Below are 57,671 nucleotides of genomic sequence, written 5' to 3'. Positions count from 1 at the left end.
TCAACTTTGATAGGCAAGGCAAAAATCGGAATTTCCACCAAATATTCATGAAAAGACGCATCTTTAAGTTTGACAGCATCTTTTTCGGTGGTCAACACCATAGCTTCACCATGGTTTTTGACCATTTCGAGAATTCTTCGAATATCAGCTAATGTATACCGATGATGGTCCGCAAAAGTTATTGTTTCTACCACTTCAAATTTTTTTCCTGCAGCTTCTTTAAACAGACTGTCATTTGCAATTCCTGAAACAAGAATAACTTTCTTTTTTGTTTTTACATCTGTATGAAACAATGGCTCGGGATTTCCATATTTTATCCCGGCAAAAAGAACGGGAGCTTCGGAATATTTCCTGATTCCTGCTTCAAAAAAAGATTTTTCGGTTCTAGAAAGTGATGCAGGACATTTGGTCACAATGATAAGGTCAGCTCTTTTAGCGCCTTTGGCATTTTCTCTCAACGTGCCCAAAGGCAAAACTTTATCTTTAAAAAATGGATTTTGGAAGGTTGTCAATAGAATACTGAAATCTGCCTTTACATAGCGATGCTGAAAGGCATCATCCAACAATATCAATTCCGTTTCAGGATTATGGAAAATAATCTGTGGGATTGCCATTACCCTTTCTTCCCCAACAGCCACTATAACATCTTTACCGAATTTGGAATAAATTTGGAAAGGCTCATCCCCAATGTCTATTGGACCAAGATTTGGTTCAGCCAATAAAAAACCCTTGGACTTTCGCCCATATCCCCGGCTCAATGTGGCTAATCGGTATTTGTCCCTGAAGGATTCAATCAAAAATTCCACCATGGGAGTTTTTCCTGATCCACCAAGGTTAAGATTTCCAACCACCACCGTTGGGATCAAAAATTCAGTACTTTTCTTTTTCTGTGTGTCAAACATGTCATTGCGGTATCGGGTGACGCCGTCATACAACAATGAGAAAGGATAAAGAAATGGTTCATACCAGCGCATTGGCTATTTTTCCTTAGTTTTGGACAAAGTAAAACAAAAAATATGGTTTACAAGATCAAGGATATTGTTTCTTATCTGGAGAAAATTGCTCCTCCATCTTATCAAGAATCTTATGACAACGCCCAACTGATCACAGGAAATCCGCACGATACCCTCAAAGGTGTACTTTGCTCACTCGATGCCACCGAAGAAGTGGTGGATGAAGCAATTTCACTTGGCTGCAACATGATTGTGGCACATCATCCCATTGTTTTCAAAGGATTAAAAAGTTTGACAGGAAGGAATTATGTTGAAAAGACGGTCATCAAAGCAATCAAAAACGATATTGCAATTTATGCTATTCACACTAATCTTGATCATGTTTCCCACGGAGTAAATAAAAAAATCTGTGAGGTCATCGGTTTGACCAATACCCGCATTTTACAACCAAAGAAAGATCTCCTTTCTAAGCTAGTGACTTTTGTGCCACATGAAGCTTCAGAAAAAGTATTAAAGGCCTTGTTCGATGCAGGTGCAGGCAAAATAGGGGAATATTCTGGCTGCAGTTTTCTGTCAGATGGCACCGGCACTTTTACGCCATCTTCACAAGCCAATCCACATAAGGGGATTCCAGAATCCGCTCATCGGGAACCCGAAACAAGGATTGAAGTCCTATTGCCAAGTTACCTGGAAAAAAAAGTACTCCATGCGCTACGCGAATCACATCCCTATGAAGAAGTAGCCTATTATTTCCAAAAACTAGAAAATGAAAATCAAGAAATCGGTGCAGGGATGGTCGCTGAATTGGAAGAATCTATGGATGAAATGGCTTTCTTGAAAATGTTAAAAGAAAAGATGAATCTTGGTACAATCAAGCATACGTCCCTTCTTGGAAAAAAAATCAGGAAAGTTGCTGTCTGTGGTGGGGCCGGGATTTTTTTGCTTCCTGATGCCAAAAAATCAGGTGCTGATATATTTATTACTTCAGATATCAAATACCATGAATTCTTTGATGCTGAAAATCAGATCATTATTTGCGACATCGGTCATTATGAAAGTGAAATTTATACAAAAGAATTACTCGGGGATGTATTGTCGCAAAAATTTACTAATATTGCACTCTATTTGACAAAAGTCATCACAAATCCCATAACTTATCTGTAGTAAATGGAAAGTACAGTTGCACAGAAGCTTGAAGCCTTACTAAACCTTCAGAAAATAGATTCCAGACTTGATTCGATTTTTAAAGTAAGAGGAGCACTCCCCGAAGAAGTCCAAGACCTTGAAGATGAAATAGCAGGATACGAAACCAGATTACAAAAATTCCATACGGATACTGTAGCTCTGGAGGAGGATATCAAAAGATTCAAAGATAACATCAAGGAATCTGAGAAACTTATAAAAAAGTATCAGGAACAGCAAATGAACGTCAGAAACAACCGTGAATATGACGCCATTACCAAGGAACTTGAACTTCAGGATTTGGAAATCCAGGTCTCCAAGAAAAAAATCGGAGAGGCGCAAGCCAAAATCGAATTCAAAAACAATGAGGTGAATGAACTTCAGGAAATTTTGAAAGAGAGACAAAAAGACCTCAACAACAAAAAGGATGAATTGGGTACCATTGTTTCCGAAAGCGAAAATGATGAGTCCAAATTAAAAAGTGAAAGAGAGAAGGCTATCAAGAAAATTGAAGATAGACTTGTAAAATCTTACACTAAAATCCGTACTAATGCCAAAAATGGTTTGGCAGTAGTAATGGTCAAAAGAGGTGCATGTGGTGGTTGCTTCAATGTAGTGCCTCCACAAAGACAAGCTGATATCAGAGAAAAGAAAAAAATCATTGTCTGCGAACATTGCGGTAGGGTTTTTGCCGGTGTTGAAGATGAGATTGAAGAAGAAGGCTTGAAGAAAAAAAGAAGTAGAGCATAAAATCATCAAAAAAGCCCGATTTATTCGGGCTTTTTTGATTATACAAAATATTCGATTAAAGATTTTTTTGGGGTTGCAAAGAAGTTATAATTTTTATAGTTTGCTTCTGTGAAAAAAGGAATTATTATCGCTTTTCTTTGTTTTTTGACCTTTTCGGGTTTTTCCAAAAACCCCGAAGGAAAGACTTTCTTACTTATTTTTGATAAAGCAGAATTAAAAGCCAACAAAACCTCCACAGATTTTATTGAGCTTAGCCTGATGCACCTTTTCTCCACCAAAGCATATAATGGCAATTCTGATGCTGCCATAATGGTCAAAATCCCATATGACGGAATAGATAAAAAACAGCTTGGTGATTTATTCATCAGGGTGAATGACAAAAGGATATCCCCACTCAGCGAAATAGCAGTACAGATCATCGATCTCGATGAAAGCAAAACTGCTTATTCCACAATGTTGTCTTCATACGAGGACAGGATGCTTAAACTCAAAAAATCCAATAAAGCACTTAAAGCAACCCCTACACCATAAGGTGATCGGCACTGTTGTATTTTTCGATCCTGAATAATCCCATTTCATTTTGGTGCAAAAGATAAAGACCAAGGTTTTGATGTAGAAATACATCCATAAACTTTAAGTCATATCCTAGCATCAAACTTAACAAAACGCGCATTGCCCTTCCATGCATGCAGATAAGTATTGTTTTCTCCGGCTGGGAAAGAATATATTTGATTCCTTTTTCCAATCTTTTTGCTACTAAATTTGGACTCTCACCTCCCTCAATTGCAAAATCCAAATCCCCTGAAGCCCATTTTTGAAGCATGTCAGTGTAATAATGATTTTCTTCATGGGTCATTGGAACTCCTTCATATCTTCCCCAAGATATTTCATTAAGCTGGGGAATTGCCTCATGGGGCAATCCCAATTCAATAAAGCCCTGAACAGATTGCTTGGTCCGCTGTAAACCTGTATAAAAAACCTTCTCAAAAGGGACATCTTTATAAAAGTCAAAAAAAGCTTGAGCCTGTTTGTGGCCATTCCAATTCAGTGGCGCATCAATTCCGCTTCCCTGAACTACACCTTTGAGATTATAATCAGTTTGTCCATGGCGGACAAGGTAGATTTTTTTAGTTAGCAAGATTACTTATTTTTGTTTCTGAGTCCAAAGAAAAAACTTTTATCCCGGATTACATGATATTTGAACCAAACATTAGCCTTGAAGTTCTCAACAGTTGGGGAGAAAATACGATGACGGATTTTTTGGATATCAATTTTACAAAAATAGGGGAAGATTACCTCGAAGCCACAATGCCTGTCAACGCTAAAACCAAACAGCCCCTTGGACTGTTACATGGAGGAGCCAATGTAGTACTGGCAGAAACCCTTGGAAGTGTGGCGGCAACACTTACCATCGATACTACGAAGCAATACTGTGTAGGATTGGAAATCAATGCAAATCACCTCAAATCCGTAAAAGAAGGTTCCGTTACCGGTATAACCAAACCTATCCATCTTGGAAAAAAAACCCAGGTTTGGGAAGTGAAAATTTATACTGACCAAGGAGATCTTTCATGTATCAGCAGAATCACCATGGCCGTCATTGACAAAAGATGAAATGGATATAATTTTAGATACCCATCTTAAAAATCTGGAGCACTATCTCGTCAGTCTCCTTTCCAAAAATATGGAAGAAGGCAACCAAATAGCTATTTGGAGGAAGCCAAAATCCTCTTTTATCCAAATTTTGATTGATAAATCAGGAATAACAAAAAGAGTGTCTCCCAATCTGGAAGATTTGCCGGCGGGGTTTATCGTGCATCCTTTCGATGACCAATTAGATCAAAAAGCATATTTTTTGGAAGCTGATTCCTATTTCAAAATCGATATTTCCATTCCATTCGAGGAGCAAAGCGGGACTTTGGAGGAAGTTGGGTTTTCCTCTCCAATTCCTGATTTGAAAAGAAAAATCCGGAAAATAATAACAGCCATAGGGTCACAAAATGAGGTTTTTCAGGAAACAAGCAAAGTTGACTTCATGAATCTGGTTGAAAAAGGAATCCGATCCATAGAAGACGGCGAGCTTCACAAAATTGTCCCTGCCAGGATCAAAAAAATCAAATTGAATCCCGAATTTGATTTGATTAAGTCATTCAACCAACTCGTAAGGTCTTACCCAAATGCTTTCGTCAATTTCTTCCATATCCCCGAGGTAGGAACATGGATAGGTGCTTCACCTGAAATTTTGATCCAAACCCAAGGTGATGAATTCTATACCATGTCCCTAGCAGGTACCCAAAAAGCCCATGGAGAAAATCCACTTAAATCAGCAACTTGGACACAAAAGGAAATTGAGGAACAGGCACTAGTAAGCAGGTACATAGTAGATTGCTTCAAAAAAATCCGGCTGAGGGAATATGATGAACATGGGCCAAAAACCGTCCTTGCAGGAAATCTCCTTCACTTACGGTCGGATTTTAAAGTCAATATGAAATCGACAAATTTTCCTCAACTTGGCTCTGTGATGCTTCAACTTCTGCATCCTACCTCAGCTGTCTGCGGCATGCCAAGATATAAAGCACTAGAATTTCTTCATAAAAACGAACCTTTCAACAGGTCGTTCTATGCAGGATTCATTGGTCCTGTCAACGTAGAGGAAGAAACTTCCATTTATGTCAATCTTAGGACAGCCAGGCTGGTACAAGGAAATGCCATACTGTATGCCGGTGCTGGAGTGACTGAAGACTCGATTCCAGAAAATGAGTGGGAAGAAACAGAAATGAAATGTGACATCATTGCAAAACACCTTAACTGAACAAAAAATTGGTCCTTCAGCCCATCATTGATATCGCTTCTGTTTGCGCATTAAAGGGTATAAAAAACGCAATCCTTTCCCCGGGATCAAGATGCGCCCCCATCACCCTATCCTTTTCCAGACATCCAGATATCAATTGCAAAACCATCTCAGATGAAAGATCAGCAGCTTTCATCGCCCTTGGCATGGCCCAACAGTTGGAACAACCTGTTGTTTTGGTATGTACCTCAGGTTCGGCGGCATACAATTACGCTCCGGCCATCGCTGAGGCCTTTTTTCAACAGGTTCCATTAATTGTCATCACAGCAGATCGACCACCTGAGTGGATTGATCAGTGGGATGGTCAAACGATCCGACAAACTGAGATTTATGGCAAGCATGTAAAGGGATTCTTTCAGTTCCCCGATGAATTTGGGCATCCTGACAAGGTTTGGCATGCAAATAGGATAATGAATGAAGCCATTAATCTTTCCAATCAATTTCCAGCCGGGCCGGTACATATTAATATCCCTTTACGGGAACCTTTTTATCCTGAAAACTCGGAATCTTTTGATTTTTCAAAAACTCCAAGAATCATTGAGCCTGTTTATTCCAAAGCTGATTTGTCAGAAAAAGATAAACAGAATTTGATTTCGTCGCTTTCAACTTTCAAAAAAATCCTGATTGTGCCAGGTCAACAAAAGCCTGATGCTGCAATTCAAAATATCTTAGATAAATTGGTGAGGAATGGTAACGCTGTAGTAGTAGCTGATACCATTTCCAATATGCAATCCGATGATACTATCAATTATCATGATCATTTTGTCGGAAATGGGAATCTCAATCAGCTATTGAATCCTGATATTGTCTTGACTTTTGGCAAATCAATCATATCCAAAAATTTAAAGATTTTTTTAAGAAACTCAAAAGCTGAACATTGGCACATTCAACCTGCAGGCTATGTTCCTGACACCTACAGGGGTTTGACCAAAATAATCCATTGTCAGGTTTTGGAGGTTTTGAATTTGATGAATCAAACCTTAAAATCCGAATTCAGTTTTGTTTCTTCCTGGAAAAAATCGGAAAACACGGTTCAGGAAAATTTTGACAACATATTGGAAAATGCAGAATTTGGAGAATATCGAGCAATTTCAACTTGCCTAAAAGCAATTCCACCATCATCCAAAATCCACCTTGCCAATAGCATGGCTGTCAGGTATGTCAACTTTTTCGGAAAGAGAGAACATGAAATATTTTGCAACAGAGGCACAAGCGGCATAGATGGCAGCAACAGCACAGCGATTGGATGTGCATTTGCCGTGGAGGAATTTGTTACCCTTGTGACGGGAGATATGGCATTCTTTTATGACCGCAATGCTTTTTGGCATAATTACCGCATCTCCAATCTCCGAATAATTTTATTGAACAACCATGCTGGGGGAATATTCAGGCTAATTGAAGGACCTTCCAAGCAACCCGAATTAGAGGAATATTTTGAAACCAATCAGAAGTTGGATGGGAAAAGTCTGGCACATGAATTTGGATTTGGGTATCACATTTCAACAAACATGGAAAGCCTTAAAATTGGTCTCGTTGATTTCTATACCAAATCTGACAGCCCAAAAATCCTTGAAATCCAATCCGAAAGCTCTAAAAATGCAGAAATCCTAAAATGGGTTAAATCTAAAATCAACGAGTTATTTTAAAAAAAAACCGGAAGAAATTCCGGTTTTTATGTCCTTATAAATTTCTAATTTTCTTGGAACACCCTGAAGTAATCCACTACCATCTGTTGTGGAAATGCCGTGGTCCCGTTAGGATTTCCGGGCCAGTTACCCCCTACTGCTACATTGAGCAATAAAAAGAAAGGTTTTCTAAATTCATCCAATGCAGCAGGAGTAATGTCTATTTCGTGATATGGAACATTGTCCAACAACCAGACAATTTTGTTTTTATCCCAAATAATGGAAAAGACATGAAACTCACCGTTGAATATGCCAGAGCTTTTTTTCTTACTTCCGCCAAATTGGGCATAGTTTCCATTATTGTCCCAGTGAACGGTGCCATGAATGGTATTATCCCTACCATCAGCATTACCACCGATTAGCTCCATGATATCTATTTCACCGCAAGCAGGCCAATTGACAGTCGTGATATTATCACCAAGCATCCAGATTGCAGGCCAAATCCCCTGTCCTTTTGGCAAAGCAGCCCTGACATCTATCCTACCATAAGTAAATGATTTTTTACCTTGGGTTTTGATTCTGGAGGAAGTATAGTTTCTGCTTCCAAAATTTTCCTGTTTTGCTTTGATGATAAGGTATCCATCTCTCACTTCAGCGTTTTCCTGCCTATAATATTCAAGCTCATTGTTTCCCCATCCACAAAGATTTGGACATCCATCTCCGATTTCAAACACCCAGTCTGAAGAAAGGCTTGAACCTCCAAATTCATCGTTCCAGACCAGATTGTAGCCGTTATAGGTCAGCGGACTTTCAAATCCTGTCAATGGAATCTCCCCTCCAAGTTCCGCACCTGTGATTTCCACACTTTTAGTCGAAGAAATAAAATCCGATTCTGTGGAATGAGCTTGCACCCTGATCGTATAGGTTCCTTCGGCATTATAATTATATACCACAGATGTACCTACTACCCTCTCAGGCACTTGATTTGGAAGACCATAGCTTACTTTATAAAAGTTAGCATCGACTGCCTGAAAATCAATCTTCACAGCACCTTTACCGGTTTTTTCAACCGTTACCTGCAGATTACTTGGAAGCAACACCTGTTGGTCTACTTCTTCCTGCGAACAAGAAGCTGATGCAAATACAGCTAAAAACAGAAGATAGATCAATTTGACTTTTGCCATTATTAAAATCATTTAATTTTAAGCAGGAATCAAAATAAATGACCAGAATACAGTGCCATTATTTGATACATCAATAATGATTGTCAGTTCCTCTTTATTCCCATCTTTGACATAGTTCAGAACGTCATATGTCACTGATTTGTTTGCTGTAGGGGGACCTGCTGTATATTCACCACCATTGAATGCTTTAGGCAAAACAATAAAGGCTCCTGTCCCTGTAACCGTTATTTTTGACCTTGTGGATTCATTTCCTTCCGCAAAGGTAAAAGTATGAGAACCTGATTTCCATGCCTCTCCGGGTTTACCTGTCAAGTTGGCTTCAGGCTGACATCCTTCAGTATCTACCCCCATATAAAACTCCCCGAAGAAATCTCCTTTGGCATCATATTCAAATAATCCCCCATCATTGAAAATAAACTCATCATTGAAAAGACAGGCACGTGCGGTAGAAAGATCTTCTCCATTTGGATAATATTCATCACTTCCCGGAGATGGGCCTACACCAAATGCTTTTGCAGCAGGCTTTAATTTCCAAGCTTTGCTGCCATTGCCGATGAGATCCTGTAAAGTGAGTGTCCCATCACTTGGGTCAGGATCGGGATCGGGATCAGGATCGCCACCTCCTCCACCGGAAGTACTGTCGTAACCGGCCCGGATAAGTCTAATGTACCATGAAAGACCTGCATTGGCCTGATCAATATACCTCAAGAACATCTGGTCATCATCTATACTTAAGATCTGATAGGTCCTGCTCCCAGCAAAATATCCCAAAAATCCACTCGATGCGATGGTTAAAGTTGGGAAACCTGTTTCAGGTTCGACGATAGTCCAAGAAAGTCCCGATGGTGCAGTAAACGGTGCACGCAAATCTCCAACACCTGAATCAACAGCTCCCGGAAAATTAGGTCCTTGAGCAGCATTGATATAAACATCTCCATTAGTCTTCATATCAAATCCAAAACCTGCCAGTTTGAAAGTATACCTGTCATCGTACATTCCACCACCAGCTTTTTCATTGGCTTTGGCCTGATACCATTCAGGGAAATATCCTGCCTGAATAGGGTCGGGACCGACTCCAAAGTGGCCAGCAGATGCTGAATCAACTACCCAGATTTTCCCATCAACTGCCGAAGGACCACCTGTAAGGAAATTATAAAGTGGCTTATCTAATAAAACAGGATCTGTCTCTTCAATAACCACAGTTCTGGTAGAAGTCACATTCCCACCCGCGTTGAATATGGTGAGCGTTACAGTGTAAGTACCTTTCAATGGATAAGTACCTGTTACAGTTTTACCCGTTCCGGTAGATCCATTTCCCAAATCCCAATTCATGATAAAAAACTCCGAATTGGCCGTGAAATTGATAATGTTATCACTTTCGGCACTAGCTTGGAAAGTAAACGCTGCATCTTCTTCTGTGGGTGGCAAGGCATCCAAAGAATATTCTTCAATACATGCCCCCAATATGATCAGAGGCAATAATAAAATGAGATAATTTAAATATTTTTTCATGTTTGATTCAATTTTAGTATCCTGGGTTTTGTCTCCATTTGCCACCTGCCAAGTCAATTTCTACTTGTGGAATTGGAAACAATTCATGCTTTCCTACAACAAATCCTTGGATTTCTTGGGCTGCTTTTCCTGTCCTGACCAAGTCAAAAAACCTGTATCCTTCACCTGACAATTCCAATCTCCTTTCAGTAAGGATATCTTCCAAAAGCTGTGGCCCTGAACTTGTAATCGAAGGCATATTCACCCTTGCTCTGACTTTATTGAGTTCAGTTCTTGCCCTTCCATCATTTCCTGTTCTTTGGAATGCCTCTGCTGCCATTAGCAAAACATCTGCATACCTGATTACACGGTAATTTAACGGGCTTGTAAGGTCATCATCAGGCAATCCTCTTTCATCCAACCTTTTGATGTACTTATTGTTGTAATATCCTGTATGACCTCCACCGCCTATAGCATAGGTAATGTCGTCAGCATTAGGCTGGGCAGCGATAAATGCATCTATGTCTAACAATGTGGCTGCCCGTCTTGGATCATTGTCTGCAAATGCATCATATAGATCCTGAGTAGGAAGGTTGTAACTGTTTCCATCACCGTAAAGTGGGCCATTGTATTGGCGGATTCCATTAAAACCTACTGCCGCATTTCCTTCAAGACAGACAAGGCATCCATATCCCCCTCCTTCCAATCCTGTATATTGGATGGTAAAGACATCTTCATTGATGTTTTCGTTTGCCACAAAAAACAACCTGCTGTAATCGTTGAAAAGCCCGTACCCTGCCTGATTGTTGGTAATCAGGTCTCCCAAAATAGTAGCGGCTTCCGGAAATTTTCCTTGATACAACAATACCTTTCCCATCAAAGCCATAGCAGCTCCTTTGGTTATCCTTCCAATGGTAGGATTTGTCCAAGGTAAAGTTTCCATGGCTACTTGAAGGTCCTTCTCAATTTGTTCATAAACCTGGGCTTTTGGAGCTCTATCAGTATTCGGAATTTCACTGATTGATAATCTCTTGTCCACTACAAGAGGAACATCACCAAAAAAACTGACCAACACAAAATAATAGTAGGCCCTTAAGAATGAGGCTTCTGCCAAAATTTGATCTTTACCATCAAAGTTGATTTTATCTTTGTTTTCAAAGATATAATTGGTCCTTGCTATTCCTGCATAATTGAACCGCATGAGGTCACGAAGTTCTGAGTTGACACCTCCATGGGTCATAGTCTCTATTTCATGCAAACCACGTGAGTCATTCACACTTTCACCTCCTGCTATGGCATTGTCAGATGCGATCTCTCCTATCCATTGGATAAGGTATGAAGCCTGCATCAAATCGTACGCTCCCGTCAATGCCCTATTGAAGTCCTCCGGTGTATTGAAGAAGTTTTCTGCATCTTGGGTATATTCTGGCTCTATGTCCAATAACTGGTCACATGAGAAAAACATACTCATGCCTACCAAAATCAATATAAATTTCTTTTTCATGTCAATCAAAATTTAATGTTTATACCGCCCATGATAGTTTTTGCTTGAGGATAGATACCTCCATCAACACCTGCAAAAAGAGGGTTGCCAGATCCCACATCCGGATCATAACCCATGTAACGGGTCAAAGTCAGGAGGTTGTTGGCCGCAACATAAAATCTCAATGAACTGAGACCGATTTTTCCTGTAATCTCTGTAGGAAGTGTATAACCTAACTGCACGTTTCTCAACCTCAAATAAGAACCATCTTCTACATAAAAATCAGAGAAAACGGTATTTCGGGTTGCTCCAGTGGTCAATCTTGGAACTTCATTTGATGTTCCCGGTCCTGTCCATCTGTTGATATTGTATGCCAACTGATTGGCAAAAGGCTGTTGTCTTTCATAGTTTCTGATGATTTCCTGACCTAATGCCGCAAAAATATTGGCAGAGAAGTCAAACCCTTTGAAGTCCAAACCGAAGTTGAAGCCCATAATCACATCAGGGATAGGAGAACCTACAAATGCCCTATCAGAATCATCTCCAAAATTAATCTGTCCGTCACGGTTTTGATCAACAAATCTCAGATCACCAGGTTGGGCACCTTGCTGCACGACAGGGCTTGTAGCAATTTCTTCAGCTGTCTGGAAAATACCATCTGTCTGATATCCTATAAAATATCCGATTGGAAAGCCTTTTTGGAATCTTGTGGCCACGTTTCCACCTACGCTAAAGCCAGCACCCGGAATGAAGTCAAATCCTTCCGGAACTTTGGTTACCTCATTGTGTAGGAAAGTAACATTGTAATCCATCCTGAAATTGACTCCGGTCTGCCTGCTTGATGCATATGCCAATTCCAATTCCCAACCCCTGTTCAAAACATCGCCGGCATTGATGATTGGTGGTGCACCTCCCGGACCATAAGAACCGATAAGTGATGAAACTTCAGGTTGAAAAAGTAAATCCCTTGTATTTTTGATGAAATAATTTGTTGTAAAATCGAAATTTCTCAAAACAGTGAAATCTACTCCGATATTAGTCTGATAGGTCGTCTCCCACTTCAAATCAGGATTGCTCGTCGTACCGATAGCGGCACCGTTTTGAAGTGAATTGTTGAAAACGTAGGTTCCTTCTCCATTAAGTAAACCTCTATATCTGAAGAGACCTATTTGGTCGTTTCCGGAAATACCAAAACTGGCTCTTAATTTTACAAAGTCAATAACTTTTGAACTGAAAAACGATTCCTCAGAAAGTACCCATGCCCCTGAAAAAGAAGGGAAGTAACCGATCCTATTGTTTTCACCAAAATTGGTTGAACCGTCTCTTCTGATAATGGCTGAGAAAATATACCGCTGCTCATAGTCATATTCTCCTCTTAAAAAAACTGAAGTGAGCTTCTGTCTTCCTTGGAAAGATCCAACATTATTAAGGTATCCACCTTGAGCCTGATTGGCTGATATATCTGCATAATCCAAAGAATTATTAGGGATATTGAATCCTGTGCCATTCAATCCAAGACTTCTATTTCCAAGATAAGAAACCCCGGCTGTACTTCTAATCCTGTGGACATTGTTAAATGTCCTGTTGTAATTTAAAAATGCTTCAAAGTTGTAATCCAAAAATGTGTTTCTTGATTCAAATACGTTTGCACCTCTTTCGACCGCAATGTTTCCGATATTCACAATCACAGGATCCAAATTGGCGTTAGCTGCAGAGTTGGCAAATTTACCCGCTCCATACCAAACTAAAGGGTTGAAAGCTTTGAAGTCAACCATAGCAAAATTATAGCCGGCTCTACCCACTAAGGTGAAATGCTCATCGATTTCATAAGATATTTCTTCCTTACCTACCAGTTTGTTGACCCAAGAATCGTTGTATGTATTCTGTAACTGTGCCAATGGGTTGATAATATCTGCCACATTGTCGAGATAAGAGAACCTGCCGTCAATAAAAACAGGTTCGGTAGGATAAGCATTGACCGTGTTGTAAAGCACTGACCCGATTCCACCTTGAGCGATTCCATTGCTGTATTCATGCGTATATAACAACACATTCGTAAGCTTTACCTTTGGAGCCAATTCGGTGATGAAATTCAACCTCGCATTGTATCTTTGAAAATTCGCTTTTGGCCCGCCTACAATACCTTGTTGAGAAAAATAAGATCCGCCAATTGAGTAAGAAGATTTTGCTGACCCACCTGTTACAGTTAGGTTGTAATCTTGGATAGGAGCAGTTTCAAAAATTTCGTTCTGCCAGTTTGTACCTTCACCAAGGTTGGTATTATTGAAAGGAGGTACTTGACCACCCGCCGCAAAGGCTTCATTTTTAAGGATTGCATATTCTCTTGCATTCAATAGATCAAGTTTCCTTGCTGTCTGCTGAACTCCATAGAAGGCAGAAAAATCCAAAGAAGCTTTGGTATTAACTGAACCTTTTTTAGTTTCAATCAAAACAACACCATTTGCAGCCCTAACGCCATAAATACCTGCCGTTCCATCTTTCAAAACGTTGATGGATTCGATATCATCAGGATTCAAGGCATTGAGTCCCGCTGCATCATAGATAACCCCATCTACCAAGATAAGCGGGTTATTGTTACCGAAAGTACCTATACCCCTGATTCGGATATTGGACGTTCCACCCGGAGCCCCGGAATTGGTGGAAATACTGACACCGGCCAATTGTCCCTGAAGTGCCTGGTCTACTCTAGGCATATTCATTTTGGCAATGTCTTCCCCTTTGACTTGGGATACTGCGCCTGTTAGTTCCTTTTTTGTCGCCGTACCATAGCCCACTACAATGACCTCATTGAGCGAACTGATTTCAAAGGGCATGGTCACTTCTACCTGAAGGCTAGAACTCACCTTGACCAATTGTGTTTTGAAACCTATGAAGCTCAACTTGAGTTCATCACCTTCTTTACCCTCTAAGGTAAAATTACCATCCATGTCGGAAATGGTCCCGAGGAGGGTGCCTACTTTCAAAATGTTGACTCCGGGAAGTGTTTCTCCCTTTTCGTCAACGACTTTGCCTTTGATCATCCCCGTTTGTGCAATTGCACAAAAATGAATAAGCATGGCAAAACTCAACCATAAAACTTTTTTCATAAACATACTTTGGATTTAAATGTCAACTAGCTCAAATCACGTCATAATAAAAAGATAACCAAAAAAAAGTACTACATCAATACTACATCAACATTACTTCACCTACTTCACAAAAACTCAACTTTAAATTAAAAAATATTGATTTTAAGCAAATGGACGTAGATATTCAAATTTAATAATAACTCACCAAATCAAAAAAAAACATACATCATTCAGAAAATTCATATCTTGGTTTTAACAATGCCCAAAATATGAAATACGTTTGTTTAATATCAATCCTTTGCTTGATTGCTTTGGATCTTTCAGGTCAGATACCCGGCCTTCCTATTTCAAAATTTTATTCCAGTAAAGAATATCATGGAGGCATCCAGAACTTTGCAATTTCACAAAGCGAATCTGGTTTAATCTATGTCGCCAACAACTTTGGTCTGTTGGAATATGACGGCACGACCTGGAGAAGGTATTCGCTTCCCAACAGTACTAAAATCAGGGATGTCTCCATCGATGAAAATGGGATTATTTATGTGGCGGGTCAAGGTGAATTTGGCTATTTTAAGCCCGATGAACAAGGTTTTTTGCAATATCACTCCCTATTGAATCTGCTTCCGGAAACTTACAAAAACCTAGAAGAAATCTGGAAAATCTTTCTGCTTCACAATAAAATCATTTTCTGTACTTTTCAGGAAGTTTTTACTTTTTCAGATAGACATGAATTGATTTCAATTACCGAAAACAAACCGGAATTCGAGAGCTTTCACCTTTCCAATAACAGAGTATTTGGCAATCAACTGGAAAATGGCCTTTATATTTTTGAAAATGAAAAATTCATTTCAGAAGATTTTGGAGATTTTTTTAAAGGAAAACTTGTCACAGGGATTATTTCCCAAGGAAATAACCAGAAACTGGTATTTACCCGGGATAATGGCATTTACACTTCAAGCTCCGCAGGTGTAGCGCCTTGGAAAAATGAAATACCCATTCCAGCAAAAATAAACGAGGCAATCAGGCTTAAAAACGGAAACATTGCCATAGGAACACAGAGCAACGGACTTTTTGTTGTCGATGATTTAGGTGATATTGTTTTGCAGATGGAAAAGGAAAACGGACTTCAGAACAACTCCATCATTTCCCTTTTTGAAGACATATCAGGAAACCTTTGGATCGGCCATAACAACGGGATCACATTGCTAGAACTCAGCTTACCATTTAGGCTGATCGATCAATATGCAGGACTTCCCGGGACGGGTTACAATGCTGCTTTCCATATGGGTGCGATTTATTATGGGACAAACAATGGTCTTTCAGTTCAAAAATTTGATGAGGGGAAAAGTTTGCCAATCGAAGCCGTCCCAGGGTCCTCCGGGCAGGTCTACAGAATAAACCAAATCCAGAACAACCTGCTGATGGCGCATAATGACGGGGCATTTACCATCAAAGATTTTAATGCAATTCCAGCAGGGGGAATGGGCGGGATCTGGAATTTCCAATCCTTAAAGGACCATCCCGATCTGGTTATTGTAGGAAGCTACAGCGGCTTGCAGCTTTACAAATTTGAAGGTGATCAGTTGAAGTTTTTGAGAAAACTCAAAGGCTTTGATGAATCATCGAGGATATTTGAACAGGATTTGGATGGTACAATCTGGATGACCCATGGATATAAAGGAGTCTACAGACTCCGTCTAAACCCAGAACTTGATTCATTGGATGTAAAATATTACGGAACGGAATCCGGACTACCCACGAGCTTGCTGATTTCAGTCTGGAAAATCAACAACCGATTGATTTTTTCCACAGAATATGGAATATACAACTACAATGCCGAGAATGACAAGTTTGAAGCAGATTCGTTTTTTTCCAAATATTTTGATTTTGATTTTTTGGTAACAAGCATGGTAGAAGATCCATTGGGAAATATCTTCTATATCGGGGACAAAGAAGTTGGGGTTTTGGAAAAACAGATCAATGGAACTTATGTCAAAAACCATCAAATTTTCAACAAAATCATCCCCTTCCTCAATGATGACTTACAAAACATCTCATTGATCAGGTCCAACGAAGTCCTTTTTGCAGCCAATGACGGTTTTATTTGGTACAAATTGGAAAATAAAACGCCTTCGACTCCTTCATTTCCAACCATTATCAGAGCGGTTTATCTCACAGGTCAATCAGATTCACTGGTTTTTAATGGAAACTATAGGCCTTTGCCCATAACGCCCGAAAGAGAGGAAAATCAAAAAGTCCCATCTTTTGAATATGATTTGGCAAATATCAGGTTTGAATTTACAAACCCGATCCCTAACAATGAGAATTCTACGCAATTCCAGTTTTGGTTGGAGGGATTTGAGGAAGGATTTGGAGAATGGACCTTCAAAAGGGACAAAGCCTACACCAATCTCCGCGAAGGAAAATACACCTTTCACATCAGGAGCAAAAATATTTACGGTCAGACCAGTGATGCCAATACATTTTCATTTGAAGTGTATCCTCCATGGTACAGATCAGCTTTGGCCTATTTTGTTTATTTCTTATTGGTGCTAGCCGCTGCATATTTCATCTATACAATGATCGAAAAGAGATACCATAAGAAAACCATCCGGATCACAGATTCCCAAAGGAAAGCCCTCATCCAAAAGGAAACTGCCCTTAAAAATTCACAAGAAGAAATAGAGAAGTTAAGGAATGAAAAACTTGAGTCTGAAATTCAGGCCAAAGACAAAGAACTAGCTTCAGCAACGATGCATCTGATCAATAAAAATGGATTTATAGACCAGACCAAAACCCACCTGAACTCCATCATCAAGAAAAGTAAAAACCAGGAAGTAAAAAGCGAAATAGAAAAAGTCATCCTCAGCATTGATAAAAATATAGCCGGAGACAAAGATTGGGAACAGTTTGAAATCCACTTTGACCAGGTTCATGGAGACTTTATGAACCGCTTCAAAAAACAATACCCCGATCTCAGCCCTCAGGAAATCAAACTAAGTGCTTACCTGCGGATGAACCTTTCCTCAAAAGAAATAGCGTACCTGATGAACATTTCCACACGGGGGATTGAAATCGCAAGATACCGGCTCCGCAAAAAAATGCACCTTGAAAGGACAGCAAACCTTCAGGAGTTTATTTTAAAATTTTGAAAAAAGATGTAAGATTTAAGACAGGAGACTTGAGACAAAAAATCCCTGCTCTGTAAACCAGAGCAGGGATTTATAATTGAAAATGCTTTTATCGAAATAATCAGTTTGAATTTTAGGCCTTTTTTTCACTTTGAAAGTGCTGACTTGATTATTTCCAGAAGTCGACTGTCGTCCGTGGTCAGTTGACAATAACAACCAATAACCCAATAACCTATTCCCAAACTTTCACCCAAAAGCATGGATATCCAAATTTTTTGGACTCGGGCTTTTGCCTGTAATGGATTCATAAGCTTTGTAAAGCAGGACAAGTTGTAAGATTTCGAAGATGGTGAATACAAACAAACCCGGAATAGCCAAAATGATGCTCAGGAAAGCGATTCCTGAAATGATGCTCAATATTCCTGTGACCAAGGCAAAAGACCCAAAATCAGTTTGGTACCTGATTAGTCCCAAGCCAAAAACGATGTAAAGTGCTCCGAAAAGAATGGCCTTGGAAAATTGTACCGACTGCCAAACAGAAGCGTTGTTAAATCCATAAATGTCTGCTGCCACACCAAAGCATGTTGCAATGATCAATAAGATACTTGCAGCTTTGACAATCACGTTTGGTTTGATCAGACTCAACCTGTAAAATCCAAAAGTGAAAACCCCAAAAGTGAGCATGATACCGATCTTGACGGCGATATACCAAGGTGCTGCTTCCGGACTGATATCCTCCCCAGTTTGCCAATAATCAAATATACCTTCCACAAAAGCCAACAGGAAATAAACGATTCCTACAAAAAAGGCTGTTTTTAGAAATGCAGCTTTTCCGATTATTTCGGGACTGATGACTGAATTTTGATCATTGGTTTGTTGGATTTCTTTGAAATCGTAACCCAATACTTCCAGAATACTTTTGATGGTATAACTCCTCGGAGTCACCTCCCCGGCTTCGATACGCTGTATGGTGCGCACGTTGATATTGCATAGCTCCACAAGTTCTTCCTGTGTCAATCCTTTGGCCTTTCTCAGTTCGAGAATCTTTTGGCCCAATTCCGGTTGTTTCATGATAATATGGTTTTGTTTTACCATCGCAATTTGGGTTGAATTTCAGAAAACCAATCCGAATTTGGGGAGGATTAAACCCGACATTTACACGGCATTTGAGAATTAGAGGTGAGATATGAGATATGAGACTTGAGATACTCTGAAATTTAGAATCATATTAAGTTCAAGACTTTGATCAAAGTAATCTGAATTTCAGAAATTTCATCTTCATTTAAAATTCCGATTTTCTTAATCAGTCTTTGTTCTGATAAACTTTTGATTTGAAAACAATCGGCAAAAGACTCTTTTTCCAATCCGTTGCTTTGACTGGGTTTCAATTCTACCATCCACTCCTGTTTGGTTTTTAATGCATCGGTAAGTGGAACAACAATTTTAAGGGGGAGTTTGCCTACCGAATCGTGATTCACAATGATCGCAGGACGGGTTTTTCTAATTTCTTGTCCAACCTGAGGCTCAAAATTAACAAGCCAAACTTCACCATATTTCATAAATCGAGGATTTCTAGGTCAATATTACCAAATTCAATTTCCTCCTTGGAATAGAAATCATTAATTCGCTCCTCTCCTGCCTGTTCCCCCATTTTTGCATAAATTTCCTCTTTGTTCCTTTTGACCTCTGCCAATTTTACCTGAAACATGGAAGTATTGGCAGGTCGGATCACAATTCCATCTCCATTGTCTTCGATGACCACATCAGTAAGGTTATATTTTTCTATCAGTGTTTTAGGCAAAATCACCCCACTGCTGTTTCCGATCTTTCTGACTTTTGTTTCCATGTACGATTATACGAAAATGTAATAACTTGTTATAACAATAATTAAAAAATTCTAAATTCATAGCATTGCAAATCTTTTCAATTGTCATTTATTATCAAATGAGAATGATATACTTAATTTGGTAATTTTACCTTTTTAATACGGTATATTTTCCCTATATTTGAGTTCTAAATTTCTTCCTTTATGGGCGTTACTTCATTTCCGAAATTCAGCAAATCGCATGTTCCTGCCATTGGCAACGACATCGACATCTTGTTTTTTATCAAAAATGAGGAAGTGGATCTACAATACCTCAACTACCTAAAGGAGATTACTTCATTCAGCGATGAGGTGATAGCCCATTGGCTGGATGTCAGTGTCAAGACGCTGAGGAACTATCGCAAATCTGAATCTGACCTAAAAGAAAGCTTAAAAGAACATTTGGTTTTGCTTTTGTCCCTGTACCAACACGGAATAGATGTATTTGGAAATGCTGAAAACTTCGACAAATGGCTTGATACCAAGAATTACTTTTTTGACAACCTTGCTCCAAAGGATTTTCTAAGCACTTCGTCAGGAATCAGGTTTACAGATGACAGGTTGACGGCCATGGAATATGGCGATAACGTGTAGATATGTTGGCTTATCGGATCAGCAAGGCAAAATATGCCGAAAAACTTGAAGCTTCAGGTGCAACAAACAGATGGAATAAATCCGGGCAATTTGTAATCTATGCTTCGGAAAGTAGGGCTTTGGCAAGTTTGGAATTGGTTGTTCACCGGTCAGCAGTCATCCAATCCGAAACCTATAAAGTAATGGTCATCGAAATACCAGTTGGAAATCCAGAAATGGTCCGGGAAATACAGCTTTCCGACCTTCCACCGAATTGGAATACCCTACAATCCTACCCCCGCCTTCAGGAAATCGGAAGCGCTTGGTTTGAAAAAAGAGAAAGTCTGATACTCAAAGTCCCTTCAGCTCTGATCCCTCAAGAGCATAATTTTGTCATCAACACGAAGCATGATTCATTTTCTTCGCATGTCAAACTTATTGGCTTGGAAGATTTTTATTGGGATGGGAGGTTGTTTTGACTCTCAATAGTCAAGTAATACCAAAACATTTGATTCTAGATCCTCAGGCAGTTCTATCCTGTTTTCTACAGGTATTTTCGAATCATTCAATTCATAAAACTTATTAATTTGGTCAGCAGAATGGTAGTACCACGCATGCTTGTCTGAATTTCCGCTAAAGAAAATTGTAGAAGGCAATGGCTTTAGGTTGTTCTTGATGGTCTTATAAAGAGTAGCCTTTTGATTTTCCAAATCCACCAAGAGGTAATGGGGCTTGTTCTCATAACTCAGCCCAAACAAAATCAATCCCTCTCCCATTTTTACTCCATCAGAAAGCTGTTTGTATCCTTCAAAGTCATTGTAAAACCTTAACCTTTCCACGGGATGTAAATCCTTCGATTGATTGAGGTCAATAAATTGAGTACCAAAATCTATTTTGAATGATTCATGTTTTTTTCCTGAAAAAAGATAGATAGAATCAAGGCCGGGATTGTAATGGACAAATTGTTCTTCATTTATTTTGACAAAAAAACTACCCGAAAAAGGTGATTCGGCTAACTTATGGTTAAATGAAATCAAACCCTTTGGCTCTTTTCCACTATGAGATAAAAAAGACAATTGGAATGGAAAATCAGGGTTCTCGATCATATGGTACAGAAAAATCCCATTCTGATTAATCAAAAAAGCAGATGCCGGATTAGAAATAGAAATTTCATCCAACAGGTTAAGTTCAAAATCGAAAAGATAGATCTTCCTCTTGTTCCCGTCCAAAACATAGATTTTCTCTTCAAACACAGCAAAATCATCGAAGTATCCCATTGCCAAAGGATCATCTCCGAAATCATCCTTACTTGCCATAAATCCACCTTGACGGTCAAAAACTTTTATGGATTTGAGCAAATCAAAATCAGTAAAGACTATCAACGAATTGGTAACAACCAATTTATCAATCTGTCCTATGAGTTGGTTTGGGTCAAAAAGTACAGTCTCAATATTTGAAAAATAGGTCCCGAGTTGCAGGGCCTCTTCAGATTTTGATAGTGTGATTAATCCTGGTTTTATTTGCTCGGGACTTTTACAGGAGATCAAGAGGAAAAATAAAAACCAAATTCTAGACAAATTCGAAAAGTTTCCCATTTCAATGATTTGAATAAACTAACAGCAATTTACGAATTGTTGATAGATTCCTTATTTCGATAAAACTACTTTTCCTCCAATCCAAAAATCTCAAAAACCATTTTGTCTTCTTGGTTTTCAGGATTATTAGGGTGGGAAGTTGATATGTACAAACCTTTTTCCCCTACAAAAACATTGTTTGGCATGTACTTCCTTCCTTCAAAATATTGGTCATCGATGATTTTCAACTCCTTATCTAGGGTCATTATCACAAATTCTCTCGGCTCTGTACGGAGGCTTCTTATTTCTTCATCGCTCTCAAAAGTATAAGTAGGAAATGCAAACCTGTAATAAACCTCCCTGAATGGGTCGTAAATCAAACTTTCATATCTGGATGAACCCTGCATATATTTTTGTGTGTCAAAACGCTCACCCTGCATGGGGAAAAGTGGGAGACTTTCATCCAAATGGGTACTCGCCACTGAAACTGCCTGGAGATCTTCCTCAAATGAGAATGAGAAAAACAACCTGTGATCTCCAAATAGTGAATAGACAACCTTTTCCCCATCAGTAGCCATACTTGGTTCAAAATGCTTCAATCCACCGGATAAATAGTCAAAAGGATAGGTATGTTTCAAAAATCGAACTGAACCGGTTTTCATATTGACGGCATAGGCCAAATGATATGTACTTAACTGCTCAGCTGTTACTTCCCTATAATTCCCTTGAAAATGGGTTTTTACAAATATTTCATCTCCTTTTACAATCGGAGGAGATAGAAAGTAAGAATTATGCACAAAGGCAGGGGAATACAAATCGGGCTGTTGGTATCTAATCCTGTTTTTGACAAGGCCCGAGGTGTCCGTCAACACCAACACCGCATCAAGCTGTGAAAAAAGAAATATACTGTCCAAGGAATGTACATGAAAACCGAATAGCTGTCCAACCCCCTGATCTCCTTCTTTATCAAAAATCAAACTCTTTATCATTGAGCCTGCTTCAATGTCATACACCTGAATTTCATTTTTTCCCCAATTGGCATTGAAAAGAAAACCTTGTGAATACTGCAAACCCATACTCACATTTGGGGTATTTTCGTCCAATGGTAAGGAAAGAAATTCTCCTGTGGATTTTAATGTGAAATGTTTTTCTTGGCTTTTTTCCTCGACACTATTGCAAGAATTGATTGACAAAAAAAGTAAAAGGAAAATTGGGGAAAACAGATAAATATGCTTTTTCATTGAATCAATGAGTTAACTCGAAATGTGAAATAAAACTTAAAACCAACATTCAAATCAACTAAAAAAAAAGTAAAACCAAAACTTTTTTTTACAATATCCCCAAAACATGTTTCAATGCCGGATTGCGGTTTTCGGTTTTCCAAACGGCAAAAAGTTCTGTATGCTGCGGAATCCCTTTGATTTCGAAAAACTTCACTTTCAGATCATAACCTTCCTTTAGCGAAGTCGGTACAATAGCCACTCCAAGCCCGGCCTCTACCAACTTGAAAATGGTCAGGGCATGCACAGATTTGTGCGAAATCTTGGGCGTAAATCCTCTGTCCTCACAGATACTCATGATTTTATCAAAATAAATACTGCTGTAGTCACTCGAAAACAAAATGAACGGCTCCTCCTGAAGTTGGCCGACATGCTCAAAAGTATCCGCATCTATCGGGTGGCTAAGCGGCAAGACCAATGAAAAAGTGTCGCGATGTACTGCCTTCATGCTGAGTCCATCCGGTACCCGCGCCAACCTGACAAAACCCAGATCGAGCTTGTCTTTTTCCAGCATTTCCACCTGAAGGTGGTTGCTCAACTCTTCCAGATTGGTCTGAATTCCGGGGAATTCTCTACTCAGGCGAACCAACAAATCAGGAATGACCTGATGTGCTGCCGAACCCAAAAACCCGATCCGCAACTCCCCTATATTGCCTGAAGCGATGTTCTTGACTTGTTGGGTGGTCAGCTCCAAATGGTTGAAAATGAAATCGACTTCACCTTTGAGAAATTCTCCGGCGGCAGTCAGCGTCACAGATCTTTTGGTACGGTAAAAAAGCTCCACCTCCAAAATCTCCTCCATCTGCCTGATCTGCCTACTGAGTCCCGGTTGGGAGATAAAAAGCCGTTCAGCTGCCTTTCTGAAGTTCAGTTCTTCGGCCACGGCTCGAAAATATTCCAGGTGTCTAAGCGCTATCTGATAACCCATGGTTATTAATTATTAATAAAATTGGTATTAATAAGTATTGAATATAATGGGTAATTTTGGATTATCCCACAAAGACACGGAGGCACAAAGGAAAAAATAAAAGCATCTCGCAAAGACGCAGAGACGCAAAGGAAAAGAGAAAGTAATCGAATTCCATAATATCTGTTGAAGGAAGAAAAGCTTCCCTTTGTCATTTCGAACGTAGAGAGAAATCTTTTGAAGGAATAAAAAACAGACCTCTCCTCCGTCGAGGTGACAAGGTTAAGTGAATAGCAATCTTCACGAAATCCCCCTCACTCTCGCGCCTCTGCGTCTTTGCGTGAGCAAAAAAACTAGAATCAATCCAACATGAAAAATACATTCCATTTCGGCCAAGATCACCTTACAGCATCACTTGCACTCGCCATTTGCAGGGGAAATGTCAAAGGCATCATTTCTCCTGAAAGCCGGAAAAAAATCAAAGCAAGCAGTCAGGCTGTCGAAAAAATAGTCAGCAAAGGTAAACCTGTATATGGCATCAACACCGGCTTCGGGCCTCTGTGCACCACGATGATCTCTCCGGAGCAAACCAAAAAACTCCAGGAAAACCTTCTGAAAAGCCATGCTGTCGGCCTCGGCGAACCCATCCCCATCGAAATCTCCAAACTAATGTTGGTGCTGAAAACCCATGCTTTGGCACAGGGTTTTTCGGGAATTCAGGAAAGTACTTTGGACAGGATCCTTTTTTTCATTGAAAACAATATTGTCCCTGTCGTGCCCAAACAAGGTTCTGTGGGTGCTTCCGGGGATTTGGCACCACTTTCACATTTATTTTTGCCTTTGATCGGATTGGGAAAAGTCCATTTCAAAGGTGAAATAATTTCAACAGCCAAACTTTTTCAACAACTTGACTTGGAGCCCATTCACCTTGGGCCTAAAGAAGGTTTGGCCCTGATCAACGGCACGCAATTCATTGCAGCTTTTGGAGTGATGGTGGTGGACAGATTTTACAATATCCTTGCCCATGCCGACATCACCGGGGCAATGATGTTGGAGGGATTGTTGGGTTCGACAAAGCCATTCAGTGCAGACCTTCACCAACTCCGCCCTTACGCAGGAAACCAACATGTCGCCCAATCGATTTTGAATTTGCTTCATGAGTCGGAAATTGTCCATTCCCATGCTACCTGTGCTCGTGTTCAGGATCCATATTCCTTGCGCTGTATGCCGCAGGTTCACGGTGCATCCCGCAATGCATGGCTTCACCTGAAGCAAATGATCGAAACTGAGATCAATTCCGTCACGGACAATCCCGTCGTCTTTGACGAAAACCATACCATCAGTGGAGGGAATTTCCACGGTCAACCGATTGCCATGCCATTAGATTATACCTGTTTGGCTGCTTCTGAAATCGGCAATATCTCCGACCGCAGGATTTACCTTTCTTTGGAAGGCGATACTCCGGGTGTTCCAAAATTGTTGTTGAAAGAAACAGGGTTGAATTCCGGCTTTATGATTCCCCAATACAGCACGGCGGCATTGGCGAGTGAAAACAAAGGGCTGTGTTTTCCCTCCTCGGCTGACAGTATTCCAACTTCCTTGGGTCAGGAAGACCACGTGAGTATGGGCAGTATCGGTGCCAGAAAGGCATTGCAGGTGATTGAAAATGTGGAAAAAATCCTTGGGGTCGAACTCTTCTGCGCGGCACAGGCTGTGGATTTTCATGCCCCTTTGAAGTCCGGCAAAATCATGACCGCCCTCTATGAACACGTCCGAACCAAAATCCACCATGTCACCGAAGATCAGATCATGTATGAAGACATGGAGATAGCCATTGACATCATCCGAAGTGGAGAATTGCTAACTTTAGCAAAGGAAGTGGCGGTAAGAGAAGGATTGGAATTGGAGACAAAGTGGTCCGAGGAGTTTGATAGGTACTAGTTCAAGTCCCACATAGTTCAAGTCTTCGGACTTGGACTTCCCATCGACCAAATAGTTCAAGTCTTCGGACTTGGACTTCCACTTTGTTCAAGTCTTCGGACTTGGACTCAAATCTGGTTCAAGTCTTCAGACTTGGATCTCGGACTCACCACTTCGCAGTCCAAGACTGCATTTTAAGGGTCCAAGTTAGAGATTGTAGCATTTCAAGCATTAGAGGAGTGAAAAGCCTGTCCTTGTCATTTCGAAGGAGGAACGACAGAGAAATCTTTTAAAAGGAAGAAAGAAATTTGGAGAAAGACCTCTCCTTCGTCGAGGTGACAAGTTAAGGCCAAATCAAAAACGAACACCATTTTACAGCATATCACCGAAACTCATTATTAAGTCAAATCATTAGACTTGAACCATCACAGACTTGAACCATCAACGTTAATTAACCAGTTAACCAAATAAACAATTAACCAAAAAATGCCCATCTACACCCTCATCGGACCGATACGACAACTCCTGACCATGCGTGGATTGGAGGCAAAAGGCCCTTTGCAAGACAGCCAACTTGAAATCATTACCGAAGCTGGGATATTTTTGAAGGATGAAAAGATCCATGAAATCGGGAGTTATTGGGACATCTATCCCGAAGCGCAGTCCATCGGTGCCAAAATGGAAACCTTGCAAGGCGACTTTGTGGCGCTTCCCGGGTTTGTGGATTGCCATACCCATATCTGCTTTGCCGGAAGCCGGGCCAAAGATTTCGCGATGCGCAATACCGGAAAATCCTACCTTGAGATCGCCAACTCAGGGGGTGGAATCTGGGATACAGTAACCCAAACGAGGAAAGCAGCCTTGGAACAATTGGTAAAACTTACTGTCAAAAGAGCCAACCGTCATCTCACTGATGGTGTCACCACCATTGAGGTCAAAAGTGGCTATGGCCTTTCTGTGCCTGAAGAAATCAAAATGCTCCAAGCCATCAAACAGGCAAATTCAGAAACTGCAGCAGACTTAGTACCCACTTGCCTTGCTGCCCATATCTGCCCAAAGGATTTTGAGGGTTCAGCAAAAGAATACCTGGAAATAATCAGCAATGAATTGTTCCCAATCTTGAAATCTGAAAATCTAAGCAACCGGATCGATGCTTTTATCGAGGATTCCGCGTTCAGTTCGGAGGATATTTGGGAATACCTCCAAAAAGCCAAAGACTTTGGATTCGATATCACGGTACATGCAGACCAATTTCATGTTGGCGGTTCGGCAGTGGCGGTGGCATTTGGCACCATTTCAGCAGATCATCTTGAAGCAAGTACCGAAAAGGAAATTGCTTTGCTCGCCAATTCGGATACCGTTGCGGTGGCATTACCGGGCGCATCGATCGGTTTGGGAATGGCTTTTACACCTGCCCGAAAACTCCTGGACTCCGGCGCTTCCTTAGCAATCGCTTCAGATTGGAATCCGGGTTCGGCACCGATGGGAGATTTGCTGATGCAGGCATCCATATTGGGAACATTCGAAAAACTCAGCAATGCAGAAGTCTTGGCCGGAATCACCTGCCGGGCCGCAGCAGCACTCGGTTTATCGGATAGAGGAAGTGTTGCTGTGGGTAAATTGGCGGATATCCTGCTTTTCCAAACCTCAGATTACCGGGAAATCACGTACCATCAGGGGAAATTGAAACCGAAGATGGTATTTAAAAGGGGAATAAAAATTTAGATATTAATTGATATTGGATATTAATGGATATTCACCGCAAAGGTGAAGCATACAATCCCAAAATTGCATTAAAGACTATCTAAAGACCTTTCCGAGTCACTTGCCCGCCTGCCGCAGGCAGGGACGGAAGGAGAAGTCTTTGATCCCAATTCTTGAAAAAGATTTCTCTCTACGTTCGAAATGACAAGGATAAGCCAAACTGAATAGTAATCACCAGCTAAGTGAAGCGCAAAATAACCAATAACGAATAACCAATTACCTAACATGACCTTCCAAGACCAAATCCTACAAGGCATCCCCTCCACCCTTCCGGCAAGAAAATCACCTGATCCTAGTTTTAGCCATGCGCCAAAAAGAAAGGATATTTTAAGCCCGGATGAGAAGAAATTGGCTTTGAGAAACGCGCTAAGGTACTTCCCAAAGGCTTGGCATGAGGAATTGGCAAAGGAATTTTTTGAAGAATTACAGCAATACGGGAGGATTTACATGTATCGCTTTATGCCGGATTATGAGATGCTGGCAAGGCCAATTTCAGAGTATCCGGCAAAATGTCAGCAAGCAGCTGCCATCATGCTGATGATCCAAAACAACCTCGATCCTGCCGTGGCACAGCATCCACAAGAACTCATTACTTACGGAGGCAACGGTGCGGTCTTTCAAAATTGGGCGCAATACCTCCTTACCATGAAGTACCTCGCCGAGATGACCGAGGAACAAACCCTTCACATGTATTCCGGCCATCCGATGGGACTTTTTCCTTCCTCCAAAGATGCTCCGCGAGTAGTCGTCACCAACGGGATGATGATCCCAAACTACTCCAAACCGGATGATTGGGAAAAATACAATGCCCTTGGAGTGACACAATACGGACAGATGACTGCAGGTTCTTATATGTATATCGGCCCGCAAGGTATTGTCCACGGTACCACCATTACGGTGATGAATGCCTTCCGCAAAAAACTTGGCCCTGCCATTAATCCAAAAGGCAAGGTCTTCCTGACAGCAGGTTTGGGAGGCATGTCAGGTGCCCAACCAAAAGCTGGAAATATTGCAGGATGCATCACGGTCTGTGCCGAAGTAAATCCTAAGGCTGCATATAAACGCCATGAACAAGGTTGGGTGGATGAATTGATAACTGACTTGGATAATCTGGTGCTCCGGGTGCGTCAGGCGCAGCAAAATGAGGAAGTGGTTTCCATTGCTTTCCTTGGCAATGTCGTGGATGTCTGGGAGAAATTTGACCTGGAAAATATCACCATCGAACTCGGTTCTGACCAGACTTCCCTCCACAATCCTTGGGCAGGTGGATACTATCCGGTGGGTTTGGGTTTTGAGGAAGCCAATGAAATGATGGCCAAAGAACCTGAACTTTTCAAAAACAAAGTACAGGAATCCCTCCGCCGACATGCTGCTGCAGTCAACAGGCATGCTGCAAAAGGCACCTACTTTTTTGATTATGGCAATGCTTTTTTATTGGAAGCCTCCCGTGCCGGAGCCGATGTCATGGCTGCCAACGGGATTGATTTTAAATACCCTTCCTATGTACAGGATATTTTGGGGCCTATGTGCTTTGACTATGGATTTGGACCTTTCCGTTGGGTCTGCACTTCCGGCAATCCCGAAGACCTAGCCAAGACCGACCAAATAGCTGCTGAAGTACTCAAACAAATCAAAAACTCAGCACCTCCGGAAATACAGCAACAGCTTCAGGACAATATTACCTGGATCGAAGAAGCCGGAAAAAATAAATTGGTGGTGGGCTCGCAGGCGAGAATCCTCTATGCAGATGCAGAGGGCAGGATCGAAATCGCCAAAGCCTTTAATGCCGCTATCCAATCAGGCGAAATCTCCGCCCCGATTGTTCTTGGAAGAGACCACCATGATGTCAGTGGCACAGATTCCCCTTTTCGGGAGACGAGCAATATCTATGACGGCAGCAAATTCACCGCAGACATGGCCATCCACAATGTGATCGGTGACAGTTTCCGTGGCGCCACTTGGGTATCCATCCACAACGGTGGCGGTGTAGGTTGGGGGGAAGTCATCAATGGCGGTTTCGGCTTGCTACTCGACGGAAGTGAAGAAGCCAACCGAAGGCTCCAATCCATGCTTTTCTATGATGTCAACAACGGCATCTCCCGCCGTGCCTGGGCTAGAAATGAAGAAGCATTATTTGCCATAAAAAGAGAAATGGAAAGAACCCCGGGATTGAAGGTGACCCTGCCGGAGATGGTGGATGAAGAGATTTTGAACGATTTGAGATTTGGAAATAAAAAATAAAGGATCAAGCCAAATTTCAAACCCCAAACCAATATTCCAATATAAACCTTGATTTTGGAATTGTCTTTTTTCAGTTCGCATGGCATTTCCAAAAAAATCATGCAATTTGAATGTGAATTCTAATCCAATTACAATAATGAAATTGACCGCCATATTCTTATTTTTCATCCCGCTGCTAAGTCCAGCTCAGACCGTTTGCTCTGCAGAAAGCCGTGAAAGACTGGAATCCATTCTACTAGAGCTTTCCGGTAAAGACCTTTCTAAAAAATCTTTAAACGACCTAAACATTGTAATAGGCCTCAGGTTTCTTGAAACCGCCTATGTGGAAAAGACTCTTGAAATACCTGGAGATGAAAAACTCGTAATCAACCTTACGGGATTGGATTGCACCACTTTTCTGGAGTCTGTAGTCACCCTGACCCGACTTGCTGCGCAAAACAGCTTTTCCATAGGCAGCTATGAAAAGGAACTTGAGTTTTTGCGCTACAGAGAAGGAACCAACAAAGGGTATCCTTCCAGGTTCCATTACTTTTCAGACTGGATTTATGAAAATGAGCAAAAGGGGATTTTGAAGGACATAACCAAAGAGATCGGAGGGAGGGTCTATGAAAACAACCCTTCTTTCATGTCCTCCAACCCAAAATTCTATCCACAATTGGCAAATCCGGATTTTGTGCGCCAACTCCAAATCACCGAGGAACTTATTTCCCGCAGGCAATACCATTTCATCCCCAAAGATGAAATCCACTTACACGAAACAAAAATCCATTCCGGCGACTTGATTGCCATCACCACTTCTATGACCAATCTGGATATAGTGCATGTGGGATTTGCGATCGAAAGGCAGGGAAGAATCCATTTGCTGCATGCAAGCTCAGGTTCTATGAAGGTGGAAGTTTCAGAAAAACCCCTGTCAGATTACCTCGAAGGCAACCAATCCCAATCCGGAATCATGGTCTGCCGCTTGCAAAACCCTACTAAGTAATTTTATTTTTGGTTTTCCTAAAAAGTCTCTTTGGCCCTGCGTGCAATCTAAAGGATACTCGTTTACATATTCTTTACAAAATTATTTCAGATAATGTGGGGATTTTTTAAAATGACAAGCAATAAAAGCCTAAGTACCTTCATTTAATGGTACAAATCTTTTAATTTTAATTGCGATACCATTCTTAAACCATAATATTATAAATATTTATAGTTTTGGTGTAAGAAATATTTTTTAGGTTTTTCTCAACTTTGTTTAAAATTACTAATTATTTTAAACTAATGATTATGGAAAACGTTACTGAATTGAATTTTTACAACAAGGTTCCCAGAAAAGGGATCTCATGGAGGGCCATTTTGGCAGGTACAATCGCTGCTTTATCCTTAATGCTGATCCTAAATTTAATAGGACTGGCCATTGGTTTATGGAGTATCGAGCCAACTGAGGAAAGCGATCCTTTAAGCGGATTAGGCACAGGATCTATCATCTGGTGGGTAGTAAGCAATTTGATCGTGCTGTTTGTCGGCGGTTTGGTAGCGGCCCGAGTCGGGGTTTCGTTCACTAATACCAGCGGGGTTATTCAGGGAATCATGACTTGGGCTTTGTATACACTTGTATCAGCCTGGCTGTTAACTTCAGTCGTAGGGAGTATTATTTCAGGTGTGGGCAATATTTTTGGTGGGATAATTTCCACCACTGGCGATGTGGTAGCAGACCAGCTTGGTCCTGTAATAAAGGATCAGTTTGCAGACCTTGAAGTATCACTCGACGGTGCCAAGGACGAATTTTATTCCTTGCTTGAAGATACCAATAAGGATAAACTCGATCCCCAGTACCTGGAATCACAAGCTAGAAGATCTGTCAATGATGCCCAAGAAGGAGCTTCGGAAATGGCAAGACGACCCGGTAGGAGAGATTCCACCATTGAAGAAGTTTTTGGGAAGACCAAAAATAGGTTCGAACAGTCTTTTGAAGCCATCGATAAGCAGGCTTTGGTGAATATTCTTGTTGAAAGGACCGGAATGACAGAGGCTGAAGCGAAGAATACGGTTGATAACAGTGTGGCGGAATTTGAAAGGGCACGCGAGGAATTTGACGCATTTGTACAGGAAACCAAAGAAAAGGCAAAAGTCAAAGCTGAAGAAATTGCCAATGCTGTGGCCAATGCGGCGATCTACTTAGCTATAGCACTTACCCTTGGAGCAATGGCAGCCGCCTTTGGAGGATTTTTGGGAGTAAAAAATTTAAGAGAGAATTATTTGAAGCATGATCACATGGCCGGCAAAACAGATCCTTCTTATTATGATCGCGGAGATGTTGTTTAATCTATTATTTTCGGCAAAATGGACTGCCGAAGAGGAAATAAATTCATAGATATTCTCGTGTATCAAGATTTATACAAACCAAAAAAGCCTGCCTTTCCATTTGGAAAAGCAGGCTTCTTTTTGGCTGAACAAAAATTCCTCCAATTCAAACTATGGTAAAAAAAGTATGGAGTTTATAATAGAGAATAAACTGGCCTTCTATTCCGGACTCAGCGGATTACAGCTTCCCATTCCTAAATATTCATTTCCTCCACCCTATGAAAACGCAAGCCGCTTAACTTACTACGCTACTTTTTTTAACAGTATTGAAATAAACAGCTCCTTTTATAAGGTTCCACAACCGACAACGGTGGCAAGGTGGGCAGAGTCGGTACCTGAAAATTTTAAATTCACCTTCAAATTATGGAAATCAATAACCCATAGCAAAAGTCTGGATTTCAAATCCGGAGATGTGTCCAATTTCTTCAAATCAATCAATGCTGTCAATGATAAAAAGGGATGTCTGCTGATTCAGTTACCCCATAGCCTTGGTATTCATGCTTTCGGCCAATTGGAAAACCTTTTACAATGTATCAAAGAAATTGACATACCAAGTAGTTGGAAGATTGCTGTGGAGTTTCGCCACAAATCATGGTATGACCAAAATGTATATGATTTGATAGGTTTTTATGGCGCAAGCATTGTCATTCATGACAAAGCAAATTCCGCAACACAAATGCCGGACCTTATATCAGATTTCATGTACATCAGATTTCATGGTCCGGACGGTAATTACCGTGAAAGCTATTCCATGGATTTTTTGAATGAATATGCTACCTATATTCTTGAATGGATTGAAGAAGGTAAAACTGTTTTTGTCTATTTTAACAATACCATGGGTGATGCATTTCACAATGCAAAATATCTGAATTGCCTACTTCATGATAGCTCCACTGACAAGTGATCCTTTGGGTAATCTGATTTAAGTCATTATTACTGAAATAGACTATTTGAGTGCTATGTGAATACATTTTTTGATGAAAACTACCTTTCTATTTCCCTTGAATATTCCGCACTTCATGACTATTTTTGGTTTACCAAAAATAGAAATCTAAGATCTGATCTTGGCTCCCTAAATTTTATACGACAATAATGGGTGATTTTTGTAATCTTTTTCTGTCAAAATAATGGATTTTACCCAATACATTATGTCCCGGGAAAACAAAATATTCAGGCTTTTTGAGGCTATCACCCAGAACACGCCGGACTTAATTCATGTCTTTGATTTAAACTATAAGATCACTTATGCCAATGATGCTTTATTGAATATGTGGGGATTGACCTGGGAACAATCCATCGGGAAAAAACTGTCAGAATTAGGGTATGAAAAGTGGCATGCAGAGATGCACCAACAAGAAATAGACCAAGTGATCGCAACAAAACAGAGCATCAGAGGTCAGGTTTCATTTACACATGCCTCAATGGGCAAACGTTTTTATGATTACATTTTTGTCCCTGTATTGGATTCATATGGCAATGTGGAAGAAATTTCCGGCATAACCCGGGATATCAGCGACCAATTGGAATCCTCCAAAATAATTGAAGAAAATGAAAAGCGATACAGCCAATTAATCCATTCATCCCCTTCTGCCATTGGAATCGTTAATGGCCCGGACTTTATCATTACTGAAGCCAATAAACCGGTATTGGAAATCTGGGGAAAAGGCGATGAGGTGGTAGGAAAACCCTATTTTGAGGTATTGCCAGAATTAGAAGAACAGGGGTACAAAGCAATTTTTGCTGAGATATACCAGACCGGCAACCCCTTTAATGCCATCGAAACTCCGGTGAAAATCGTCAAGGACGGCAAACTAACCTTGAAGTATTACAATTTTGTCCTCTATCCCCAGAAAAACGCAGACAATGAAATAGTTGGTATCGGCATGATAGCGTCTGAAGTAACCTCTCAGACTTTGATGCACCTTAAAGTAAAAGAAAGTGAGGAGCGATACCGGGCCTTGGCGGATAACCTCCCAATGGTTTCCTATATAGTAGAACCTAACTTAGAGGCTTCTGTCAGTTACTGGAATAAGACATGGCTGGATTATACCGGGCTTACTTTCGAAGAAGCCTTGGGCAGGTCATGGGACAGCGTCATCCATCCGGAGGATGTAGACATTGCATTGGACATTTATAGAGCCGCTTTTAAAAATCGAGATTCCTTTGTTATTCCTTCGATCAGGGTTAGACGCCACGATGGGGAATATCGGTGGCATTTTTTTACCGGCAACCCACGCTTTCTTCAGGATGGTACGTTAATGGGCTAAATCGGAATTGGATTTGATATTCACAGTCAAAAACTAACGCAGGATGCCTTGCAGGAAAGTGAAGAACGCTTCAGAATTTTTAGTAATAACATTCAAAACCTCGCCTGGATAGCCGACGGAGATGGGAATATTTTTTGGTATAACCAGCGGTGGCTGGACTACTCAGGGCTAACATTGGAAGAAATGAAGGGTTGGGGATGGCAAAAAGTACACCATCCGGACCATGTGGAAAGGATTTTAGAAATATCAAAAAAACTATGGGTGACAAACGAACCCTTTGAACTTACATTTCCACTCAGGCGGGCTGATGGAGAATACCGTTGGTTTCTCACACGAGGAGTGCCTATCACCGATGAAAACGGAAAAATACACCGGTGGATCGGCACCAACACCGATATCGACGACAAGGTTAAGATCGAAAACGAATTGAAAGAAAGGGAGGAAAGATTTCGCTCTCTGGTCCAAACTTTACCTCAGCTTGTTTGGGTGACTGATGCACATGGGAATGGTGAATTTTCCTCTTTCAGGTGGAAAGAATATACAGGAATCGAGGCCCTAGGCGAAAAAGACTGGATCGCAATCGTCCATCCTGATGATTACGAGAATATCAATCAAGTCTGGAAAAACAGCCTGGCAACAGGCGAAAAGTATATCTGTGATGTCCGCCTGAAAAGCAAAGAAGGGGAATATAGATGGCATAAAGGAAAAGCCAATCCAATATTTGATGAAAATAATACAATCGTCAAGTGGGTGGGTTCATTTACTGACACCCATGCCGAAAAATCCTTTACCAAAGAATTAGAAGAAAAAGTCGCTTTGCGAACTGCAGACCTCAGAGAAAGCGAGGAGAAATTTTTTACCTTATTTAATCTTTCTCCCATATGCAAGACCTTATCAGACGTTAAGTCAGGCAAAATTTTAATGGTCAATGATGAATTCATAAATACTTTTGGTTTTAGCCGGGAAGAAGCAATCGACAAAACTTCCCTTGAAATTGGAATGATAGATGCTGAATCACGAGAAGCAATCATTCAAGAAATAAAAGCAAATGGTAGAATCAAAAACAAAGAAATTGAGTTTATCAAAAAGTCCGGTGAGAAATTTTATGGCCTAACATCCTCCGAAATCATAAAAATTGGAGACAAGCAATATTTTCTAGGTGCAATCAATGACATATCCGACCGAAAGAAAGCGGAGGAAAACCTGGAATTAAAAAACATAGAACTCCAGAAGTTAAACAAAGAACTACAGTCATTTGCCTATATCTCCAGCCACGATCTGCAAGAACCCCTTCGCAAAATCCAGACCTTCGCCTCACGGATCCAAGGGAAAGAAGTCAACAACCTGTCAGAACAAGGAAAGGACTATTTTAACAGGATGCAACATGCCGCCCAACGTATGCAAAACTTGATTCAGGATTTATTGACCTATTCAAGGATGAACAAAAATGAACCCAGATTGGAACCTACCGACCTTGGAGAGATTGTTGCCCTCATCATAGAGGACTACAAAGAGGATATATTGGAAAAACATGCCATCATTGAAGCAAATGATCTTTGTGTAGCCAATATCATCCCTTTTCAGTTTGAGCAACTCATGCACAATTTAATGGGAAATGCATTGAAGTTTTCGAATCCAACAATGCCTCCTTATATTAAAATCAAAGCCCGAAATGAGTACGGAAAGGAATTAAAAAATGAAAAACTTTTACCCCAAAAAAAGTACTGTCACATTTCCTTCTCTGACAATGGGATTGGCTTTGACCAACAATACAGCGAAAAAATATTTGAGGTGTTTCAGCGTCTTCACGGAAAAAATGAATACTCCGGAACAGGCATTGGACTTTCCATTGTGAAAAAAATAGTGGAAAACCATGAAGGAATCATCACAGCCACCGGCGAAGTCAACAAAGGAGCAACTTTTGACATTTATATTCCTGCGAATTGAAATTGGATTAATTATTGGTGAGACAGATTTGACAATTTTATGAAGGTATGCATTTGATTTTTCAATTTTTAAGCAAGTTTAATGGAAAACGCATTGTTGGCGATCAAGAGAAAAATGGAAAGAACACCTGGATTGAAGTGACACTACCGGGGATGGTGAATGAGGAATTGTTGAATTTTTAAACCCATTTTTTTAAAATATTCCAGCTAGATACTTACCGAATTTTTCTCCAAAATGAAAGATTACATAAAAGAGGAAAGATCCTGCCACCACACTAAAAACGATGAGTATATGAATTTGATATTTGTTTTTCATAAACCTTCATTTAATATTAATTACCTGATTTTTTAATTTAAGGCTTGATAATCGTTCCGTCAGCCTTCCTGACGGTCCAACTCGATTTGGTCGTCATGGGATATTTTGCGGCGAGGGTTTCATTCACCTCCACCCCAAAACCAGGGGCTTCATTGACTGACATATAGCCATTGTTCATCGTGGGGCAACCAGGAAATACTTCTCTCAATTGATCAGAAAACTGGGCAGCTTCCTGAATGCCAAAATTCCAGATGGCATAATCCATATGTGCCTGGGCGGCATGACCAACAGGCGAAACATCCCCCGGACCATGCCAAGCCGTGTCGATGCCATAAAACTCCCCAAGTCTCGCCACCTTCATCGCCGGTGTCAAACCTCCAATCTGCGACACATGGATCCTGATATAATCAAACCAATGGTTGGTCATCGGTTCTTTGAATTCATTCACATTGTTAAACAATTCTCCCATTGCAATCGGTACAGAAGTGGTGGCACGAAGTTGCTTGAACCATTCCATATTCTCGGGAGAAAAAGGATCTTCAATAAAAAAAGGATCATATTGCTCCAGATTCTTGATCAGATTGATGGCATCTATCGGACGGACGCGCTCATGGATATCATGCAAAAGTTGTACTTCATGCCCACAGACTTTCCTGACTTCTTCAAACATCTTGGGAACTGACTGGAGATAAACCCGCTGATCCATAAACCCATCGGTATCTTTTGCAAAACCGGCTTTTTTGAAATCAGGAGTTCCTGAAATATTCGCTCCGCCATATCCTCCCTGTTGGATCCTGACATATTTGTATCCCTGATCCATAAATTTCTGCACATCGGCAGCCACTTCCTCGGGGGTTTTCCCGTTGGCATGGGCATAACAAGGAATTGCAAAACGGCATTTTCCACCCAATATTTGGTACACAGGCATATTTGCCCTTTTGCCTTTGATATCCCAAAGTGCCTGGTCAAGACCGCTCAAAGCATTGTTGAGCACCGGACCATTCCGCCAATAGGAACTTACATAGGCTGATTGCCACATGTCCTCAATGTTGTCCACGTCCTTTCCCTCACAAAACTCATTCAGGTATTCGATCGCAGGAAGCACCGCAAATGCCCGCTGGGTAAAGGTGGCACAGCCATAACCATACAAACCGGGCTCGGAAGTTTCGACTTTCACGACAATCAGGTTGGACCCGCTGGGTCTGGTCGTGATGGCTTTGACGCTTTTGATGGTGACGGGTGCCATCCCTTTGGCGTAGGAAGGAGTCTGTTTATCTGATGTAGCAAAAGCAGTTCCGCTAAACAAGCCCATTGCTGCGGTTCCTAATCCCAGTTGCTTAAGTACCTCTCTTCTCTGAATTCCAGTGTTTTTGTTTTTCATGGATGGTTATGGGTTTATTGTTCAAACTACTGAAAGGTTGGAATTTCTACAAGCTTTTTTCCTTAAGCAGAAATTGAATTAAATTTTGTCAACCAAAAAATGACTTGGTCGGGATAAAAAACTTCCATTAAAGTAAGTGATATTTACTTTATAAATGCCTCTTTTGCTTGGGGTATTCACTTACACCTTTCAAAAACAAAACAAAAACCCTTGACCTGCAGGCAATATATTAATACAATACCACACGGGTAGAAGTAAATGGGATTGGGGATGACCAATGGAGGTATAGTGCCCTGACGATAATGGCAGCAATAAATTTTTAGGCAAAATTTCAAGGAATTTACTCTTAATTCTGCGCATTGATCTCCGCCATTACTTCTGCAAAAAGCCTGGCAGACTTAATCCTGTCCTCAACGGCATACATGGTCGAAGTGGCGATGATTTCATCCACTTGGGTTTGCGCCAAAAATTCCTTTGCCTGTTTCTTTACTGTTTGCTTACTTCCTACAAAGGAATATTTCAGCATCTGCTGCAGGGAAGGATGTTGCACCATTTCCTTCAGGTCCTGGGTCATTTCTGTCGGTGGTTGTAGGCCATCTCTGGCACCTGTCAACACACTAAAAAACATCCGGATCAAAGTAGTATACAGCCTTTCTGCTTCTTCATCTGTATCTGCCACAAATACATTCACCCCTGCCAAAGTATATGGTTTATCCAGAAACTCCGAAGGCTGAAATTCCCGGTGGTAGATGCCCAAAGCCTGAATCAGGTAAGTGGATGCAAAATGGCTGGCGAAGGCATAAGGCAATCCCTTTTTTGCAGCCAAATGCGCACTGTCTGTACTCGATCCCAAAATATACAGCGGTACATCCGTGCCTTCCGCAATGGAGGCCCTTACTTTGGCACTTTTGTTTTTGATGGAAAAATAACCCTCAATTTTTTCTACTTCCTGCGGAAAAGAGTGAGCTGCCATCATAAAATCAGACCTGATTGCTTGTGCCGTCGCCGAATCTGTACCCGGCGCTCTTCCAAGACCCAAATCAATCCGGTTGGGATAGAGATGCGCCAAGGTTCCAAACTGCTCCGCGATAATCAGGGGAGAATGATTGGGCAGCATAATCCCACCGGAACCTACCCGGATGGTTTGGGTATTTTCTGCCACGTACCCAATCAGGATGGAAGTGGCACTGCTACCGATATACTCAGAATTATGGTGCTCCGCAAACCAATACCGCTTATAATTCATTGACTCAGCGGCTTGGGCCAGTGCTAGTGAATTGTTCAATGTTTGTTTGATGGTTCCACCCTTAGGAACAATAGCAAGTTCTAAGATGGAGTAAGCTATATTTTTATTGATCATGATTGATTTGATAATTGTTGGTTAGGGTTGATTGGATGATTTTTCTATCCAATCAGATATTAATTGTCCCTATAGCACGGGATGCATATATGTTGATATTGATCTAGTATCATCCCTATATATGGTCGGGATACGTTTAAATTCAACAATGAATCTAGGCCAATAGGTTCTCTCTAAAGCATTTTACAAATAAATCAAACAAATTTAATTTCACAGTAAACCAATTCCCTTCCTTTTTGACATTCCTAAATAGTTGAAAATCAATTTTTTAAAAATATTTAGATGAAATTTCACAAAAGTTTTTTGGATAGTTAGGATTCCTTACTATAATTGTGTGGCAATAATGCCAATAACAACTAATCTTAAAAAAAATGGAAAAATCTATTTTCTATCATGCAGGATGTCCGGTATGCCTAAGTGCAGAGCACGACATTGTTAATTTAATTGGATCAGACAATGTAGAACTTGTTCACATTGGTAAAGACAGAAGCCGGATTTTAGAAGCTGAAAAAGCAGGTGTACAATCTGTGCCCGCATTATTAACACCGAACGGGAATGTATTACACATCAATTTTGGAGCATCGATAGCTGATGTAAAAGGGTAAAAAACTTCCTTAATAAGTCGGATTACATATCATTTATAGGCTTCTGACTTTTGGTTAACCATTAAATTTCAAAATATGAAACAAATACTTCTTCTTTTAGGACTTTCAGTTTTTGCTTTTAAAAGCTATGCTTGCGAAAAGTGCAGAAACTATAACAATGATGATTTTCAAATCCAAAATGTTGAGATTAAGCATTCACCCGAAATTGGTGCAACAATTTGGGAGATTACTGTAAAGGGAACAGCAGGCAATACCACTCCCAAACCGGCCGGGCAACTTAATGGAGCACCTGTTTTGGGATATGTATTCCCCACTTCCCTAAAGCCAACTGATGTTGGGTTTGGTAACACCGAAGGAATATTGGCTCTTGCCTTAACTTCACATCCGGATTTTGACGACACACCACTTTGGGATGAAAACTCAGACCGCAATTTTGCAAATGACGGTATAATTTGGCATCCACACTGGGTAATTCTCACTGAAGATAAAAGAGTGGAAGGCGGATTGGCTGTAAAGGAGTTTGACCCAAAGGACAAAAGTGTGGTACTGCCTCCAACTAATCCTGGGATGCCAATGTATATGGACTCACCGGGATTTCAAGTCATCACAAATGGAAACACAATTAGGGTGGTTGTTCCTGATTACAGAATGAGCAACAAAAAGGATTTCTCCTATGATGGAGTTGCGGCTTTTATGCAGGTAACCACAGGCGGAGATGGGGGTCACGGTGGTGGTGATAAACCTATGCTTGGCGTTTATAAAGTATATTCAATAGCCAGCGGAAATTTGTCATTACCTTACAAAGTAAAATAATTAATAGCCTTGCAAAGTTGGGATCCTACCTTTGCAAGGCTTTAATTTATACAAATCAACAATAAGGATTTTATTTGTACTTGATTTGTTTCTTGATTTTCTTGTTTAAACCCGATCAAAAATCAAAACTTTAAAAAAATGAAAGTAGCAGTTTGGGACACTTATGTTACAAAAAAAGATGGTGGAATAATGCACTTTGACATTATTGCCCCCGAAGAAATAAAAGACGCTGCAATAATCTATAGTTATGGCAAAGAATATTTGATCACCAAAGGTCAGCAAGGGCAACCTATTACATCAAATGAATGTAGGTTTTGTCATATAGAAACGCTCCAACCAGCATGGGAAGTAGAAATAAAAAACCAAGGTTATTTTATCAATGAAATGGAAAACTGCAAATGAATGAGACTACACATTTACTCTTCTCTTATGGTACTTTGCAGTTAGAAAAAGTACAGATTGAAACCTATGGTCGAATTTTAAAAGGACAGCGGGATAAATTATTAGGGTATAAAATTGAAAATCTGCGGATCACCGATTCAACAGTTCTAGCCAAAAGTCAAGTTGAGCATCACCCCATTGCTATAAACTCAAGAAATCAAGCTGATTATATTGAAGGAAAAATATTTGAAATTACAGACAGAGAACTTGCTGAAACAGATAAATATGAAGTAAGCGAATACGTTAGGATTCTTGAAACTTTTGAGTCGGGAAGAAAAGCCTGGATTTATGTAGCTAAAAATATGGGGATAAATTATTCACCATTCAATTTAGTCGAACAAAATCAAAAAACTGAAAGTCGAATTGTTGTGGCTTTGGAAAGAATCTCAGAGGCTTTTAGAGTGTTATTATGGAATGAAAGCAAAGAGAATTCATTAAGCCCGATACAGATTCAAATTTTAATTTTTATTTATTTTCATTCGGCAGAAAAATGCAAGGTGGGATATTTGGCGACCGAGTTCAATATGACTAAAGCTACTATTAGTGATAGTGTTAAAGTTTTACTTTCTAAAGAATTATTGACCAAAGAAACCGATCCTGTTGACACAAGGAGTTATTCTCTTTCACTGACAAATGATGGAGAAAAAATAGCTAAAAAAGCATCTTTTTTTGCTTCTTCGATAGAGAAACCCATTGAACTATTGACTGAAGAACAAAAAACAATAATGCTTAATGGGTTGCTAAAATTAATATACGAACTAAATAAAGCAGGCATTATTACTATTCAAAGAATGTGTTTTACATGTTCTAATTACCAAATAAACAATGGTATTCATTATTGCAAACTTTTGAAAACCCAACTTGCTGAAAATGAATTAAGATTAGATTGCCCTGAACACAACTTGGACCGATGAATTTTCCCACACTACTGTGGGCATTCCTTATAGTTAGATTTGATTTCACAGACGATTGAGATGGAAAAAGAGACCGAAACATTTTATCCAAAATCCCGGCAAGAATGGCGTGATTGGCTTCAACAGAACCACCATGTCAAGCAATCCATTTGGCTTATTTACTATAAAAAGAAATCAAATACTGCCTCGGTTCTCTACAATGAAGCGGTGGACGAGGCGCTTTGTTTTGGATGGATAGACAGTAAATCAAAACCGCTTGATGACCAAAAATACATGCAGTTCTTTAGCAGAAGAAAGCCTAAAAGCGTGTGGTCGAAGATAAACAAAGAAAAAATCGAGCGGTTGACGGCCCAAGGACTGATGACAAAGGCAGGTTTCGATGTGATTGCCATTGCAAAGCAAAATGGCTCTTGGACAATTTTGGATGATGCCGAAGCCCTGATCATCCCTCCCGATCTGGAGGCCGAATTTCAAACAAAGCCAAATGCAAAAACCTACTTTGAGGGGTTGAGCAGGTCAGATAAAAGAAATATTCTACAGTGGCTTGTACTTGCCAAGCGACCGGAAACACGTCAAAATAGGATTACAGAAATCGTCAACCTGGCAGAACAACATCTGAAACCAAAGCAATTTCGTTGACAGATTAATTTGATATGGAGAAGGGTATCCTAAAGGAATTCAAATTCTGATGCTTTTGTGAATATTAACAATTATCAAAAACATTGTCCATCTATTTTTTCTTTAAATTCACGGTTTAAAGTAACTCAATAATGGATTTCAACCTCGATTGGTTATTGGCTACAGATTATACCCAACCCAAAAATTTCCTGATCATTTTTTCAATCCTTTTGGCAGGGATTTTTTTCAGGTACCTGCTTTTGGCTTGGGTGTACCATGAGTTGGTCTACAAAAAACTAGGAGACGCCCTCCCTTACCGCAGGCTTCACCAACAGGTAAAAGTCCCTCAGGTCAAGACGGAAATCTGGTATTCTTTTCTCGGGGCGATCATATTTGCTGTTTCGGGAGCGGTTATGCTGATCTTCTGGCAGCGTGGATACACCAAGCTATATACGGCGCTCACCACTTGGGATATCCTTTGGCTTCCAATCAGCTTTTTCCTGGCTATGTTTATTCACGAGACTTACTACTATTGGCTTCACAGATGGATGCACCTACCCAAAGTCCTCAGGCATTTCCATAATATCCACCATAATAGCCTTTACACAAGTTCATTTACTTCCTTTTCCTTTCACCCAATAGAGGCTTTACTTCAGGCAATCTTTTTACCGGTTTTAGTCCTTTTTCTTCCCATGCATTTTTCAGTCTTGTTGGCTTTGTTGTTGACCATGTCCATCACCGCCGTGATCAATCATGCTGGAGTGGAGGTCTACTCAAGTTCGACTTTACGCTCCCCACTTGCCAGATGGATGGTAGGTGCGACACACCATGACCTGCACCACCTGAGGTACCGCTGTAATTACGGCCTGTATTTCACATTTTGGGATGTGTGGATGAAGACAGAAGATGCTGGTTTTGAAAAGCGGTTTATAGCGCATACCACTAAGGAAAAACCTGAATAAATAAAAAAGGTGACCCGTTTCCAGACCACCTTTTCAATCAAATAAAACTTATCCTAAAATTAGGCTAGATCAAAACGGTCAAGGTTCATTACCTTATTCCAAGCTGCTACGAAGTCATGTAAGAATTTTTCTTTGCCATCTGCGCATCCATACACTTCTGAAACCGCTCTCAATTCTGAATTAGAACCAAATATAAGATCCACTCTGGTGGCAGACCATTTAGGTTCTCCAGTCATCCTGTCACTTCCCACGAACAAATTCTGTGCGTCAGAAGTCGCTCTCCAGGTAGTTCTCAAATCCAGAAGGTTCAAGAAGAAATCATTGGTCAAACTTTCAGGATTGTTGGTAAGGACACCGTGTCTGGATTTGTCAAAGTTGGTGTTCAAGACACGAAGACCGCCAACCAGAACAGCCATTTCAGGTGCAGTCAAATTCAGAAGTTGTGCTTTGTCTACCAACATTTCTTCTGCAGAAGCCATGTTCTTGGCATTGAAATAATTGCGGAAACCATCTGCTTTAGGTTCAAGGAAAGCAAAAGAGTCTATTTCTGTTTCTTCCTGAGAAGCATCCATTCTTCCAGGAGTAAATGGTACAGAGATTTCATTTCCGGCATTTTTTGCTGCTTTTTCAATAGCAGCACATCCAGCCAATACAATCAGGTCTGCAAGAGAAACTTTTTTATTTCCAGATTGTAGGCTGTTAAATTCCTCCTGAATACTTTCAAGTATGCCCAATACTTTTGAAAGTTGTGCAGGATTATTGGCTACCCAATTTTTCATTGGTTCAAGACGGATACGTGCACCGTTGGCTCCACCACGCTTATCTGACCCTCTGAAGGTTGATGCCGAAGCCCAAGCTGTGGAAACCAGTTCAGATATCGTCAAGCCTGAGGCCAAGATATTTTTTTTCAATTCTGCAATATCAGATTCATTTACCAATTCATGGTTGACTGCAGGAATCGGATCCTGCCAAATCAAATCCTCGGCAGGTACTTCCTGTCCTATATAGCGGGACTTTGGTCCCATATCACGGTGGGTCAGTTTAAACCAAGCTTTTGCGAAAGCCTCGTTGAATTCCTCAGGATTTTCCAAGAAATGCCTAGAGATTTTCTCATAAATCGGATCCACTCTCAATGCTATGTCGGTAGTAAGCATGAATGGAGCATGTTTTTTATTAGGATCGTGGGCATCAGGTACAGTCCCAGCTCCCCCATTATTGGCAGGCCTCCACTGATGTGCACCGGCAGGGCTTTTGGTCAGTTCCCATTCAAACCCAAATAGGTTTTCAAAATAGTTGTTGCTCCACTTGGTAGGAGTAGTCGTCCATGCACCTTCCAGTCCAGAAGTAATGGTATCACCGGCATTCCCTTTACCAAAAGAATTTTTCCAACCCATACCCATCTCTTCAATGCTCGCTCCTTCAGGCTCAGGACCGACATATTTGGTTGGGTCGGCTGCGCCGTGAGTCTTTCCTAGGGTGTGTCCACCTGCGATCAAGGCAACAGTTTCATAATCGTTCATTGCCATACGGCCAAAAGTCTCCCTGATGTCATATGCTGCTCCCTGTGGATCAGGCTGACCTTGTGGACCTTCGGGATTGACATATATTAGACCCATATGGGAAGCACCGAGTGGCTGCTCTAATTCTCTTTTTCCACTATATCTCTTATCATCTCCCATCCACTGTCCTTCGGAACCCCAATAAATGTCCTCTGCTGGTTCCCAAACGTCGGCCCTGCCACCGGCAAAACCGTAAGTTTTAAATCCCATGGTCTCAAGGGCAACGTTTCCGGTGAGAATCATCAAATCTGCCCAAGAAAGTTTTTTGCCATATTTTTGCTTGATTGGCCAAAGAAGAAGACGAGCTTTATCCAAGTTGGCATTATCCGGCCAACTGTTTAGCGGAGCAAAACGTTGGGTCCCGAATCCTGCGCCTCCACGTCCATCCTGAACACGGTAAGTGCCTGCACTGTGCCAAGCCATTCTGATCATTAATGGTCCGTAATTGCCATAATCCGCTGGCCACCAATCCTGTGAAGTCTGAAGTAATTCTGCAATATCCTTTTTTACCTCGGAAAGATCCAAGGACTTAAAAGCTTCAGCATAATTGAAATTCTCTTCCATCGGATTGGAAAGAGAGGAATGCTGACGCAGTATATTGAGCTTCAATTGATTGGGCCACCAGTCCCGGTTTCTAGGTCCTGCACCCGCGGCTTGAGAGAGTTGACCATTGTGAAATGGGCACTTACTCAAATCGCCACCATTTTGATTTGTATTATGATCCATGATTGATTTGATTATTTTGATGTATTTGCGAATTTACAAAATATAGGGATTATTGAATTTATTTTTTGATTGATAAAATCTATGACTCTTATACAAATCTAATACGGTGTCAACTTACCTAAAAACTTTTTGTCAAAAAATGATTTTGATCAGGAGATTCGGTTCATAATTAAAATCAAATTTTCAAAAGCATTGGGGATTTCCTTTTTTTTAAATCCAAAGCTGATTTTTAGAGCTGAACTGACTTTACTTGAATGACAGTTTTAATCCAATTAAATTGATATTTATCTGTTAAACAAAACATTTACTATGGTTGAAATTCTTTCAAAATGGATTGTACTTCTCTTTGGTTTGTTTTTCATCGCTACAGGTTTTTTGATGCTATTTGCACCCCAAAAGGCGAGAGAAATCTTAAAAAAAGCCGGAAGCACCAACCTGATCAATTATACCGAAATTACGGTTAGGATGATTCCTGCAATGGGATTGATAGGCTATGCGGACTACTCCAGATTTCCGCAGGTATTCAGTGTTGTGGGTTGGTTTATCTTGGGCACTTCTGTTGTTCTTTATTTTGTACCAAGGAAATGGCACCACAGCTATTCCTTAAAAAGTGCTGAGATCTTGAAACCAATCTATTTTCAAATCATTTCTCCTTTTTCGATGAGTATCGGATTGTTAATTATTTATGCTGTTTTTTAATTTAAAACATAGGAAAAACTAATTACTTTTTATTTCAAATGTACAATCAATAAAATGGTTTGTTTTAAACATTCTAAATGGAAAGTGATTTATTACATTACAAGTATATTCAATTTTCCTATGTCAGTAATCTTTTCACCATTCAGGCAGGTGAAATGGAAATAATGACTGAATATAATTTTTAAAATTGGGCAAGACTGACCTTTAAATTAGCATTCTATGATCAAGTTCCACAAAACCAACATCATCCTATTCCTAGTGACATCTTTATTATTGGGAAATCATTTCTTCGTGAATGCATGCACTAGGGTAGTTTACAATGGCCCAAGCCAAACCATAATCACTGCCAGGTCTATGGATTGGAAAACTGAAATCCCGGCTAACCTTTGGGTTCTCCCAAGGGCAACGAAACGCTCTGGAAGTGCTGGGGAAAACTCAATAGAGTGGACTTCAAAATATGGAAGTATTGTTACCACAGCCTGGGATATTGCATCTGCCGACGGCATGAATGAAAAAGGTCTTGTTGCCAATCTTTTGTGGCTTGTGGAATCAGAATATCCAAAGTATGACCCAAAATCCGGCAAAAAAGGATTGGCAATTTCTCTTTGGGCGCAATATGCCTTAGATAATTTTGCTACCGTCAAAGAAGCTGTCGATCATTTTAGATTGGGAAATGTTGTCTTGGTCTCCGATTATATTCCGGGAACAAAAATGTTTACCACCGTCCACCTTTCACTTTCAGATGCGACAGGAGACAATGCTATCTTTGAATATGTCGGAGGCAAACTTGTCATCCACCATGACCCGTCCTATACCGTTATGACAAATTCCCCTATTTTTGAAGAACAGCTTGGACTCAATAAATACTGGAAGAGCATTCCGGGTACCATCATGCTGCCGGGTACAAATCGTGCTGCGGACAGGTTTGTGAGGGCTTCCTATTACATCGATGCTATTCCAAAAACCGACAAAATGGAAATCGCGATCCCTTCAGTCTTCAGTGTCATCAGGAATTGCTCAGTTCCTTTTGGGATTTCGACGCCTGATGAACCAAATATCTCCTCTACCCGATGGAGGTCTGTTTCCGATCAAAAAAACCTCGTTTACTATTTCGAAACTGCCTTGACTCCAAATACTTTTTGGGTAGACCTGAAGAAATTAGACTTTAACCCTGGAGCAAAAACAAAAAAGCTCAGTGTAGAAAAAAACGAAACCTATGCAGGCGAATCTTCTGCAATGTTTAAGGTTACTCCGCCATTTGTCTTTCAGGGTATAGAATAATCACCAATGTTTTGATTCTTGTTTTTTAGGAGCCACTATCACTCCCCGTTAAATTATTTTTGGGATTAACCTGCAAATATTCCATTAAATGAGGCAAATTAAGTTATTTGGTCTCAAAATGTAATCTGTTTTTTGGTGAACTTGATTCCTATTCCTACGGGTCAATTCATCATGCCAAACAAAGTAAAAATCTTCTTTCTGTTTTTGTTTTTTTTAACCTCAATCAAGGGCAATGCCCAGATCATCATTGGTTTATTATTTGGAGAGGCTCTCAATACCGAGAAAATTGAATTTGGATTAACAGGAGGCTTAAACAGGTCAAATTTTAATGGATACAATGAATCAGAAGGGTTGAATAACTTCAATTTGGGATTTTACTTTCATGTCATGCTCAAAGAAAATTCTTTCGTCAGTACCGGGGTTCTTATCAGATCAAATGTCGGTGCCACAGGAATGCCTACTTATCTGCTAGACGACCCGGGTTTTGATGAAGTCTTCATGGATGGTGTTTTGACCACCAAAGTCAACTATTTCTATGTTCCGATCATGTACCAACGTCGGATTAAAAATAGAATGTTATTGGAGGGAGGGATTCAACCGGGGTTGCGTTCGAGAGCATTTGACTATTTCAATTTGGAAAGTAATGGTGGTGATCTTGAATTTCGAAAGAATGTGAGCGATGATTTCACAAGATTGGATTTTGGACTTGTGGGAGGAATGGGATACAAACTTAAAAATGAATTGAAAAGTATGAGCGTAGGAGTTCTTTACTATTATGGTCTCGTCGATGTCAAAAAAAATACCGATGCCAAAGTGAACAATTCTTCACTCAACGTCTACCTCCGAATTCCTATTGGAACCGGAAAATGATTCAAATCCTAACCCCAATCCTTTTATAACCTGATTCGATTAGCCACTCAGTTTACAAATTACAAGAGAAGAATTTCCTCAGCATATTATCATTATAAACAATCAAATTGATTTTCCATTATGAAGCATTCCCTATTTACTTGGTTTGTATTTCTTTTTTCCATCACCACCGGCTTCTCCCAGGTATTTACAAATCGAGAAGTAGGGCAAAAAAACCAATCTTATATTGATTCCCTCAAATCCGCCGAATACCCTTATGCTCTTCCAATCTGGGGAGACAGGGCTACCAAAGCAGGATTTTCTCTCCCTTATTCCGCCGGAGTAAGTGTAAACTATTTATGGCAAGAGTCAGATCTTATCCTGGAAAACCTGATGGTTGGATTTAATGGGGGACAAAAACTTGACGTGGATGACATCGTTAGGTTCAATACAGCTGTGTCGAGGGCGAGTGCTATTTCGGTAAGGCCGGATGTTTGGTTATTCCCATTTTTGAATGTTTATGGTGTTCTGGCAAGAACTCAAGCGTCAACCGAAGTTGGATTTGGGGTATGGCTACCTGATTCACTCAATATCCATTCAGAAGTATTCTCGGCGGGTTCCAAGGTTGATTTCAATGCCGGAACTTTTGGAATTGGCATGACCCCAACAATTGGGGTTGGCGGTGGGTTTTTAGCTTTGGATTTGAATATCACCTGGACCGATGTACCGCAATTAAGGGTACCAACGAGGACTTTTGTTTTTGGCCCCAGGTTTGGCAAAAACTTTAAACTCAACAAACCTGAGAGCGCTCTAGCAGTATGGGTAGGAGGATTCAGAATAGACATCAATAATGAACAAAGTGGATCAGTAAACCTAAATGAAGTACTTCCTGTTGATCAACTCCAGCCAAAAGTAGATCTAGGTTTTGAAAAAGTCGAACTTGCACAGGTAAAGGTAGATGAATGGTGGGAAGGACTTACCAGAGTAGAAAGACTGAATCCTGTCAATATTGCAAAGTTTACCGCCGCCAATCTAGCTATTGAAAAAGCCAGCACCTTTCTTGTGGCTGTGGACGGTGCGCTTAATAATGGGGAATCCAGTACAGTCCAATATTCTATGGAACGAAGACCTGCTGATTTGTGGAATTTTATTGTTGGATCTCAATACCAATTAAATAAAAGTCTGATGTTCCGTGCCGAAGTTGGCTTTTTGGGTTCAAGAACCCAATTGATGACGGGGATCCAATATAGGTTCGGTCTTTAATAGTACATCCAATAAACCAAAACCCCGGAGATTTCAAAATCTCCGGGGTTTTGCCTACATGTACAGTACATCGCCCTCCGTCCCGAATGAAGTAGATATTGGTTTACAGGCAAACAAGCGAATTTAAATTCTATAACTCTTTTTCAGATTTCTTTTTTAAAAAACCAATCCATTCTTCCAGTTTAATTTTCATGGCTACCAATTCCTCCATCTTGAGGGCATCAGGGGAAATGTCCGCCATCAAGCTGAATGGAATATGCGCAGCTTCTGATTTCATGGCACTCCCTTTTGCTGTCAGCGTGAGGATAACCCTACGCTCATCTTCTTCAGATCGAATCCTGGAAACCAATCCCAATGTCTCCATCCGCTTCAAAAGCGGCGTCACTGTATTGGTATTCAAAATCAACTTATGGGCAATGTCATTGACAGAAATTCCATCCTCCTCCCAAAGAACCAACAACACCAAATACTGGGGATAAGTAATCCCAAGTTTGTCCAGATGGGGCTGGTATTCCCTGATAATCAACCTTGAGGCGGCATATACCGGGAAACAAATCTGGTTATCAAGTTTTAACTGATCCATTTCTTTAATTATTTTTTTTCCTCCAAGCCTGCCAAGCGCCTGTAGACCACAATGCCATAACTATCAGGACCGGCTGGAAAAACAAACGGATAAACCGTGCACGGTCAGTATCCAACCCAAAGGCGTCAATCCCATTGACATACTGCGAAATGTTACCTGGAAAAATCAGCACAAAGAAAAGCGCTACCACCCAACCGACTTGCGCCCTTTTGGAGGCAAGGAAAAGCAAGGATGCTCCAAGGAGGATTTCCACAATTCCTGATAGGATTACAACTAGATCCGGATCCATGGGAACCCAAGGCGGTACCTGCCCCAAAAATTCTGCCCGATTAAAGGAAAGATGGCTGATGCCTGCAAAAAGCAAAAAACTGCCTAGCAGGACCCTGACGATGGTCTGTCCGATGTTGGTTTTGGGCTGAATGGTGGGATTGAAAATTGATTCCATAATTATTGGAGATTTTAATTGAAAATAAAAATCAGGATGCTCTTTCCTTAAGTGCCCCTTTTCTTTTAAATATCAGTTTATAAGCGAATTTCAGAAATACGACAAAGGCGGATAAGTTTGGCTTGGGTTCCATTCCTATGCCCATTCTTTCCAACTGTTCGCGGTACCACACAGTCTCCATGACACTCATTTTGTCGATAGGTCCGATTCCGGTTTTGATAGGTTGGATGGAGATCTTGGGAGAATGTCCATTCAGGAGTCTGAGAGGCGCATCCGGTTCTACGGCTATCAACCTAGCCAAGCCGACAAAGTCAACATTTCCTGATTGGATCGCCTCCGCCATTCCCTCAAAACTTCTGAATCCTCCGGTCAATACCAACGGCGTCTTTACGGCCTGCCTTGCTTTGACAGCAAAATCCATGAAATAAGCCTCCCGCTTTATCGTACTTTCTTTTCGTTTTGCTCCCATCATCGCAGGGGCTTCATATGTTCCGCCGGATATTTCTATGAGGTCAATCCCCACAGCTTCCAAAGCTTTGATTGTTTCCAAGGATTCTTCGTCTGTAAAACCACCCCGCTGAAAATCAGCAGAGTTGAGCTTGATTCCAATTGGGAAATCAGTTCCTACTTCATTTCTCATTGCCTGATAAACTTCCAAAACAAACCTTCTGCGTCTTTCCGGGTCACCTCCCCAATGGTCGGTACGCTGATTATGATGGGGAGAAAGAAACTGACTGACCAAATACCCATGTGCACCGTGAATCTGAACCCCTGAAAACCCGGCTTCTTTTACAAGTTTTGCAGCGAATGCAAACCTTTGGATTAAGTCTTGGATTTCTGTTTCGGTCAACTCCTTAGGGGTATCAAAAAAGGACTGCATGTCCTTTCTAAAAGGAATGGCAGACGGGGAAACTGTTACCTTGTTCAATCCCTTCGGAGCCTGTTTCCCGGGATGGTTCAACTGAACCCAACAGTGTGTCCCGTTGGAAGTGGCGTTTTTGGCCCAAGTTTTCAATCCTTCCAATCCTGAAGCGTCTTCAATGACAACATTTCCCGGTTCGCCAAGTGCCCTTCTGTCAATCATGACATTTCCCGTGACACATAGACCAATTCCTCCATTCGCCCATTTACGATAAAGGAGATCGAGCATTGGCTTGGGCGAACCATCCTTATTGCCAAGTCCTTCACTCATAGCTGATTTGAAGAGCCTGTTTTTGATCAGGACTCCATTTGGAAGAGTAAATGGAAGGTTTAGCGGATTTTCTTTTGTCATTTATAGGTAGAATTAAAATTACTTTTTGAGGAATTTGGAAAGGTATTTATCGATTTCCTCAGGTTTGGTGATAGGTGAAAATCTCTTGACAGGTTTTCCTTCGCTGTCCAGCAAAAACTTGGTAAAATTCCACTTTATCCTAGATCCAAAAATCCCTCCCAATTCCTTTTTGAGGTATTTGAATACAGGATGGGCATTCTTTCCATTGACTTCAACTTTAGAAAACATGGGGAAACTTACTCCATAATTGAGAAGACATCCTTCTGCTATATCTTTGGAATCTCCCGGTTCCTGATTTCCGAATTGGTTGCAGGGAAATCCAAGAATCACTAATCCTTTGTCTTTGTACTTTTGGTTGAGTTTTTCCAATCCTTCATATTGTGGAGTCAGGCCACATTGGCTAGCGGTGTTGACCACCAAAACAGTCTTTCCTTTGAACTCTGACATGGATACTTCTTTTCCTTGAAGGTTATTGGCAGAAAAATCATAAAACCTATTTTTCATAAATCGCATGTTTGAACTTAATTATATCGTAAGCGATACAAATATAAGGGTTAATATATATCGCAAGCGATATAAAATTTGTTTATTTTTTTTATTCATGAAAAATCAAATTAGATGACAAATAAATCAAACAAAAAGACCGAGGAATGAATAAATCAAACCTCGGTCTTTTGAAAATGGAAATATTATTTTTCTCAATGACTCCAATCAAAGGTATCAATATCCTCCAAACAAGCCTTCAGTAGGAGGATACTGTTGGAAATGTCTTCTTTATTCGCCATTTCTATTACCTGATGCAAATGTCGGGTCGGAATGGAAATTGCTCCAGCGATAGCACCCTGCTTGCCCATACGCTGAACGCCTGCTGTATCCGTACCGCCTGCCGTAAGGATTTCGGGTTGCCACTTGATTTGGTGTTGTTCTGCAGTCTGCTTCATAAAAGCCACCATCCTATAGTCGCAGATGGTCGAAGCATCCATGATTTTGATCGCAGTTCCTTTGCCAAGCTCAGTGACTTTTTCATGAGCCTGGGCACCGGGCACATCAAAGGCAATGGTAGTATCCAAAGCTATCCCAAAATCTGGGTTGATTCCATGGGCAGCTACATTTGCTCCACGAATTCCGACTTCCTCCTGAACAGTAAATGTGGCATATACATCAAATGCAGGATTTTCCAACACTTTCAGTGTCTCTAAAAGTATAAATACCGCCACCCTATTGTCTATTGATTTGCAGTTGACACAGGCACCCATTTCTATCAATTCCCGGTCTCTAGTGATAGGATTACCTATTGTGACATATTTTTCAACCTCTTCTTTACTCATGCCTAAATCAATAAAAAAGTCGGTGATCTGAGGTAATTTATTCCTTTCGTCAGCTGTCATGACATGGATGGGTTTGCTACCCATGACGCCTACCAAATCCTTTTTGCCATGGACAATCACCCGCTGCGCAGTCAGAGTTTTCGGGTCAAAACCTCCCAAAGTATGAAACCTGACAAATCCTTTTTCATCAATATGGGTGACAATAAACCCGATCTCATCCATGTGTGCTGCCACCATGACTTTCTTTGAATCAGGATTTTTTTTGGATTTTTTGATGGCAATGACACTGCCCATATTGTCGGTTTTGACCTCATCGACAAGTGGGGTGACAAGTTCTATAACCATGTCTCTGATTCTTTTTTCAAAGCCAGGGGCTCCGGCAATCTCACAAATCTGCTTCAACAAGGGTACGTTTACTTCCATGATTATTGTAGGTTTTCAATTGAATATCTAATAAAACAAACAATGACCAAAAACAAGGGCTTGGCCGACTTGAAATTTGGTCATTTGAAAATGTGTTGGAAAATATCAGTAAGCCCTGACCACTTTCCCTTCCATATAATTGGCAAAAGCCCTATTTACAACACGCATTCCTCCGGATGTAGGAAAATCTCCTGTAAAATACCAATCTCCAGAATGATCAGGAATACATTTGTGTAAGTTATCGACTGTTTGGTAGATGACTTTAACTTCAGCTTTGATTTCCTCTGTGGTAATGATGGCTGCTATTTTATCAGAAATTTCTTGGTCAGTAAAAGGATCATAAAGTGCTTTTACATAGTTTTCCGTTAGGATCTGATTGGTATTACACTTTTCGTAAACTTCATCCATGAGGTAACTCATTCCTTTGTCTTTGAGCAATTCAACCGTAGCACGGAAAGCAATAAACTCCTTCAACTTTGACATATCGATCCCATAGCAATCCGGAAACCGGATTTGAGGTGCAGAAGACACGATGATGATCCTTTTGGGATTTAATTTGTCCAAAGTCGTCAAAATGCTTTTTTCCAATGTTGTTCCCCTGACAATGCTATCATCGATGACCACAAGTGTATCTATTCCCGCCCTTACAACTTCATAGGTAGTATCGTAAACATTCGCTACCATGGCATCTCTGTCGGAATCATTGGTAATGAAAGTCCTTAATTTCACATCCTTGCTTACAAGTTTTTCTACCCTTGGGCGGAAATTGAGGAGTTCTTCAAGGTCTTCAAGATGCGGCTTTCCTTCCAACAGCACTTCCCTCCTTTTGGCACTCAAATAATCTTCGAGACCTTCAATCATTCCGAGAAAAGCTGTTTCTGCAGTATTTGGAATATATGAAAAAACTGTGTTTTTGAGGTCAAAATCTATAGCTTTGAGTACCTGAGGCACAAGTGCTCTACCAAGCGATTTTCTTTCTCTGTAGATATCAGGATCAGTTCCTCTTGAGAAATAAATCCTTTCAAAACTGCAGGATTTCTTTTCCCTAGCAGGAAGGATTTCATGCTCGGCATACGATCCATCTTTATTGATTACAAGAGCGTGTCCCGGTTTAATTTCTTTGATTTGTTTGTAATCTACATTGAATGCAGATTTGATGGCCGGCTTTTCTGAAGCTACCACTACGATTTCCTCATCTGCATAATAATAGGCAGGCCTGATTCCTGAAGGATCTCGCACGACAAAGCTTGAACCATTGCCGATAATCCCCGCCATCGCATATCCGCCATCAAAATCCCTGCAAGATCTTCTTAGTATTCGCGCAACATCAATTTCATTTTCGATGACAGCTGTAATCTGTTCGTTGGAATATTGGTGCTTGTATTTATCAAAAATCCTTTGGTTTTCTTCATCCAAAAAGTGACCTACTTTTTCCATGACGGTGACGGTATCGGTTTTTTCTTTGGGATGCTGTCCTAGCTGAACCAACTTGCTAAAAAGTTCCTCTACATTGGTCATGTTGAAATTTCCAGCCATGACAAGGTTTCGGCTCCTCCAGTTATTTTGCTTTAAAAATGGATGACAGGTTTCAATGCTATTTTCACCATGGGTGCCGTAACGAAGATGACCTAACCATACTTCACCGGAAAAAGCCACATTCTCCTTCAGCCAATTGGCACTGTTGAGGCCTTTTTTACCGCCTAATTTTTTGGCTTTTTTATATTTCTTGTAAATTTTGTCAAAGATGTAATTGACAGCTTGGGGTTCGATTGACCTGTACCTACTGATATATCGAGTGCCGGGTTTGGTGTCAAGCTTGATGTTGGCAACTCCTGCGCCGTCCTGACCTCTGTTGATCTGCTTTTGCATCAGGACATACAATCTGTTGGGAGCATATAGCGGCGAACCGTACTTCTCGATGTAGTATTGGGGTTCCTTTCGGAGCCTGATCATCGCAATACCACATTCATGTTTGATTTGGTCACTCATTGGATTTGAACACGAATAATTACTGGAAAAGCAAAGGTAAATCTTTTTTAGAAGGATATAGAAGTAAATAAAGTTCGGTTTATATAAAATTTTGTTACCTGCCAAAGTATTGCCCACTCACCTCTTTTTCGATTAAAAAATTCCTGCATGCAAATCTTCCACCAAAACCATGGGAAATAAAGGAAAGAAAATTGTAGGTAACTTGACTTGCAAATGGTCATTTCCCCAATGTTTGGGGATTTTTTCTACAGTTTGGGTAAGACCCTCCCCACATTTAAATCAGGAAAACCTTTTTTTGAGCCAATCAAGACCATTTTTCCCTTTGGCACATCATGTGCAAATAGGGTAAACATGAAACCGATATTAAAAGCATCTTTTCAAGGTCCGGTAATGATGACTCTAGAAAGCCTCGGCGGTGTGAAATTCGATTAATAATTAAAAAAACAAGAATTAAAAAAAGTCTATTTCTATGCCAAATGCTTAGAAAGAGAAATTTTAAGAAATAAAACCAATTATCAATTTTAACTAAAACCAATTTATTATGAAAACCAGATTTATTATCCCCGCAATGTTTGCAATCGGACTGGCTACAGCTCCATTAATGGCAAACCCGACAATCGCTACAGATGCAAATTCTGGAATGGTCATGTCGCAAGAACAAGAAAAAGTAAAAGTGGATCCGGCTAATCTTCCTGCTCCCGTCAAAGAAGCCATCGAAAAAGATGAGGCTTTGAAAGCTTTGAAAATCAGCGAAGCATGGCAGGTGAGCGGCGAAAATGTACCGAATCATTTTGTGATAAAGTTTGACAATGGAGGCGAAGAACTTGTCAAAAAGTATACAGCCCTAGGAGAAGTGATTGAAGACTAATCAATCTTAAATTATCGGATTAAAAAGGCACCGGAAATATTCTGGTGTCTTTTTTGTTATACTCTCTATTCAAACCTGAAAGGATAGAGATGCAAAAAATACTTTTGATCGAAGATGACATTACCTACTCTAGGATTATCAGAAATTTTTTAGAGAAAAATAACTTTCAAGTCCAATCGGCCAACAGCATTTCGCAAGCAATGCAGTTGATCCAATCCAACTGGCCCAACCTTATCATCACAGATTATAGGCTTCCGGACGGTACCGGCCTTGAGCTTTTAGAACAATCCACTAAGAATAACCCGGAAATAAATGTCATCCTGATAACCAATTACTCTGACATTAGAATAGCTGTCAAAGCGATGAAAATGGGTGCATTTGAATACATCACAAAACCGATCAGTCCAGATGAATTGCTAGTAACAGTAAATGAATCTTTAAAAGGCCCTGTTAATTCAAAATCTACCCCAACAAATTTGGAAAGCAAGGGTCCTGATTATGTCAAAGGAAAAAGCCACAATGCTACAAAGATGGAGGAATTTATAAGTCTT

Annotated in this window: 50 protein-coding genes (2 of these 50 cut by a window edge); 29 read left to right on the top strand and 21 right to left on the bottom strand. The window is 40.5% G+C overall.

The features are described 5' to 3' along the window. Positions 1-974: the 5' portion of a tetraacyldisaccharide 4'-kinase gene (gene lpxK / locus NU887_RS01705; RefSeq protein ID WP_258421622.1), read on the bottom strand. The gene continues 82 nt to the left of window position 1, outside the view; only the first 974 of its 1,056 coding nucleotides appear in the window; the start codon lies at positions 972-974; its stop codon lies off the left edge, out of view. 42 nt (positions 975-1,016) lie between these two features. Between lpxK and NU887_RS01700 the strand changes: the two genes are divergently transcribed. The 3 genes from NU887_RS01700 to NU887_RS01690 all read left to right on the top strand — a co-directional run bounded on the left by NU887_RS01700 (position 1,017) and on the right by NU887_RS01690 (position 3,416). Continuing rightward, the gene (locus NU887_RS01700; RefSeq protein ID WP_258421621.1) at positions 1,017-2,117 is read left to right on the top strand and encodes a Nif3-like dinuclear metal center hexameric protein; all 1,101 of its coding nucleotides are present in this window, start codon (positions 1,017-1,019) and stop codon (positions 2,115-2,117) included. A 3-nt stretch (positions 2,118-2,120) separates the two neighbouring features. Then, positions 2,121-2,885 carry a zinc ribbon domain-containing protein gene (locus NU887_RS01695; protein ID WP_258421620.1) on the top strand — a complete coding sequence of 255 codons (765 nt, stop codon included), beginning with the start codon at positions 2,121-2,123 and terminating at the stop codon, positions 2,883-2,885. Positions 2,886-2,993: 108 nt separating this feature from the next. Beyond that, positions 2,994-3,416 carry a hypothetical protein gene (locus NU887_RS01690; RefSeq protein WP_258421619.1) on the top strand — a complete coding sequence of 141 codons (423 nt, stop codon included), beginning with the start codon at positions 2,994-2,996 and terminating at the stop codon, positions 3,414-3,416. On the opposite strand, the gene NU887_RS01685 is transcribed toward NU887_RS01690, so the two are convergent. Further along, entirely contained in the window at positions 3,406-4,023 is a 618-nt protein-coding gene (locus NU887_RS01685; protein ID WP_258421618.1) for a histidine phosphatase family protein, read from the bottom strand. The genes NU887_RS01690 and NU887_RS01685 overlap by 11 nt on opposite strands. A gap of 53 nt (positions 4,024-4,076) precedes the next feature. Here NU887_RS01685 and NU887_RS01680 point away from each other — a divergent pair, with 53 nt between their 5' ends. From NU887_RS01680 to menD, 3 genes are read left to right on the top strand one after another with little or no spacing between them, the layout of a single operon-like run. Continuing rightward, on the top strand, positions 4,077-4,499 hold the full coding sequence (locus NU887_RS01680) for a hotdog fold thioesterase (RefSeq protein ID WP_258421617.1): 423 nt from the start codon (positions 4,077-4,079) through the stop codon (positions 4,497-4,499). Between the two features lies 1 nt (position 4,500). Beyond that, positions 4,501-5,697, top strand: coding sequence for a chorismate-binding protein (locus NU887_RS01675; RefSeq protein ID WP_258421616.1), 1,197 nt, complete (start codon positions 4,501-4,503; stop codon positions 5,695-5,697). Between the two features lie 8 nt (positions 5,698-5,705). Continuing rightward, on the top strand, positions 5,706-7,382 hold the full coding sequence (gene menD / locus NU887_RS01670; RefSeq protein ID WP_258421615.1) for a 2-succinyl-5-enolpyruvyl-6-hydroxy-3-cyclohexene-1-carboxylic-acid synthase: 1,677 nt from the start codon (positions 5,706-5,708) through the stop codon (positions 7,380-7,382). Between the two features lie 44 nt (positions 7,383-7,426). Here the strand turns inward: menD and NU887_RS01665 are convergent, their stop codons facing one another. From NU887_RS01665 to NU887_RS01650, 4 genes are read right to left on the bottom strand one after another with little or no spacing between them, the layout of a single operon-like run. Then, entirely contained in the window at positions 7,427-8,545 is a 1,119-nt protein-coding gene (locus tag NU887_RS01665) for a glycoside hydrolase family 16 protein (protein ID WP_258421614.1), read from the bottom strand. Positions 8,546-8,563: 18 nt separating this feature from the next. Further along, positions 8,564-10,057, bottom strand: coding sequence for a PKD domain-containing protein (locus NU887_RS01660; RefSeq protein WP_258421613.1), 1,494 nt, complete (start codon positions 10,055-10,057; stop codon positions 8,564-8,566). Between the two features lie 13 nt (positions 10,058-10,070). Then, positions 10,071-11,540 (bottom strand): RagB/SusD family nutrient uptake outer membrane protein, encoded by a 1,470-nt coding sequence (locus NU887_RS01655; RefSeq protein ID WP_258421612.1) that lies wholly within the window; start codon positions 11,538-11,540, stop codon positions 10,071-10,073. Between the two features lie 5 nt (positions 11,541-11,545). Further along, complete coding sequence (locus tag NU887_RS01650) at positions 11,546-14,626, bottom strand: SusC/RagA family TonB-linked outer membrane protein (protein ID WP_258421611.1); 3,081 nt, start codon at positions 14,624-14,626, stop codon at positions 11,546-11,548. A gap of 251 nt (positions 14,627-14,877) precedes the next feature. On the opposite strand from NU887_RS01650, the gene NU887_RS01645 reads away from it, so the two are divergent. After that, positions 14,878-17,760, top strand: a complete 2,883-nt coding sequence (locus NU887_RS01645) for a triple tyrosine motif-containing protein (protein ID WP_258421610.1) — start codon at positions 14,878-14,880, stop codon at positions 17,758-17,760. A gap of 225 nt (positions 17,761-17,985) precedes the next feature. Here NU887_RS01645 and NU887_RS01640 read toward each other — a convergent pair whose 3' ends face one another. The 3 genes from NU887_RS01640 to NU887_RS01630 all read right to left on the bottom strand — a co-directional run bounded on the left by NU887_RS01640 (position 17,986) and on the right by NU887_RS01630 (position 19,585). Further along, positions 17,986-18,810, bottom strand: coding sequence for a helix-turn-helix domain-containing protein (locus NU887_RS01640; protein WP_258421609.1), 825 nt, complete (start codon positions 18,808-18,810; stop codon positions 17,986-17,988). Between the two features lie 152 nt (positions 18,811-18,962). Beyond that, on the bottom strand, positions 18,963-19,298 hold the full coding sequence (locus tag NU887_RS01635) for a type II toxin-antitoxin system PemK/MazF family toxin (RefSeq protein WP_258421608.1): 336 nt from the start codon (positions 19,296-19,298) through the stop codon (positions 18,963-18,965). Then, positions 19,295-19,585 carry an AbrB/MazE/SpoVT family DNA-binding domain-containing protein gene (locus NU887_RS01630; protein WP_258421607.1) on the bottom strand — a complete coding sequence of 97 codons (291 nt, stop codon included), beginning with the start codon at positions 19,583-19,585 and terminating at the stop codon, positions 19,295-19,297. The genes NU887_RS01635 and NU887_RS01630 overlap by 4 nt, the downstream gene beginning before the upstream one ends. A gap of 183 nt (positions 19,586-19,768) precedes the next feature. On the opposite strand from NU887_RS01630, the gene NU887_RS01625 reads away from it, so the two are divergent. Both NU887_RS01625 and NU887_RS01620 read left to right on the top strand, forming a co-directional pair. Further along, positions 19,769-20,197: an antitoxin Xre/MbcA/ParS toxin-binding domain-containing protein gene (locus NU887_RS01625; protein ID WP_258421606.1), complete on the top strand. Its 429-nt coding sequence runs from the start codon at positions 19,769-19,771 to the stop codon at positions 20,195-20,197. A 2-nt stretch (positions 20,198-20,199) separates the two neighbouring features. Then, positions 20,200-20,655, top strand: coding sequence for an RES family NAD+ phosphorylase (locus tag NU887_RS01620; RefSeq protein ID WP_258421605.1), 456 nt, complete (start codon positions 20,200-20,202; stop codon positions 20,653-20,655). Positions 20,656-20,658: 3 nt separating this feature from the next. Here the strand turns inward: NU887_RS01620 and NU887_RS01615 are convergent, their stop codons facing one another. From NU887_RS01615 to NU887_RS01605, 3 genes are all read right to left on the bottom strand, one after another. Beyond that, a complete protein-coding gene (locus NU887_RS01615; protein ID WP_258421604.1) occupies positions 20,659-21,771 on the bottom strand; it encodes a 6-bladed beta-propeller in 1,113 nt (370 codons plus the stop codon). Between the two features lie 65 nt (positions 21,772-21,836). Then, a complete protein-coding gene (locus tag NU887_RS01610; protein WP_258421603.1) occupies positions 21,837-22,991 on the bottom strand; it encodes a DUF4221 family protein in 1,155 nt (384 codons plus the stop codon). A gap of 88 nt (positions 22,992-23,079) precedes the next feature. Next, positions 23,080-23,958 (bottom strand): LysR family transcriptional regulator, encoded by an 879-nt coding sequence (locus tag NU887_RS01605; protein WP_258421602.1) that lies wholly within the window; start codon positions 23,956-23,958, stop codon positions 23,080-23,082. A 348-nt stretch (positions 23,959-24,306) separates the two neighbouring features. Here NU887_RS01605 and hutH point away from each other — a divergent pair, with 348 nt between their 5' ends. The 8 genes from hutH (at position 24,307) to NU887_RS01565 (ending at position 36,425) form a co-directional block, all read left to right on the top strand. Then, complete coding sequence (gene hutH, locus NU887_RS01600) at positions 24,307-25,878, top strand: histidine ammonia-lyase (protein WP_258421601.1); 1,572 nt, start codon at positions 24,307-24,309, stop codon at positions 25,876-25,878. Between the two features lie 465 nt (positions 25,879-26,343). Further along, a complete protein-coding gene (hutI, locus tag NU887_RS01595; protein WP_258421600.1) occupies positions 26,344-27,582 on the top strand; it encodes an imidazolonepropionase in 1,239 nt (412 codons plus the stop codon). 264 nt (positions 27,583-27,846) lie between these two features. Beyond that, a complete protein-coding gene (locus NU887_RS01590) occupies positions 27,847-29,862 on the top strand; it encodes a urocanate hydratase (protein ID WP_258421599.1) in 2,016 nt (671 codons plus the stop codon). Positions 29,863-29,998: 136 nt separating this feature from the next. Then, positions 29,999-30,847 carry a DUF1460 domain-containing protein gene (locus NU887_RS01585; RefSeq protein WP_258421598.1) on the top strand — a complete coding sequence of 283 codons (849 nt, stop codon included), beginning with the start codon at positions 29,999-30,001 and terminating at the stop codon, positions 30,845-30,847. A 287-nt stretch (positions 30,848-31,134) separates the two neighbouring features. After that, positions 31,135-32,172 carry a YrzE family protein gene (locus NU887_RS01580; protein WP_258421597.1) on the top strand — a complete coding sequence of 346 codons (1,038 nt, stop codon included), beginning with the start codon at positions 31,135-31,137 and terminating at the stop codon, positions 32,170-32,172. A gap of 166 nt (positions 32,173-32,338) precedes the next feature. After that, on the top strand, positions 32,339-33,115 hold the full coding sequence (locus NU887_RS01575; RefSeq protein WP_258421596.1) for a DUF72 domain-containing protein: 777 nt from the start codon (positions 32,339-32,341) through the stop codon (positions 33,113-33,115). A gap of 223 nt (positions 33,116-33,338) precedes the next feature. After that, positions 33,339-34,478, top strand: coding sequence for a PAS domain S-box protein (locus tag NU887_RS01570; protein ID WP_258421595.1), 1,140 nt, complete (start codon positions 33,339-33,341; stop codon positions 34,476-34,478). 48 nt (positions 34,479-34,526) lie between these two features. Further along, a complete protein-coding gene (locus NU887_RS01565) occupies positions 34,527-36,425 on the top strand; it encodes a PAS domain-containing sensor histidine kinase (RefSeq protein WP_258421594.1) in 1,899 nt (632 codons plus the stop codon). A gap of 352 nt (positions 36,426-36,777) precedes the next feature. Here NU887_RS01565 and NU887_RS01560 read toward each other — a convergent pair whose 3' ends face one another. Beyond that, complete coding sequence (locus NU887_RS01560; RefSeq protein WP_258421593.1) at positions 36,778-38,121, bottom strand: enolase C-terminal domain-like protein; 1,344 nt, start codon at positions 38,119-38,121, stop codon at positions 36,778-36,780. Positions 38,122-38,467: 346 nt separating this feature from the next. Next, complete coding sequence (locus NU887_RS01555) at positions 38,468-39,481, bottom strand: LLM class flavin-dependent oxidoreductase (RefSeq protein ID WP_258421592.1); 1,014 nt, start codon at positions 39,479-39,481, stop codon at positions 38,468-38,470. Positions 39,482-39,852: 371 nt separating this feature from the next. Between NU887_RS01555 and NU887_RS01550 the strand changes: the two genes are divergently transcribed. From NU887_RS01550 to NU887_RS01525, 6 genes are all read left to right on the top strand, one after another. Continuing rightward, positions 39,853-40,086 carry a thioredoxin family protein gene (locus tag NU887_RS01550; protein ID WP_258421591.1) on the top strand — a complete coding sequence of 78 codons (234 nt, stop codon included), beginning with the start codon at positions 39,853-39,855 and terminating at the stop codon, positions 40,084-40,086. A 75-nt stretch (positions 40,087-40,161) separates the two neighbouring features. After that, positions 40,162-40,899 (top strand): hypothetical protein, encoded by a 738-nt coding sequence (locus tag NU887_RS01545; RefSeq protein ID WP_258421590.1) that lies wholly within the window; start codon positions 40,162-40,164, stop codon positions 40,897-40,899. Positions 40,900-41,037: 138 nt separating this feature from the next. Beyond that, positions 41,038-41,301, top strand: a complete 264-nt coding sequence (locus NU887_RS01540; RefSeq protein ID WP_258421589.1) for a DUF2024 family protein — start codon at positions 41,038-41,040, stop codon at positions 41,299-41,301. Beyond that, complete coding sequence (locus NU887_RS01535) at positions 41,298-42,254, top strand: MarR family transcriptional regulator (RefSeq protein WP_258421588.1); 957 nt, start codon at positions 41,298-41,300, stop codon at positions 42,252-42,254. Before NU887_RS01540 ends, NU887_RS01535 begins: the two co-directional genes overlap by 4 nt. A 60-nt stretch (positions 42,255-42,314) precedes the next feature. Beyond that, positions 42,315-42,893: a YdeI/OmpD-associated family protein gene (locus NU887_RS01530; RefSeq protein WP_258421587.1), complete on the top strand. Its 579-nt coding sequence runs from the start codon at positions 42,315-42,317 to the stop codon at positions 42,891-42,893. Positions 42,894-43,024: 131 nt separating this feature from the next. Continuing rightward, a complete protein-coding gene (locus NU887_RS01525) occupies positions 43,025-43,834 on the top strand; it encodes a sterol desaturase family protein (RefSeq protein WP_258421586.1) in 810 nt (269 codons plus the stop codon). 59 nt (positions 43,835-43,893) lie between these two features. Here NU887_RS01525 and katG read toward each other — a convergent pair whose 3' ends face one another. Further along, a complete protein-coding gene (katG, locus tag NU887_RS01520) occupies positions 43,894-46,119 on the bottom strand; it encodes a catalase/peroxidase HPI (protein ID WP_258421585.1) in 2,226 nt (741 codons plus the stop codon). 309 nt (positions 46,120-46,428) lie between these two features. Here katG and NU887_RS01515 point away from each other — a divergent pair, with 309 nt between their 5' ends. From NU887_RS01515 to NU887_RS01500, 4 genes are all read left to right on the top strand, one after another. After that, a complete protein-coding gene (locus NU887_RS01515; protein ID WP_258421584.1) occupies positions 46,429-46,818 on the top strand; it encodes a hypothetical protein in 390 nt (129 codons plus the stop codon). Between the two features lie 219 nt (positions 46,819-47,037). After that, on the top strand, positions 47,038-48,099 hold the full coding sequence (locus tag NU887_RS01510; RefSeq protein WP_258421583.1) for a linear amide C-N hydrolase: 1,062 nt from the start codon (positions 47,038-47,040) through the stop codon (positions 48,097-48,099). A gap of 171 nt (positions 48,100-48,270) precedes the next feature. Continuing rightward, positions 48,271-48,969, top strand: coding sequence for a porin family protein (locus NU887_RS01505; RefSeq protein WP_258421582.1), 699 nt, complete (start codon positions 48,271-48,273; stop codon positions 48,967-48,969). A gap of 120 nt (positions 48,970-49,089) precedes the next feature. Continuing rightward, entirely contained in the window at positions 49,090-50,211 is a 1,122-nt protein-coding gene (locus NU887_RS01500) for a hypothetical protein (RefSeq protein ID WP_258421581.1), read from the top strand. Positions 50,212-50,341: 130 nt separating this feature from the next. Here NU887_RS01500 and NU887_RS01495 read toward each other — a convergent pair whose 3' ends face one another. From NU887_RS01495 to NU887_RS01470, 6 genes are all read right to left on the bottom strand, one after another. Further along, positions 50,342-50,794 carry a MarR family winged helix-turn-helix transcriptional regulator gene (locus NU887_RS01495; RefSeq protein WP_258421580.1) on the bottom strand — a complete coding sequence of 151 codons (453 nt, stop codon included), beginning with the start codon at positions 50,792-50,794 and terminating at the stop codon, positions 50,342-50,344. Positions 50,795-50,798: 4 nt separating this feature from the next. Beyond that, entirely contained in the window at positions 50,799-51,239 is a 441-nt protein-coding gene (locus NU887_RS01490) for a DoxX family protein (RefSeq protein ID WP_258421579.1), read from the bottom strand. A 31-nt stretch (positions 51,240-51,270) separates the two neighbouring features. Then, positions 51,271-52,512 (bottom strand): NADH:flavin oxidoreductase/NADH oxidase family protein, encoded by a 1,242-nt coding sequence (locus NU887_RS01485; RefSeq protein WP_258421578.1) that lies wholly within the window; start codon positions 52,510-52,512, stop codon positions 51,271-51,273. Positions 52,513-52,530: 18 nt separating this feature from the next. Further along, positions 52,531-53,016, bottom strand: coding sequence for a glutathione peroxidase (locus NU887_RS01480; protein ID WP_258421577.1), 486 nt, complete (start codon positions 53,014-53,016; stop codon positions 52,531-52,533). A 194-nt stretch (positions 53,017-53,210) separates the two neighbouring features. Next, on the bottom strand, positions 53,211-54,263 hold the full coding sequence (locus tag NU887_RS01475; protein ID WP_258421576.1) for a M42 family metallopeptidase: 1,053 nt from the start codon (positions 54,261-54,263) through the stop codon (positions 53,211-53,213). 105 nt (positions 54,264-54,368) lie between these two features. Next, positions 54,369-56,252 carry an amidophosphoribosyltransferase gene (locus tag NU887_RS01470; protein WP_258421575.1) on the bottom strand — a complete coding sequence of 628 codons (1,884 nt, stop codon included), beginning with the start codon at positions 56,250-56,252 and terminating at the stop codon, positions 54,369-54,371. Between the two features lie 541 nt (positions 56,253-56,793). Here NU887_RS01470 and NU887_RS01465 point away from each other — a divergent pair. Both NU887_RS01465 and NU887_RS01460 read left to right on the top strand, forming a co-directional pair. After that, positions 56,794-57,120 (top strand): hypothetical protein, encoded by a 327-nt coding sequence (locus NU887_RS01465; protein WP_258421574.1) that lies wholly within the window; start codon positions 56,794-56,796, stop codon positions 57,118-57,120. Positions 57,121-57,209: 89 nt separating this feature from the next. Further along, positions 57,210-57,671, top strand: the 5' end (the start) of a protein-coding gene (locus tag NU887_RS01460) for a sigma-54-dependent transcriptional regulator (RefSeq protein ID WP_258421573.1). 873 nt of this gene lie beyond the right edge of the window; the window shows 462 of its 1,335 coding nt (coding positions 1-462); the start codon lies at positions 57,210-57,212; its stop codon lies beyond the right edge, outside the window.

The sequence above is a fragment of the Aquiflexum gelatinilyticum genome (assembly GCF_024741135.1).
Classification (GTDB): Bacteria; Bacteroidota; Bacteroidia; order Cytophagales; family Cyclobacteriaceae; genus Cognataquiflexum; species Cognataquiflexum gelatinilyticum.
Note: the sequence above shows the minus strand (reverse complement) of the source record. Positions and strands in the feature narration are given on the sequence as shown.

Bases quoted from the DNA above. Each gene is read 5' to 3' on its own strand.
- NU887_RS01585 (WP_258421598.1), top strand. From the start codon at position 29,999: ATGAAATTGACCGCCATATTCTTATTTTTCATCCCGCTGCTAAGTCCA.
- NU887_RS01485 (WP_258421578.1), bottom strand. From the start codon at position 52,512: ATGACAAAAGAAAATCCGCTAAACCTTCCATTTACTCTTCCAAATGGA.
- katG (WP_258421585.1), bottom strand. From the start codon at position 46,119: ATGGATCATAATACAAATCAAAATGGTGGCGATTTGAGTAAGTGCCCA.
- NU887_RS01575 (WP_258421596.1), top strand. From the start codon at position 32,339: ATGGAGTTTATAATAGAGAATAAACTGGCCTTCTATTCCGGACTCAGC.
- NU887_RS01470 (WP_258421575.1), bottom strand. From the start codon at position 56,252: ATGAGTGACCAAATCAAACATGAATGTGGTATTGCGATGATCAGGCTC.
- NU887_RS01510 (WP_258421583.1), top strand. From the start codon at position 47,038: ATGATCAAGTTCCACAAAACCAACATCATCCTATTCCTAGTGACATCT.
- NU887_RS01700 (WP_258421621.1), top strand. From the start codon at position 1,017: ATGGTTTACAAGATCAAGGATATTGTTTCTTATCTGGAGAAAATTGCT.
- NU887_RS01650 (WP_258421611.1), bottom strand. From the start codon at position 14,626: ATGAAAAAAGTTTTATGGTTGAGTTTTGCCATGCTTATTCATTTTTGT.
- NU887_RS01655 (WP_258421612.1), bottom strand. From the start codon at position 11,540: ATGAAAAAGAAATTTATATTGATTTTGGTAGGCATGAGTATGTTTTTC.
- NU887_RS01675 (WP_258421616.1), top strand. From the start codon at position 4,501: ATGGATATAATTTTAGATACCCATCTTAAAAATCTGGAGCACTATCTC.
- NU887_RS01635 (WP_258421608.1), bottom strand. From the start codon at position 19,298: ATGAAATATGGTGAAGTTTGGCTTGTTAATTTTGAGCCTCAGGTTGGA.
- NU887_RS01590 (WP_258421599.1), top strand. From the start codon at position 27,847: ATGACCTTCCAAGACCAAATCCTACAAGGCATCCCCTCCACCCTTCCG.
- NU887_RS01545 (WP_258421590.1), top strand. From the start codon at position 40,162: ATGAAACAAATACTTCTTCTTTTAGGACTTTCAGTTTTTGCTTTTAAA.
- NU887_RS01550 (WP_258421591.1), top strand. From the start codon at position 39,853: ATGGAAAAATCTATTTTCTATCATGCAGGATGTCCGGTATGCCTAAGT.
- NU887_RS01660 (WP_258421613.1), bottom strand. From the start codon at position 10,057: ATGAAAAAATATTTAAATTATCTCATTTTATTATTGCCTCTGATCATA.
- NU887_RS01615 (WP_258421604.1), bottom strand. From the start codon at position 21,771: ATGGGAAACTTTTCGAATTTGTCTAGAATTTGGTTTTTATTTTTCCTC.
- NU887_RS01475 (WP_258421576.1), bottom strand. From the start codon at position 54,263: ATGGAAGTAAACGTACCCTTGTTGAAGCAGATTTGTGAGATTGCCGGA.
- NU887_RS01555 (WP_258421592.1), bottom strand. From the start codon at position 39,481: ATGATCAATAAAAATATAGCTTACTCCATCTTAGAACTTGCTATTGTT.
- NU887_RS01620 (WP_258421605.1), top strand. From the start codon at position 20,200: ATGTTGGCTTATCGGATCAGCAAGGCAAAATATGCCGAAAAACTTGAA.
- NU887_RS01665 (WP_258421614.1), bottom strand. From the start codon at position 8,545: ATGGCAAAAGTCAAATTGATCTATCTTCTGTTTTTAGCTGTATTTGCA.
- NU887_RS01610 (WP_258421603.1), bottom strand. From the start codon at position 22,991: ATGAAAAAGCATATTTATCTGTTTTCCCCAATTTTCCTTTTACTTTTT.
- NU887_RS01645 (WP_258421610.1), top strand. From the start codon at position 14,878: ATGAAATACGTTTGTTTAATATCAATCCTTTGCTTGATTGCTTTGGAT.
- hutH (WP_258421601.1), top strand. From the start codon at position 24,307: ATGAAAAATACATTCCATTTCGGCCAAGATCACCTTACAGCATCACTT.
- NU887_RS01560 (WP_258421593.1), bottom strand. From the start codon at position 38,121: ATGAAAAACAAAAACACTGGAATTCAGAGAAGAGAGGTACTTAAGCAA.
- hutI (WP_258421600.1), top strand. From the start codon at position 26,344: ATGCCCATCTACACCCTCATCGGACCGATACGACAACTCCTGACCATG.
- NU887_RS01525 (WP_258421586.1), top strand. From the start codon at position 43,025: ATGGATTTCAACCTCGATTGGTTATTGGCTACAGATTATACCCAACCC.
- NU887_RS01580 (WP_258421597.1), top strand. From the start codon at position 31,135: ATGGAAAACGTTACTGAATTGAATTTTTACAACAAGGTTCCCAGAAAA.
- NU887_RS01480 (WP_258421577.1), bottom strand. From the start codon at position 53,016: ATGAAAAATAGGTTTTATGATTTTTCTGCCAATAACCTTCAAGGAAAA.
- NU887_RS01640 (WP_258421609.1), bottom strand. From the start codon at position 18,810: ATGAAACAACCGGAATTGGGCCAAAAGATTCTCGAACTGAGAAAGGCC.
- NU887_RS01680 (WP_258421617.1), top strand. From the start codon at position 4,077: ATGATATTTGAACCAAACATTAGCCTTGAAGTTCTCAACAGTTGGGGA.
- NU887_RS01695 (WP_258421620.1), top strand. From the start codon at position 2,121: ATGGAAAGTACAGTTGCACAGAAGCTTGAAGCCTTACTAAACCTTCAG.
- NU887_RS01495 (WP_258421580.1), bottom strand. From the start codon at position 50,794: ATGGATCAGTTAAAACTTGATAACCAGATTTGTTTCCCGGTATATGCC.
- NU887_RS01515 (WP_258421584.1), top strand. From the start codon at position 46,429: ATGGTTGAAATTCTTTCAAAATGGATTGTACTTCTCTTTGGTTTGTTT.
- NU887_RS01530 (WP_258421587.1), top strand. From the start codon at position 42,315: ATGGAAAAAGAGACCGAAACATTTTATCCAAAATCCCGGCAAGAATGG.
- NU887_RS01605 (WP_258421602.1), bottom strand. From the start codon at position 23,958: ATGGGTTATCAGATAGCGCTTAGACACCTGGAATATTTTCGAGCCGTG.
- NU887_RS01490 (WP_258421579.1), bottom strand. From the start codon at position 51,239: ATGGAATCAATTTTCAATCCCACCATTCAGCCCAAAACCAACATCGGA.
- NU887_RS01500 (WP_258421581.1), top strand. From the start codon at position 49,090: ATGAAGCATTCCCTATTTACTTGGTTTGTATTTCTTTTTTCCATCACC.
- NU887_RS01630 (WP_258421607.1), bottom strand. From the start codon at position 19,585: ATGGAAACAAAAGTCAGAAAGATCGGAAACAGCAGTGGGGTGATTTTG.
- NU887_RS01540 (WP_258421589.1), top strand. From the start codon at position 41,038: ATGAAAGTAGCAGTTTGGGACACTTATGTTACAAAAAAAGATGGTGGA.
- NU887_RS01625 (WP_258421606.1), top strand. From the start codon at position 19,769: ATGGGCGTTACTTCATTTCCGAAATTCAGCAAATCGCATGTTCCTGCC.
- NU887_RS01570 (WP_258421595.1), top strand. From the start codon at position 33,339: ATGGATTTTACCCAATACATTATGTCCCGGGAAAACAAAATATTCAGG.
- NU887_RS01465 (WP_258421574.1), top strand. From the start codon at position 56,794: ATGAAAACCAGATTTATTATCCCCGCAATGTTTGCAATCGGACTGGCT.
- NU887_RS01535 (WP_258421588.1), top strand. From the start codon at position 41,298: ATGAATGAGACTACACATTTACTCTTCTCTTATGGTACTTTGCAGTTA.
- NU887_RS01505 (WP_258421582.1), top strand. From the start codon at position 48,271: ATGCCAAACAAAGTAAAAATCTTCTTTCTGTTTTTGTTTTTTTTAACC.